Raw genomic sequence first — 57671 nt, forward strand, 5'->3', positions numbered from 1 at the left:
ATCTTCTTTCAAAAAAGATAAAACCGCTATAGCCATTGAAATTTCAATGGCTATAGCGGTTTTGTAACACGTTTTTTGTCCTATAAGCCGAAAAAGAAGAAGAGGCCGACCGACGTCAGCCCCTCCCTGTGACTTGTTATTAAAGAAGTTCTTTTAATCGCGATTACTTAGGTACTACGAACCCCTTTCCCAGAGCATCGTCCGGATCGATGAACCAAGTAGCTTCTCCGCAGAGGTATGCTGCTCCCTTAACCTGAGGAACAACCGCATCGAATTCTCCGACCTTAGTCTCGCTCTGAATCATGCCGTAGAACTTAGTTCCTATGAATGACTCATATACGAATTCCTTACCAACCGGAAGCTCACCTAGTGCGTGGAGCAGAGACATCTTAGCAGATGTACCGGTTCCGCATGGAGATCTGTCCAGCTGAGGATCGGCAGGATCACCGAAGACTACAAGGTTGCGCAGGTCGGCATCCGGAGTATCTGTGGTTGAGTAGTTCTCAACCAGGTCAACAGATGTGATGTCCAGCTCTGGGTGCTGAATCTCAACTGTTTTGTTAACTTCCTGCAGCATGAAGCTTGAGAACTTAGTTAAGAAGCCTGCTGTGTCAGGACCAACCTTGATACCGAAGTTCTTCTCTGTATCAACAAGAGCGAAGAACGAACCGCCAAAGCAGATATCATACACAATATCCTTGCCTTCGTACTCAACGTGAAGATCCTTCTTATATCTGAATGCGGGAACGTTCGTAAGAGTTACTCCGGTAACCTTTCCATCCTTAACATCAGCAATTGTTCTGATGATTCCGGCTGGGGCTTCAAGAACAACCTCGGTTTGAGGCTCCTTCATCTCCATAAGTCCGCCTTCAAGAATTGCAGTTACAGCACCGATTGTGCAGTGGCCGCACATGTTGAGGTAGCCGCCGCCATCCATGAAGAATACGCCGAAATCAGCTTCTTTGTTGCAAGGCTTTACAACGAAAGCACCGAACATGTCGTGGTGACCACGAGGCTCAAACATGAGAGCTGTTCTTAAATAATCATAATGCTCTTCCAGGAAGTGCTTTCTCTCGATCATTGTATTACCCTCTGTCTCCGGGCAATCAAGAGCCACTCTGCAGTACTCACCTTCAGTGTGAGCTTCGATAGTTCTGATAGGATCAGTATACTTTTTGTAATCAATCTTAGCTGTTAGTGCCATTGTCATGTACCTCCTTAGGTCAAACAAGTTATGAAATAAATAATTGCCACCTAAATAAACTATAGAACAGGGCATATTAAAAGTCAATAATATAACAAGCCCCTATTAAAGAAATAAATACATCATGTTAGCTCGTTGGATTTACAAAGGCTTGAATATACGGCATGCGGCGGTTTTTATAAAAATGTTGTGAACGTTTTATCGAAAAAAATATGTGTAAACCCACGTATCCATAAAAAATATTTGTCCAATAAATTATGTAATATGCTTGAAAAAATTACTGATAAGTGCATAGAGTGTCATAGAATTATATATAGAAAAACTCAATAGATAATCTGGCAATTATCATTGAAATAAATAAATTGTTATGTTATCATCAATCTAGAAAATACTGTGCAGCCCTTTATTTGCACGGCTTTTCGAACGATACACATTAATGATTTGTAGAGTCAAAAATTTTAAGGAGAGACTGTGTCATGGAAAATTTGCAGATTTTGTTGAGCCAGCATGTAGGTAAGCCATGTGCACCAATTGTTAAAGTTGGTGACAAAGTTAAGAAGGGCACCCTCATAGCGGAACCAACAGGTCTCGGCGCAAATATCTTCTCAAGCGCATATGGCGTTGTAGAAGAAATAACAGACGAGATGATTGTTATTAAGCCTGATGAAGAGCAGAAAGACGAGTATGTTCAGATTCCGGAGGGAACACCTCTTGAGATGATTAAGGCTGCTGGAGTTGTAGGAATGGGCGGAGCCGGATTCCCAACTGCAGTTAAGATTGATACACATTTTGAGAACGGCGGTTACGTTCTTATTAATGCTTCTGAGTGCGAGCCCGGACTCAAGCACAACGTTCAGCAGATAGAAGATGAGCCGGAGAAGGTTATCCGCGGAGTTAAGCTCGTGATGGAGATTTCCGGAGCTGACAAGGCTATCTTCGCTATCAAGAAGAAGAATCGCAAAGCTGTTGAAACCCTTGATGCACTTCTTAAGGATGAACCGAATATCTCGAGACATCTTCTGCCGGATATCTACCCGATGGGAGAAGAAAGAGCTGTAGTCAGAGAATGTCTTGGAATAGAGCTGGAGCCAAGCCAGCTGCCGTCTGCTGCAAACTCGGTTGTAATCAACAGCGAGACTTGCGCAAGAGTTGCTGAGGCTGTAGACGAGAGAAAGCCATCGTTCCTCAAGAACCTCACCGTTCGCGGTAAGCTAAACGGCGGTTCTGAGGCTCACGTATTTATAGATGTTCCGGTTGGAACAAGCGTGCGTTCTCTAATTGAGAGAGCCGGCGGTATTGACGGCGAGTACGGCGAGATCGTAATGGGTGGTGCATTCACAGGCAAGTCCACTGATCTGGATGCCCCTATCACTAAGACGACCGGAGCTATCCTGGTATCGATGCCGTTCATGGATCTGCATGGAGCCAGCATGGGAATCCTGGTATGTGCATGCGGTGGTAATTATGAGAGAATGCAGGAGCTCTGCAAGAAGTACAATGCAAAGGAGGTTTCGCATTGTTACTGCAAGCAGGCTCAAGAGCAGAAGAATGGCTCGAGAAAGTGCGAGAGACCGGGGAACTGTCCGGGACAGGTTGCTAACAACCTACAATTCAAGAAGGACAAGTGTGAGTACATCATCATAGGAAACTGCTCCGACTGCTCGAACACTGTAATGGCCTCCGGTCCTAAGATGGGACTTAAGGTTCTTCACCAGACAGACCATGTCATGAGGGCTGTTGATCATCCGTTGTACAGAACTCTGAGAGTTTCTAAGCAGGTTGATCAGGATCTCGACGTAGTGGATAACGTTGAGAGCAACTAATGATATTTAATCCGAGTGCCTCATTTGCCCGATCATTTGAGGCGCGATCGGAGTAAATATAGAATTTTGCATTTGCAAAGGCAATATTTTTAAGGAGGAAGATCGATATGTCAATCACAGCTGAAACAGCTAAACAACATGCGAACGACCCAGCGGTACTATGCTGCAGAGCAGAGGAAGGCACTGTTCTTGAGCCGGCTAACTTCGAAGATCCAGCAATTTTCCCAGATCTAATTGATTCTGGTCTGCTGAATACCGAGGGAGCTCTCAAGCTGGGCCAGGTACTTAACGGATCGAAACTAACTAAAACTGTTGATTCCTTAACTCCAGTTACACCGGACATCGTAGATAAGTACGATGCTGATGAGGCTGCAGAGGAAGAAGCTCCGGCAGCAGAGGCGGAGGCAGCTCCGGTAGCCGCAGCTCCGGCAGTAGCTCCTGTAGCTTCCGCAGCAGGAACAATCAAGCTGCACATTGGAGAGGGCAAGAACATCGACATTGAGCTCCCTGCAGGACTCGGTGGCGGAGTTGTAGCTCCGGCTCAGACAGCAGTAGCAGCAGCGCCGGCAGTTGCAACCGCAGCTCCGGTAGATGAGGATGCTGAGACTGTTTTAAGGGAGATGACAAGAAAGCACTACAAGATCAACAAGGTTGTTCTTGGAGATGAGACTAAGATTGAGGGAGACACTCTCTACGTTCGCAAGAGCGCAGCAACAGAGGGTGCAGAAGCTCAGAGATTGGTTCAGTCCCTGGAGCTTAGCCTGATCACACCGGATGACTATCACGTGTACACAGAGACAGTAATGGATATCCAGCCAATTGCTACTAAGGAAGATTCCGACATGGGACTTGGCGAGGGCGTTACAAAGGTTCTCGATGGTGTAGTCATGGTAGTAACCGGTATCACAGAAGAAGGTGTTCAGGTCGGTGAATTCGGCTCTTCCGAGGGATACATCGACGAGAACATGATGTGGGGTCGTCCCGGTGCTGTTGATAAGGGTGAGATCATGATCGTTGCTCACGCAGTTATCGACAACAAGAAGAACATGGAGAGGCCGGGACCTATAGCAGTTCACACTGCAGTAGATCACGTAACTTCTGAGATCAGAGAAGCTATGAAGAGAGATCTTAAGGATGTAGCACCGGCTGAGGAGCAGATTCTTCAGCAGACAAGACACCCGGGAAAGAAGAAGATCGTTATCGTTAAGGAGATCATGGGACAGGGTGCTATGCACGACAACTTCCTATTCCCTAACGACCCTGTAGGTGTACTGGGAGCTAAGCCAAACGTTGACCTCGGTAACGTTCCGGTTATGGCTAACCCTCTTGAGGTACTCGATGGTTGTATCCACGCTCTGACATGCATCGGACCTGCTTCCAAGGAGATGTCAAGGCACTACTGGAGAGAGCCGCTGGTTCTTGAGGCTGTACATGACCCGGATGTTGACGTAGTTGGTGTAATCTTCGTTGGATCACCTCAGGCTAACGCTGATAAGTTCTACGTATCCAGAAGACTCGGTCAGATGGTTGAGTCCATGGGCGTTGACGGTGCATTCGTTACGACAGAAGGATTCGGAAACAACCATGTTGACTTCACAAGCCACATCGAGCAGATTGGTAAGAGAGGAATTCCGGTTGTAGGATTCTCATTCTGCGCTGTACAGGGTGCTCTTGTAACGGGTAACAAGTTCTGCGATGCTATGATCGACAACAACAAGTCCATGTCCGGAATCGAGAACGAGGTTCTTGCTTGCAACACTCTCTGCACAGAGGATGCTCTCCGTGGACTTGCTATGCTGAAGGCTAAGATGGCCGGCGAAGAGATTAAGGCTCCGGAGAGAAAGTACAACGTAAATGTTAAGAATAACAACGTTGAGCTCATCGAGAAGGTTACTGGCAAGAAGATGGAACTCGTAGATAACGAGCAGTCGCTTCCTATCAGTGAGAAGAGAAAGGAAAAGTACGACTAGTTTATAGTTAGGAAGGTAGATATTACTGATGAAGTATGGGGATAAGATAATCAAGGTTGAGGGAATCATTACAGAAGTGCATGATGGAGGAATCTGTGTTGACATCAAGGGTCGATTGGGAGAACTCAAGGTGCCGATGAGGATGGTTATCTCGGATTATCCACTGGAAGTAGGCCAGACGGTTGCCTGGAATATGAGTTTCATAGAGCAGGAGGGACCGGAGGTCAACGAGAAATACGTAAGTAATATCGATATTCTAAATAGACGTCGTGCTGAATATGCTGAAAAGCACAAATAAACTAAGGAGGAAAAGACAAATGAGTATGACAGTTGTAAAAGGCTTACAATCTGAAATATTTGTTCCTATTACACCTAAGTCAGTATTTACACCAGTAACAAAGCCACTCAAAGAGATGACAGTTGCTCTTGCTACTGCTGCAGGTGTACACGTAAAGACAGATAAGAGATTCAACCTCGCTGGAGACTTCACTTGGAGAAAGGTTCCGGATGATATTCCATCAAGCGAGCTAATGGTAACACATGGTGGATATGACAACTCTGATGTTAACAAGGACATCAACTGCATGTTCCCAATCGACAGACTCCACGAGCTGAGAGATGAGGGATTCATCAAGGCAACAGCTCCTACACATGCCGGATTCATGGGTGGTGGTGGAAACATCGAGAAATTCACTAACGAAACCGGTCCACAGATCGCTCAGATGCTCAAGGATGAAGGCGTTGACGCTGCAATCCTTACAGCCGGATGAGGAACCTGCCACCGCTCTGCAACAATCGTGCAGAGAGCAATTGAGGAAGCAGGAATTCCTACTGTTATCATTGCAGCGCTTCCACCTGTTGTAAGACAGGCAGGATCTCCGCGTGCGGCAGCTCCAATCGTACCTATGGGTGCTAATGCAGGTGCTCCACATGACGTAGTGATGCAGAAGGCAATCGTAAAGGCAACGCTTGAGCTTCTCGAGACAATCGAGACTCCGGGAAAGATTGTTCCACTGCCTTTCGAGTATCACGCTGTAATCTAGTTCTAGAACTTAATAGGACATCGGAAACGAAGACGGGGCAGATGTATATCTGCCCCTTTTTTCAAAAAAACATTCGAGAAATTCTTAACACATTTGCCACCTAATCATATAAGGATGATCGGATGATGTAGCAATTATTTAAGTATAGTAATTACTGGAAGTTAAAGTATTGAGGTATGCAAATGAGTGTACAGGAAATTGATTTGAGAAGACTTGTCATCAAGGCATTTCATATGAATAGCGTTGAGATGGGTGAGCACAACCATGTAGCGTACAATGGCGAGATGGTCGTATCTGAGGAAATTATTCCATCCCTTCTGGAGAAATATGATGCTATCGACAACATTGGTATTCAGATTATAAAGCCGGGAGATCATGATAGATGGACTAATACCATCATGGATATTATTCCTATCTCGGCAAAGGTTCTGGGAAAGTGCGGAGAAGGAATAACGCATACTATCACAGGAGTGTATGTGATGCTTACCGGTGTTGATACTGAGGGCAAGCAAACTCACGAGTTTGGATCTTCGGAAGGAAAACTCAGTGAACAACTGGTGCTCGGTAGAGCCGGAACACCGGGAGAGGACGATTATATCATTTCTTTTGATGTAACCTTTAAGAAGGAGATGGGTCAGGAGAGATACGGATGCCTACAGGGGCATCAGGCTTGTGATGACTTCATTCAGACTTATAGAGAGCAGATGAAGAAGTTTGACGGTAACAAAGCTACAGAGCGTCATGAGTATCATGATGTTGTTAGACCCGGACAGAAGAAAGTGCTGATAATCAGACAGGTCGCCGGTCAGGGTGCTATGTACGACACATATTTGTTCCCGGATGAGCCATCAGGTGCTCACGGCGGACGTTCTATAATAGAGATGAACAATATGCCTGTGTTCTTGACTCCAAACGAGTACAGAGACGGCGCTATTCGTTCGATGCAATAGGGAGGTGCTGATATGGGAATTGGTCCTTCGACTAAAGAAACAAGCTTGCACCACTTCAGAGATCCACTGGTAGAGATCGTTGGTGCAGATTCGGGAATTGACCTGATGGGAGTGCTCCTGTTCGGTACATCCGATGATAACAAGGAAAAGCTCAGAAACAGCAAGCGTGCAGCTGTAATGGCGCAGGGTATGCGTGCAGATGGCGTTATCGTTACCTCTGACGGTTGGGGTAACAGTGATGTAGACTATACAAACTGCGTGGAAGAGCTTGGAGAGATGGGCATCCCGATGTCCGGACTCAACTTCAGCGGAACCGTGGCTACGTTTGTGGTAGAGAATGAATATTTACAGAACAATATCGTAGACATCAACAAGAACCCGGAGGGTATTGAATCGAACATTGTGGGTGAGAATAACATGACTGCAGACGATGTTAAGAAGGCTCTGATGATTCTTAAGATCCGCATGAAGGAAAAAGAATTAAAAAATAGATAAATCGCAACCTGGTGTATGCGATTATGCTATAATACGTATGAGGGATGACGGATAATTCCGGCATCCCTCATTTTGTAGATAACATAAGAGGTGTGGGATACATGAGAAATCCAAACAGACAGGCGGCGAAGCGCAGAGCTGTAGAATCGGAAGGCTCTGACACAATACTGATATACAATTCGAGCAACGGAGCTACCGAACAGTACGCAGAATGGATATCTAAGGCGTTAGACTGCGATGTTATGAAGTATTCGAGGGGAAAGCTCGGGTATGCATCGATGTATCAGAATATAATATTCGGAAGCTGGATAAGAGGCGGGGAGATTACGCGCTACAATATGCTGCGAGCGAATCTTGTTAACTTCGGAATAGAGAACAACAATTTGATCGTCTTTGCCACAGGCATCATCAAGCCGTCAGATGAGTATACCGCATACGTAAAAAGCCTCAATGGATGCAAGCAGCTTCCTGAAGGATGCTTCCATCTGCTTCCCGGCAGATATGATCCTAGCGGATGTAAGAGCGCAGATAGGCTGGCACTCAAGGCGATGGGTGATAGGATATTTACACCGCTCTCAAAGGAAGAAATATCGGCCGCTAGAGATAGGTTCAAGGTTGGATATGATGGTGTAGAGATAGAGACAATAAAGCCAATCATAGAAAAGGTGCTTGAGTTTAGACAGTAACTGAATACGAAAATTAAAAAAGGTCTCCGTCAGGAGACCTTTTTGAACGTTGAATCAAACAATGCGATTAAGCATTCTTCTTCTTGTTGTCTGCAACAGCGTCCTTACCAAACATGAATGCTGTGAAGAATACAACCACAATGACAATTTTCATCAGGATATCAAGCGGCAAGCTCTTTACGAGGAAGTAAGCGATGCAAACACCGATAACTCCACCTACCATCTGGCATAGCGTGCAAACCATGTCGAATCTGTTTTCCTTGATGAACTTAGGACCGTTACCAAACGCCATCAGGTATGCGCAAGAGCCCATCATGATTGGGAACGCAGCTCCGACGTTCATTCCGAGTACGGATACGAGCGCCAAGCAAGGAGCATAGAGTCCTACACCGATGTTCATGAGAGCACCGAGGAAGAAGTTAATTACTACAGCCACGACCAACTTTACCCCGTGCAGAGCAGTTGCAGTTCCAACGAGACCGAAAGGTCCAATCTGAGCAGTCTTGCACGCCATCACAGTGCCGAGAATCAGAAGACCGATGCACATTCCGATACGAACCTTGTGCTGATCCCACTTTGTAACGAATCCGGCTCCCACGAATGCACCGAGTACAGCTGCGACCAGCATGGAAATAAGTGTAAGAGTGTCAACCTCAACGAATCCGAAGAACAGGAATGCCTCCAAAAGTACAGGGAGAGTATCTCCGACATTCAGAGTTCCCGGAATATAAATATCTTTGATGGAACCTCTGATCTTGAACAGTGCGCAGGATGTAGCATACGAGCCGATACCCAGAGTATCAAAGAAGTTGGCAACAAGACCTACCATAGCGTTCCAAGGAGCAAATCTCTTCTGCTCTGCCCATTCAGCCTTGCCTTCTTCTGTTGCAAGATTAGATTTAATCTTCATTGCTGTCAGCGCAATACAGAGAACCATTCCGATTACGCAAAGTCCTTTTAATACAATTAACATAATAACCTCCATACGTCTAAAAACGATGTAAAAAGATAATTCCAAACAGACTCCCGATCGTCTGTCTATGTTCTGATTATAGTACTTTGATATATGTTTGTCAATAATATAAAGATAATATGTAGTTATTGTTAAAAGATTTATCAAGTGATTTATATTTAGCTTTTTATAGCCCTGATGTGATACAATTTACCAATCGAATTAGAGAAAAAATTTTAATTTCCCGTTATATATCATGGTTAAATTAACAGAATGAGGTAGAGATGGCATTTACGCACTTACACGTTCACTCTGAATACAGTCTGCTGGACGGAATGTCCAGGATCAGCGAAGCGCCCGAATACGTCAAAAGCCTGGGAATGGATTCTCTGGCTATTACGGATCACGGTGTCATGTTCGGAATTGTTGATTTCTATAAGTCGTGCAAGAAGGCCGGTATTAAGCCTATCATCGGATGTGAGGTCTACGTGGCTGCACGCACTAGATTTGACAAGGATCCGGAGCGTGACAGGGGTATGTTCCACTTGATCCTGTTAGCTGAGAACATGACCGGATACAAGAATCTTACCAAGATTGTTTCAATCGGTTTCACGGAGGGGTTCTATTTTAAGCCAAGGGTTGATAAGGAAGTATTGCGCGAACACAGCGAAGGAATCATCTGCCTGTCTGCGTGTCTTGCAGGAGCAATTCCTCGGAAAATTCTGGGCGGTGACTACTCCGGAGCTGAGGCGGAGGCAATTGAACTACAGGAGATATTCGGAAAGGACAATTTCTTTCTGGAGATACAGAACCATTTTCTTGATGAGGACAAGGCGGTAACTGAGGGGCTTGTCAGGCTTGCTAAGGAAATTGGTGCACCGCTGGTCGCTACAAATGATGCGCACTATATAAAGCGGAGCGATGCCAAGGCGCACGATGTACTGCTTGCTATCCAAACGGGAACAACCGTGGACGATGAAAATCGCATGCGCTTTGCAAATGACGAGTTCTATCTGAAGGATGAGTCGGAGATGTTCTCGCTGTTTCCCGATTTACCGGAGGCTATCGAGAATACGCACAGGGTTGCGGAACGCTGCAATGTGGAGTTTGAATTCGGGAACTACCATCTGCCGGAGTTCATCTCACCGGGTGGATTAACCAATCGTGAATATCTCAGGCAGCTCTGCTATCAGGGCCTCGAACGTCGTTACGGCAGTGAAGCGCTTGAAGATGGCAATTTTTATCGCGAAAGGCTTGAGGGCGAGCTGTCGGTGATCGAGTCGATGGGCTATGTCGAGTACTTTCTGATTGTGTGGGACTTTATCCACTATGCCAAGAGCAACGGAATCCCGGTTGGTCCGGGCAGAGGCTCTGCGGCGGGAAGTATCGTGGCGTACAGCCTGGCGATTACCGAGATAGATCCGATTAAATATAATTTGATTTTTGAGAGATTCCTAAATCCTGAGCGTGTCAGCATGCCGGATATCGACGTCGATTTCTGTATCGACCGCAGGCAGGAGGTCATCGATTACGTTGTACGCAAATATGGGAAGGACAAGGTGTCGCAGATTATAACCTTTGGAACGCTCAAAGCCAAGGCTGCAGTCAGAGATGTCGGGAGGGTGCTCAACGCCAGCTATGCAGAGGCGGATGCGATTGCCAAGGCTATCCCGAATGAATTGGGAATAACTATCAGCAAGGCACTGGATATAAATCGCGACCTGCGCACTCGCTATGAGACTGAACCGCTGGTTAAAAACATCCTTGATATGTCGATGGCTGTTGAGGGCATGCCTCGTCATTCCTCTACACACGCTGCAGGTATCGTGATCAGCAAGATGCCGTTGGACGAATATGTACCTCTGTATATGTCGGACAAGGGGCTGGCAACTCAGTTCAACATGACTACAATCGAAGAGCTGGGCTTGCTTAAAATGGACTTTTTGGGTCTCAGAAATCTCACTATGATCAACGAGGCTCTGCAGCTGATAAAGGAAAATCATGACGTAGAGATTGATTTCGGCAAGATGGATTATGACGATCCTGCTGTATATGACATGATTGCCAAGGGCAACACTCAGGGAATCTTTCAGCTCGAGAGCACCGGGATGACCGAATTTATGAAGAATTTAAGCCCTTCGTGCTTCGAAGATATAGTAGCCGGAATCTCGCTGTACAGGCCGGGGCCTATGGATTCGATTCCGAAGTATATAGATAATAAGAAGAATCCCGACCATGTCAAATATGTTGATCTTCATCTGGAGCCAATCCTCAATGTTACATACGGCTGCATGGTGTATCAGGAGCAGGTAATGCAGATTGTGCGTGACCTCGGCGGATATTCTTATGGACGCTCGGACCTTGTGCGCCGTGCAATGTCCAAGAAAAAGATGAGCGTCATGCTTGAGGAGAAGAAATATTTTATACACGGAAAAGACGATTCAGATGGAACACCTGCAATCAGGGGGTGCATCGCTAACGGAATTCCTGAGAAGGCTGCTGAAGCGATATTTGACGACATGGTTAGCTTTGCGGAATATGCGTTTAACAAATCGCACGCTGCCGCGTATGCTGTCATTTCATATGAGACCGCATATCTGAAAGCGCACTACCCTGTAGAGTTCATGGCCGCGCTGATGTCCAGCGTTATGGGAGAGCCAAGGCACATCGCTGCATACATTAGGAATTGCAAGGAGCTGGGAATAGAGGTGCTGCCACCTTCCGTGCTGCACAGCAGGCGCAAGTTCACTGCGAAGGATGGCAAGATTAGATTTGGTCTATTGGCTATCAAGAACGTAGGTACAGGAATTGTAGATGCTATCGTCGAGGGCAGACGGGGGTGCAATATAGATAATTTGTACGACTTCATCAAGTCGATAGATCCCTCGGAGCTCAACAAGAAGGCTGTCGAGTGCCTTATTAAAGCGGGCGCTATGGATGAGTTTACTCCGAATAGAGCGGCGCTTCTCGCAATCAGTGACGATGCCGTCGGAGCTGCACAGAGCAGTGCACGTAAGCTTTCAAAGGATCAGATATCTCTGTTCCAATTGGATTCTGACCTGATGGAGGATGTCAAGACTGCTCCGGAGCTGCCGGATATTCAGAATTTTGACATGGCGCATCTATTGGCTATGGAAAAGGAAATGATGGGTGTTTATCTGTCCGGCCATCCTCTCGACAAGTACCGCGAGCTGATTGGGAAGAATATTACCGCGAATACAGGTGAGATATTTGATTCGAATACGAATGGCAGAGATGAAGAAGCTGCCGAATTTGCAGTGGATAGCGGCAGCAATAATGGGAAATTCCGTGATGGTGACAGCGTCATCATGGCGGGCTTGGTTGGAAACTTGAGGCGAATGGTCACAAAATCCAATCAGGAGATGGCGCGACTCACCATTGAAGATTATTATGGTGTGATTACGGCAATTGTATTCCCCAGAGATTATGCTAAGACGAAGTACATCCTCGCAAATGATGCAATCGTCGCAATCAAGGGAACGCTCAGCTTTAAGGAGGATTCAGATCCTGAGATTCTTGTCAACAGAGTTACGGAGATTGAGCGTATCAGTGAGTTTGAGGAACAGGGTTACGGAAATGAGCGCTCCGGCATGAGAAGATATTCACGCAGCAGCTCATATGGAAATCGCAATTCGGCTGACGAGCTTGCGGACGGCAGAGGACCTGCACGAGCTGACTCATTCCCCGGAACAGCTGCTAACTATAGTAAATCCGATAAATTGAAGCTACATAGCGATGAACGCTACCTTAAGCTTAGGGTAAGCAACGAGCTGGTCGAACAGCTTGGTGCGGACGAGATTCAGCAGAGAATCCTCGGATCGGCATCTGCGCATAGAGGGCGGATAGTGATGCTGATATATCTGCCCGGGCAGAAGCCTATGCGTTCGGCAAACGGAGTTTCAATCGATGAAAACCTTCTGATTGAGCTTGAGCAGCTGCTGGGTAAGGAAAATGTAAAATATTAGTGTACTTAGGGAGATATTGCGGGTAAAAAAGATATGTTTGAAATAAAGATAAGATTAACAACAGTTTCGTATTTGGAGAGATATTGTGGGTAAAAAAGCCATAGTGATATACAATTCTAAACGCGGTTCGACTAAGCAGTACGCAGAATGGATAGCTTCGGAGCTCGATTGCACTGCTGTCCCGCTGATTAACTTTGATTACGGGTCACTCGACCGATTCGATGTCGTGATATTTGGAGGCTGGCTCAGGGGCAGCGGTATAGTGGGCTTCGATAAGTTCAGGAAGCAGATTGTAGGGTGTGAAGATAAGCTTATCCTGTTTGTAACCGGAATTTCGGAGTATAATCCGGCGAACTATCAGCAGATATGCGAGATCAACTTTAAGGATGGCGTGAATATGCAGAATACGCTGCTGTACTTTTGCCCCGGACGTTATGTTCCCGGAGAAGTGAAGGGGCTCGATAAATTCCTTATGGCAGTATCCAAGAAGGTGCTATTGTCCGGAACCACCGACAAGGAGTCGGCTGCTGCTGCAAATTCGATGGTAGATGCAATCGTGAACGGTGTGGATAACGTCGATGAGCGATATGCGAAGCAGGTAATACGGGCTGCACTGAGACGTCTTCGAGATGAATGAGTCTGCTCATTTCCTCGTAATGAAATCTTTCTGGTGCTTACAGCTTGCGTTTATTATAGCTTTAAATATATCTTTATTTAAATCCGCCAAATCACGGCTGGAACGTGACTGCAGCTTTGAGAGCAACGAGTCCTCCCTAGGTTGATCAACAATCTCAAGGTTGTGCTCCTGCTTGTATATCGCGACGGCTTCTGCAACTCTAAGGCGCTGTTCGATTAGTGGCAGCAGCTGAGAATCGATGGCATCTATTTCGGATCTGCAATCCGATATGTGCTGAACACCGGAGTCACCGCTGTTCAACATGCCATCAAGCTGCTCATCCGGCGCAGTGGATGCAGCTTGGCCGGCAGTCGAAGCGTCCTTATCGCTATTGATAGAGTAGCAAGCCTTACCGTACCGCGCGATTGCTTGGCCGGCAGTCGAAGCGTCCTTATCGCTATTCTCAATTTGCACGTATTCGCTCTTAATATCTGCCGATTCCCCTGGCTGCTGTGATAGCATTACATCGACCAGCACAATTGCGGTTGCAGCCTCTATACATGGAAGTGCCCTCGGAACGATACACGGATCATGCCTGCCATGAACCTCGATTTCAGTTTCTTCCCTGCTGTCATATATTATGGTGCGCTGAACCCTTGCAATAGAAGGGGTTGGCTTGATAGCGACTCTGAATTCAATATCCATACCGTCGCTGATACCGCCGAGTATTCCTCCGCAGTTATTGGTTCGTGTGCGCACATTTCCCTTTGCATCGTAATAAAACTCGTCATTGTTTTCGCTGCCGTACATTTCAGCTGCGCCAAATCCGGCGCCAAATTCAATGCCCTTTACGGCAGGTATTCCGAAAATCGCCTGTGAAAGCCTTCCTTCAAGCCCCTCAAAAAGAGGTCCGCCATAGCCCGCGGCCAATCCGCTTACTGTACAGATCACTGTGCCGCCGACGGAATCTCGGAGCGCCTGCGCCTTGACAATTTCGGACAGAGGCTCTGAAGAATTTCCATGAATGTCGTGAATGGAAGCGCTTACAGCAATGCCCTCGGATTCCAGTATCTGCTTGCAAATTCCTCCCGCGATGCAGAGAGGCGCTGTCATGCGTCCCGAAAATGCGCCACCGCCGCGCGAGTCCTCGTGACCCTTGTATTTGACGTGAGCTGTATAGTCGGCATGACCGGGCCGGGGTGTGCGAGCCAGCGCGGAGTAGTCGGAGGATTTGACGTCCGTGTTGTATATAATTGCTTTGATCTGTTCTCCGGTTGTCATGCCGTCCTTGATCCCGCTGATGAATTCAGGGTGATCCGGCTCCTTGCGCGCTGTCGATAAATTGCTTTGGCCGGGTGCTCTGCGCGTCATGAAGGTCGCCAGAGCTTCTTCACCAATCCGGATGCCGGGTGGCAAACCGTCGAGAATCATGCCAATCGACGTACCGTGTGATGTGCCGAATATAGATAATGTTAGCTTTTCACCTCGTAAAACAGACATAAGCTCTCCTTTATATATTACTTTATATATTAATAATATATGTCAGTCATCGTCCGACAATACTTTTGTAGTGAAACCGAGCCGTCCCAACACCTTAAAGAAATCGGGATACGACTTAGCTACTGCTCGGCAGCCGTGAATTCTGACAGGCTGCTCGCTCACCAGGGAAGCCGCCGCAAGCATCATTATAATCCTGTGGTCGCCGTATCCGTCTCCGACGTAGCTTCCGCTGAGAATTCCTGTCCCCATTATTACAAGTCCGTCTGACGTCTCCGATATATCAGCTCCAAGCTCCGTGAGGACTGCACATGTGCCGGACAGCCTGTCGCTTTCCTTTAGTCTCGCCCGCTTTGCGCCATATATCTGCGTTCTGCCGCGAGCTTGTGTTGCAAGCAGAGCTATAATAGGGACTAGATCCGGACAATCCGAAGCATCAATGGCATCGATAGACTTAAATCCCTCTGACGGATATATGTCCACAGTTCCATTTAGCGTGCTGATTGCATCAGGATAGCACCTGAGCTTGATGCCGAATTCCTTCAGCAAATCCAAAATCCGCCTATCGCCCTGCTCCGACCGGAGCGGCAGGTTGGTTACTCGTAACTGCTCGCCGGATAGGGCGCCAATAGCCAGCAGCACTGCAGCGTTTGACCAGTCGCCTTCAATTTCAAGGGCATTTACTGTGCCGACCTTTCCGACATAGCGCTGATTACCCGGAATTGTATAGATCCACTCGTCAGAAGCAGAAGTACACCTGATATCGATACCGTATCTGCGCAGCACGGAAAGCGTCATCCTCACATATGCCTTTGACTCAAACCTCCCGCGAATTCGAATGACGCTATCTGATTCGAGTAGAGGTAGTGCGAACAATAATCCGCTTATGAACTGCGAGGATTGGGGACTATCAAAGGTAAACTCGCCGGACTGCAGCCTTTGATTGGGGAGCCTGCCGGAAATCCGGAGTGAATCGGGTGTATCTCTAGTAATTTTCATCCCGTGCAGCTCCAGCTGCTCGTTGAGCTCAGAGATTGGACGATCACTTAGTCTGCCGTGCAGCTTAAATTCAGCATCGACTCCCAGTGACGCAACTACAGGTAGGAGAAATCGGAGGGTAGTCCCGCTTTCCTTGCAATCTATGATCAGCCGGCTGCACATAGAACCGCCGCTCCTTTCAGATTCACCTTTCCTGTTAACTACGCCGTTATGCCCGGCAGTGGACGGGATATCGAATCGCTCCGGAGTGCCGGCGTTCCTGTTAATTACGTTGTTCTTCCGGGGCGGCTGATTGGGAAGCTTGACCATAGCCTCATAGGTTGCAAGTATATCGTCGGATAAATCCGTGATATCGAGCTGCAATTCATGCCCCGCAAGGGAGGCAGCAATAATCTCTCTGTGCAGGTATGACTTTGAGGCAGGGGCAGCGACATGCTTGATATGGGTAAAACTCGGAAAGTCGGCGGGTGGTACGTCAGCACGGCTTGAATTTCCACATACCTCATGAGTGGATCGCTCCAGAATACATTTGAGCTTATCAGGATTGATACCGCACATATACGTTACAGCGACAAAGCCGATGATGACGAGCACCGTACATGCCGGTTGATATTCAGATATTAGTTCCCCGAGTTTAGATAACAGCATCGACGCACCTCAACACACAGCGATTATTTTGTATTTTAGTTAGCAACGAATACGCGCTGTGTACATCCGCATATAAATTAGTGTTCCTATGCGGTAATTGTAACAGGTACGCGGGTAGGGAGCAAATATCATAAATATTAAACCATAGGTTTACTTTAAATTATATTGATTGATACTATTATGTCAGAATGTATATGATATAATGCAGGGTATAAAAGATATTAATCGTATATGGCTATTCGTAACGGAAAGGAGTTAATCATGGTTAACGAAAAATATCATGGCTTAGGAACAGCCCCATCAGTTATCAGAGAACTGTTTGCATATGGATTGCAGCAGGCTAAGGTAGTGGGTAAAGAGAACGTGTACGACTACTCACTGGGTAATCCAAGCATTCCGGCGCCGGCTAAGGTTAACGAGACAATCAAGAAACTTGTTGACACAGAGGATTCAATCCAGCTTCACGGTTATTCGATGGCTCCCGGATTCGAGAACGTACGTCAGGCAATCGCTGACAACCTCAACGAGAGATTTGGCGTAAACGCAAAGGCTAACGAGCTGTTCATGACATGTGGATGCGCTCCGGCACTGGTATCTGTTGCTCACGCACTCACAACATCCCCTGAAGATGAGTTTGTGGCAATCGCACCATTCTTCCCTGAGTACAACGTATTCTTTACCTGTGCAGGTGCTAAGCTGACTGTCGTACCCGCTGATACAGTTCACTTCCAGATTGATATGGATGCACTCGAGAAGACTATCAACGAGCATTCCGTAGCTGTTGTAATCAACTCCCCTAACAACCCGTCAGGAGTTGTATATACAGAGGGAACTCTCAAGGCAATTGCTGAGCTGCTCGATAGAAAGAGCAAGGAGTACGGACACCCGATCTATATCATTGCAGACGAACCGTACAGAGAGCTCGTATATGATGGAGTTAAGGTTACATTTATCCCGACAGTATATGACAACACGATTGTATGCTACTCATGGTCCAAGTCGCTGTCTCTGCCCGGAGAAAGAATCGGATATGTGTATGTTCCTGAGAAGTGCGCGGATGCTAAGGCGCTATATGATACGGTTGCCGGTGCTGCTCGCGAGATCGGATCTGTATGCCCTCCGACTCTGATTCAGAAGGTTATCGGCGAGTGCGTTGGTGAGATGCCTGACCTGGCTGCCTACGATGAGAACAGAAATCTTCTCTACAACACTCTCAGAGAGTACGGATATGAGTGCGCTAAGCCGGACGGTGCTTTCTATCTCTTCGTAAAGGCTCCAAACGGTGATGCCGTTGCATATTCTGAAAAGGCTAAGCTGGATCACAACCTGCTCGTAGTTCCCGGAGACGGATTTGCTTGCCCCGGCTATTTCAGACTTTCGTACTGCGTAAGCAATGATATGATCAAGAGATCGCTGCCTGCATTCAAGGCTATGATCGAGTCTTACAAGTAAGCTGTCACATTTGCAATTAAACGCTGAAATAATTGCGTTTAAGCAAGTTGTTATTAAAAGCATAATGGTGTGGGGTGGGACGTATGTCTCGCCTACACCTTTTTATAGGGGAAATACGCCTCATGGAATCTAAAACTATAATAACTTTTATAAAAGCCGCAGAACTCGGCAGCTTCTCTCGCACCGCAAATGTGTTGGGATATTCGCAGGCAGCGGTAACTGTTCAAATCAAGCAGCTCGAGGATGAGCTGGGCACGAGACTTTTTGACAGAATGGGGAAGGGAATTCAGCTCACTTCAAGTGGAGAGCGTTTTCTGCCTTATGCACAGCAGGTGCTCAAGGTTAACGAGCAGGCTCGCAAGTTCATGAAGCTGGATGATGAGCTGCATGGGACAATCAGAATAGGAACAACATCTTCGATGGCAAACGCTTATTTCCCAACATTGTTAAGGGAATTCAGCGAGACATATCCTCAGATTAAGCTCGTGCTCAAGACATCGGATTACTTCGACAACGTATATGAGAAGCTCAAGCAGAACGAAATAGATTTTGCCCTGTTCATAGATCGTAAGATGGTGTACAAGGACTGCAACACTGTCGTAGATCATCCCGAGGAGATGATTTTTATAGCATCGCCTGACAATCCGCTGGCATCGAGGAAGGATATACCGATTCAGGATATTGTCAGCAACGGATTCATTACTTCCGATCAGGAGGTGAGCTATCCGAGGTTCCTCGACGACTACTGCAAGGACAATGGTATAGAGTATGAGCCAATCATGGAGGTCAGCTCGGTTATAGCGATTAGCGAGATAGTTGCAAGCAGCAACTGCGTATCCTTCGTTCCGAAATCTTCTATTATCAGAGATCTCGAGCAGGGCAGGGTTGTAATACTGGATGCGGATAAGAGCTTCAAATGTAGGATGTACTCGCAGATAGTGTATCGACGTGAGAAGTGGATTGAACCTCACCTGGAGATATTTATGGAATTTGTTCGCAGCAAGATCAGGAAAATTGATAATACTGAAGAGCCTGCGGATATACAACAATAAGCAGAGAGAGCAGCGTGAGAACGATTGAGTAATGGAAGTCTAAATAGGCGCGGATAGACAGCGATAAGCAAGGTGAGCAGCCCGGGATAGATTTCGATTTGTTAAGCAGATGATGAATGCGCGTATTGAGAAATAATTAGAGAAGGCGATAGAGACAGAGAGATGAATATAAGCAAGAACGGTATTATAGATTTTATTGTTATCACTATTGGTACGATTATATGCGGTGCTGCGACCTATTTCTTTATGGTCCCAAGCAATCTCGCAATTGCCAGTGTATCCGGTGTAGCGATTCTGATCGGCAAGTTTATCCCTCTGTCCAAATCAGTGCTTATCCTGATTTTAAATGTTGTACTCCTCGTCATCTCGTGGTTCTTCGTTGACCGTGAATTTACCATCAAGTCGGCATACCCGTCGGTGGGTCTTCCGGTAGTTATGATGGTATTCGAGTATTTCACTCCGAACTATCATGGGGTGATGAATGATCAGTTTCTGGACATGATATGCTATCTGTTCCTGTGCGATCTGGGCATTGCGCTCATGGTTGTGAGAAATGCTTCGTCCGGAGGACTCGATGTGCTCTATAAGATGGCAAACAAATACCTGAGCATTGACTTTGGCGTTGCGACATCTGTCGTCGGAATAGTCATCTCAGCGCCGGCGATATTTATTTATGACCCTAAGACCGGAGTCCTGAGTATATTGGGTACATACATCACGGGAATTATTATCGACCACTATGTGTTCGGCATGACTACTAAGCTCAAGATATGTATATTGTCCAAGAAGTATGAGGAGATATGCGAGTACATACTCAATGAGCTGCATAGCGGAGTGACCATCTACGAGGCATCAGGTGGATTTACAGGTGAGAAGATAAAGGAGCTCAACGTGATTGTCAACAGAAACGAATACGCCAAGATTATGAAATACCTGAAAAGTGCAGATCCGGACGCGTTTGCAACGGTTACAAATATACATGATGTTATGTACAGGCCGAAGCGAATATCGAAGAGTGACAGTGTTAAATAATGAATCGAAAGCCCGCAGTCCGGCGGGCTTTTATCATTGCTTTCATCATTCGCGTCCGCTGCGAGCGGCGACTGGCGCAGATGTGCAGCCGGGACATTGAAACAAAAAAAGAACGAAGGGAGACACTCCTTCGTTCCGGCGTATTTTTAACTTATACGCTGCACATGTATGTGCTGTGGGGACGGGTGAGAATTAGTTGTTCTCCTTGAGACTGTTAAGTCTCTTAGCGAGTCTCGAAACTGTTCTGGAAACGGTATTCTTGTGATAAGTACCCTTAGCAGCAGCCTGCATCAGCTTCTTCTCAGCAGCCTTAAATGCCTGCTCTGCTTCTGCAACATCACCTGTGTTAACTGCAGCTAGAAAAGCCTTCTCAGCTTCGCTAACATGGTTCTTAACTCTCAGGTTGCGAGCAGTCTTCTTGTCAATAGTTTTGATTCTCTTCTTTGCGGATTTAATGTTTGCCATTTATTTACCCCACTTTTCTTATAAACAGTTATAATTCGCCTTGAAATTATATCTCACAAGCTTTGAAATTTCAAGTTCATGAGCGCAGTTTCTCGGCAATCACATAATAAATACATCGCAGATACTGCTTTTTAAATAAATTGCCTGTGATAAGGGAGGCAGCTGCATTGAAAGCGCAATTGTGAATCGGATTCGCTCTATATATTAGTCGAGCGCAGCCAATTCCTTTCGTAGAAATTTCGCGATCAGCTTGTGACCGGCTGCATTAGGATGCATGCCGTCAGCACAGATATAGTCGCTATAATCTCCCAAATCCAGGAAAGGCTTCCTGATATCAAATAACTGTATCCCATATTCGTCCGCAAGCCTGATGACCATATCGTTATAGTCGCTCTGCCATTTTTCTATGGATAGGATATCCCCTCCGAGATATTTCATTATGTTGTCCTTGTTGAGATCTCGCGATACCCAGCGGAAGAAACGCTTTCCGTCAAGAGGCGGGAGAGTGAGCAGTATAGGCCTGCTGCCGGCGAGCATTGTCTTTTCGATTATATGCTCATACTGTTCTTTGAACTCGCTGAGGGGAGTTTCGGCACAATGCTCGCAATTTGGGGATACGGACACCTCGTTCCAGTTTATATTGCAATCATTTCCTCCAAATTCAATCAACGTGTATTTATAATCCTTAATATTGGAGTAACGCTTGTCGAGAATCTTACTTCCCTTTGAGGTTGTAGCGCCGAACGAAGCGAAATTTCTGAAGGTGGAGCCGAAATCCTTCTGCAACAGAGCGATGAAGTTGTCGTTTAGCAAAGCATATTTCTGTCTGATCTCATCAAATATTATTCCCTTAGCTATTGAATCGCCAAGCACGCAAAATTCTGTCATTTGTTACCTCCTCGTAATATTCAAATACAGTGAAGAAGATTTGTAAAACCTTGTAATATGATATTCAATATTATATTAAACAATTGTTAAAATTGCAATAGCTGATGCTGAGTTTTTTGACAAATGAACGCTGTTATTTGCGCACGTGATTAAGTATAATGAAACATATAGATTAGAAAGAGGTGAGATAATGCCGGAGCGGATTAAGGAACTTATATACAGGCTTGAACACTCCAGACCGGAGAACTGGGATAAGATTCCGGATATTGACTTATACATGGATCAGATTATCGGATATATGAAGAGACAGCACATCGGACTTGAGTTCGACGGTGATGAATCTCTTACGCCTGCGATGATTAATAATTATATGAAGAGCGATTTGCTGCCAAGGGCTCATGGCAAGAAGTATGACCGTGAACATATCGGGTATCTGACTGCTATCTGCCTTCTCAAGCAGGTGATGAGCGTCAAAGAGGCGGGGGTGCTGCTCGAGTCGGAGATGGATCACATGGATGTGGAGCATTTTTATGAGGAGTACTGTAGGACTGTTGATGCCGAGTATTCATCGATGGCGGATAAGGTCAGAGAATGCAAGGATAGGGAAACAGCGACCAGGATGGCACTTGAGCTGGCGGTGACCGTATATGCAAGCATGCTTGCCTGCAAGGAACTGATAGCATATATAGACGAAGCTGCAGGTAAAGCAGATGGCGCCGATAAGTCGGAAAAGTAGCAAAGGACAACAATACAGTTATGGAATATTTAAAGAATATCAGAAATTTCAGCATTATTGCCCATATAGATCACGGCAAGTCGACACTGGCCGACAGGCTGATTGAGAAGACCGGACTCGTCGCATCGCGCGACATGAAGGAACAGTATCTCGACAATATGGATATCGAGAGGGAGAGGGGGATCACCATCAAGCTTCAGACGACGAGACTGGCTTACAGGGCGAAGGATGGGCAGGAATACATCCTCAATCTCATCGACACCCCGGGACACGTGGATTTCAACTATGAGGTGTCGCGTTCGCTTGCAGCTTGTGACGGTGCGGTGCTGGTTGTAGATGCAACTCAAGGGGTTGAGGCACAGACTCTTGGTAACGTATATCTCGCCCTCGACGAGGATCTCGAGATTCTGCCGGTTCTCAACAAGATGGATCTGGAGAGCGCAAGACCTGACGAAGCCAAGGAGGAGATAGAAGAGATAATCGGAATTGACGCCGAGGATGCCCCGCTGATCTCCGCAAAAACAGGCATGGGCATAGATGATATGCTGGAGAAGCTCGTCGAGGTTATACCTCCGCCTGAAGGTGATCCGGATGCAAATCTCAAGGGACTTATCTTCGATTCATATTACGACAGCTACAAGGGTGTGGTGATATACACGAGAATATTTGACGGCAGAGTAAAGAAGGGCGATTACATCCGCATGATGAACACCGGCAAGGACTACGAGGTGACTGAAGTCGGCTACTGTATTCCGAGTATGATTCCTGCCAAGGAGCTCAAGGCAGGAGAGGTAGGCTACGTGTGCGCCAGCATCAAGCAGGTTGCCGATGCCAGAGTCGGAGATACCATCACACTTACCAAGTCGCAGGCGGCTCATCCGCTCAAGGGATACAAGAAGGCGCAGTCCATGGTGTACTGCGGAGTGTATCCGGCAGATGGTGAGAAGTATGAAAATGTAAAGGACGCGCTCGAGAAGCTGCAGGTCAACGATGCCGCATTCCACTTCGAGCCTGAAAATTCCGCGGCCCTCGGCTTCGGATACCGTTGCGGCTTCCTCGGGCTGCTGCACATGGACGTTATAATCGAGAGACTTGAGAGGGAATTTGACCTCAATGTCATCACCACCCTGCCGAGCGTTATATACAAGGTAGTTATGAAGGACGGCAGCGAGATTATGGTTCAGAATCCTTCCAACCTGCCTGATCCGGCGGAGATACAAAGGATAGAGGAGCCAATCGTTTCGGCTGAAATCATGACGCCTAAGGACTATGTCGGCACTATTATGACGTTGTGCCAGAGCAGACGCGGCAACATGGTCAACATGGAATATCTGACGGAGACAAGAGTGCAGCTGCATTATGAGATTCCGCTCAATGAGGTGATATACGATTTCTTTGATGCGCTCAAATCCAAGACAAAGGGCTATGCGTCGCTGGACTATGAGTTCAAGGATTACAGGGCTGCCAAGCTGGTCAAGCTCGATATCCTGCTCAACAAAGAACTTATCGATGCTTTCAGCACAATTGTGCCGGAAGAGGAAGCGTACGCAAAGGGGCGCACGATATGTGCAAAGCTCAAGAAGCTCATCCCTATGCATCAGTTTGAGGTGCCGATTCAGGCAGCAATCGGGCAGAAGGTAATCGCGCGGGAGACGGTCAGAGCTTACCGCAAGGACGTAATTGCGAAGTGCTACGGAGGTGACATCTCGCGTAAGAAGAAGCTGCTCGAAAAGCAGAAGGAAGGCAAGAAGCGCATGAGACAGTTCGGCAGAGTCGAGGTGCCTCAGGAGGCGTTCACAGAGGTTCTGAAGTTCGATGACGACAAATAAGAAGTCAGGTATATATGTTCATATTCCGTTTTGCGTGAGAAAGTGCAACTACTGCGCTTTCCTGTCAGTCCTATCGGACGAAGCCGCGCGGGAGAGCTATGTAGACAGCCTGTGTCGGGAGATCAGAATAAGAAGTGCGAATGGCAATGATGAGAGCCTTGGCACGTTTGACTCCGTGTTCTTTGGCGGAGGCACTCCTTCACTTCTAAGTGCGGAACAGATAGACAGACTGCTGCGCGAGCTGAGGCGGAACCTCAACATAGAAAATGGAGCGGAGATAACCATGGAATCCAATCCGGCCACGCTGTCAGCTGACGGTCTCAAGGGATACAGAGCTGCCGGTGTGAACAGGCTATCCATGGGAGTGCAGAGCATGAATGACGCTATACTGCAGAGGCTGGGACGCATTCACACCTCAGACGATGTCATCAGGGATATCAAGCTCGCGAGAGAAGCCGGCTACGACAATATCAATCTCGACCTGATGTTCGCTGTTCCGGGCGGCACTCCGGAAACTACATTGACGGACCTCAGTGCCATCTGTGAGCTCAAGCCGGAGCACGTGTCGTTCTACAGTCTGCAGCTGGAAGAGGGTACCGGGTTCTTTGATGAATTTGAACGTGGAGAGCTGGAAGAGCTTCCGGATGAAATCGACCGCGCGATGTATCATGCAGGGTGCGATTACCTTGTGCAGCACGGGTATGAGCATTACGAGATATCGAACTTTTGCAGGACCGGTCGTGAGTCCAAGCATAATCTCAAATACTGGGATATGTCTCCTTACCTCGGGCTGGGTTTGGGCGCATCGTCTTATATAGGCGGACGCCGTATCGTAAATGTCAGCTCTATGGACAAGTATCTGCGGCTTGTGGCAAAAGGAATTTCACCTATCGCCGAAGCTCACGAGAATTCGGAGCATGACGACGTGTCCGAGGCTGTTTTTACGGGGCTGCGGAAATCAGAAGGTATCAGGTATGCGGATATACTCGGCAGCTACGACGAATTTTGGGAATATTACAGTGATGTGAGAGACGAAGTGCGCCGATACGAACGGGACGGCAAGCTGATTATCACGCGAGAGGGTTTGAGGCTCACGGAAGCGGGGATAGATATAAGTAACGGGATTATGGCGCTTTTTGTATAACAGAAGAGGAGGCTACGATGGGTGAATATATTATGACTCTCGACGAGGGAACGACTAGTGCCAGATGCATTATATATGATAGAACGGGGAAAGCGATAAGCGTCGGGCAAAAGGAGTTCAGGCAGATTTTCCCGCATGACGGATGGGTGGAGCATGACGCTATGGAAATCTATTCGACGCAGATGGCGGTTGCACAGGAGGCCTTACTCAAGGCGAGTCTCACGTACAGGGATATCGATTCTATCGGTATAACCAATCAGCGTGAGACGACGGTTGTATGGGACAAGAAGACCGGCAGACCTATCTACAACGCAATCGTGTGGCAGTGCAGGCGCACGGCTGAGACTGCGGAATGGCTGAGAGATCATGAATATTCCGAGTTAATCAGGGAAAAGACCGGGCTCATAATCGACGCGTATTTCAGTGCTACTAAGCTCAAATGGATTTTGGACAATGTCGAGGGTGCCAGGGAACGGGCAGAGCGAGGTGAGCTGCTGTTTGGAACGGTCGAGACCTGGCTGATATGGAAGATGACGGGAGGAGCCTGGCATCTCACTGATTATTCAAATGCAGCAAGAACTATGATGTTCAATATCAACACTTTGGACTGGGACGACGATATACTTGCAATCCTCGATATTCCTCGTACAATGCTTCCGAAGCCTGTACCATGCGCGGGAGACTTCGGCGAGACTATCCCGGAGCTGTTCGGCGGCAGACTTCAGATAACAGGTGCTGCCGGTGACCAGCAGGCGGCGCTGTTTGGAGAGGCATGCTTTGAAGAGGGGGAGATCAAGAGCACTTACGGAACCGGTAACTTCCTGCTTCTCAATACCGGAAATAAACCTGTGTACAGCAGCAGCGGTCTGCTTACGACCATAGCCTGGGGATTAAACGGTGAGGTGAAGTATGCGCTCGAGGGTTCAGTATTCATCTGTGGTGCTGCTATTCAGTGGCTTAGGGATAATCTGCAGATAATCAGGAAATCCAGCATATCGGAGAGCTTGGCGAGCAAGGTTTCAGACAGCGACGGTGTCGTGGTTGTACCTGCATTCACAGGACTGGGTGCTCCGTACTGGGAACCGGACGCGAGAGGGGCAATCCTCGGAATCAAGCGTTCGACCAAGAAGGAGCATGTGGTGCGTGCAACCCTGGAGTCGATCGCTTTCCAGAGCGATGATCTCATAAAGGCTATGGAGCAGGATCTGGGAAGAAAGATCACCGATCTCAAGGTGGACGGAGGTGCTTCCCTTAACAACTTCCTGATGCAGAATCAGGCAGATATTTCGGATGTTCACATCATCCGTCACAAATCGATTGAATCGACCTCGCTGGGAGCGTCATATCTGGCAGGGCTGGCTTCCGGGTACTACAAGTCGATTGATGAGATTATCAAGCTCAAGGATCAGGATATAGACAAGGAATTCATGCCGGTAATTGACGAGGACGAGCGTATCATGGCCAAAGCCAGATGGCACAGGGCAGTGGATGCGGTGCTGGCGCTGGCTGAAGATGAGTGTTTCTAAGATTATGCGACAAAGAGAGTTAATCCGTGCGAATTACCTCTCATGTTAGCTCTTGTAATTCCGGAATTTTGAGAGGAAGGCGCGAACAGAATCATGCACATTCAAAGGTATCCCTGATCAATAGCATTACAGGTTCTCGGGTGGATTTTCAATCGACTGACTCTCATCATAATAGCAGCAATAATTCTGAAGGGAAGGAACAGTATGAGTGAATATTTCTATTTAGACCCGGCTGAGATCAAAGCGCAGTGCAGAGAGGCGATAGAAAACCTGAACGAGGTCAGCTCCAAGACGAAAGACGTAGAACAAAAGCTGGATGAATTTATTCATTTGATACACCAAAATTAAAGGATATGAAACAATATGAAAAAGACGTGGAATATCGCCAGAAAAAATTTAGAGAGAAAGTATAGTAAAGATGAATAAAAAATTTTCACTAAAGTTAAGCATTTCGTTTATCAGTATAATAGCTTTGCTGGTAGCTGCTTTTATATCTTGAATTGTCAAGTCAAGTGCAACGAGGTTGAATAATAAACCTCATAAGAAGTTAGGTAGCCTAAGCATTTTCGAGGTCGTCTGTTTAATTCATCCACTTTGCTTTGTATATATTCATCGCTGTACTTTGAAAGATCGGTTCCTTTCGGAAAGTATTCGTGAATTAAGCCGTTAGTATTTTCGTTTGTTCCACGTTGCCAGGGCTGATGTGGCTGTGGAAAGTAAAACTGCACATTATTCAATGCAACCGAGGTTTCTGCATGCTTTGCGAATTCCTTTCCACGATCTGGAGTAATGGAGAATAATGGCTGCTCTTTGAGGCATTTAATCATAACCTCACTCACAAGAGCGGCAGTTTTCTTTTCTGCCTTCATACATAGAAGAAATCGACTTTTTCGATCTGCGAGTGTAACGAGACAAGGACCATTTTTCTTTCCGGCAACAGTATTATCTTCCCAATCCCCAATACGTGAACGACTATCCGCCTCGGCAGGTCGCTCTGAGAGATTGTTGCTAATAACTATTTTGCCACGTTTTTCAGTGTGTTCCTTAGTGTGACGAGTTTTCCCTCTATGTCTAAGTTTCCGTATCGCATCTCGATTCCCCCTCGATTTGCGTTCGTCTTTTGTGTCAAACATTCTTGCATAGATAGCTCTATAAATTGGTAAATATGAAATAAAAGACGGGAATTATGTGCTAACAACAACTCAGGGTGCTAGGGTAAAATTTAAAAATACAGCAGGTGTTAAAAAGAAAATGATTAACTTTTATTGGCAAGGCGCACTAATAGGAGATGATGCTAATGAAAAGATGGTGATTTTTATAATCCCGGAAAGTCAGTTTGTGTTGGGATATCCGAATAAAAATAGCAAAACTTATAATAAGCATAGAAGGTTTTGCACGCTTTACAATAAATCCGACATAAAAAACTTCCTGACTCACCGGATGAATTCCGAAAGCAATTCAAGATGGATAAGAAAGCGGAGAAGGAACGTGTAGAGAGAGAAAAGAAGTTCGGCATTTCATGATACGTACGATGAGGTATTTGTGTTTTATTGATATGACAGCCCTATCGCTGAGCTTGGAATTTCATTTAACACGTAACACGGGCACAGTTCATCCCAACCTGCCATCTGCATGTAGAGCTAAGCTAAAGGAAGAGATAAAAAAGCCGGATGCTATAACCTTTATACTGTAAAGGTGTCATATATATTCAGTAATATAAGTTGATCAGATTGTCTATATAAAAAAAGTCAAGTATAATCAGCTTGTATAATAATAACTATAACTATGGAGGAAGCAGAGATGGGATCGTTATCTATTATTCATTTATCAGATATACATATAAAAAATTCTGATGACACTATCTTAAAAAGATATGAAGAAATATCAAAAGCATGTGTCAGTTGTGTGAAAGACAAATCCACTTTGGTAATTGTAGTATCTGGTGATATAGCATATTCAGGTGAATGTGAACAATATAAGCTAGCAACTAAGTTCTTTGAGAATATAAAACAGTATATTGAAAATGAAAAAAATATAAAGGTTGAAGTTGTAATTTCACCAGGTAATCATGATTGCGATTTTTCAGAGAATAGTTCTGTTAGGGATATTCTTATTAATAATATTAACCCAACTGATATTGATCAAGAGTATGTAAATAATGTTATTGCAAAACAAAAGCATTTTTATGATTTTGTTTTGCAGTACTATGATGATATGAACAATAGAATTTGCTGGGAAAAGGAAATTTCAATTGATAATAATGATGTGCTATTTGTTTCAGTTAATTCTGCATGGATGTCTGAGTTGCATGAACAACCAGGTAAACTTGTAATTCCACAGTCTTTTCTCCCAGTGATAGACTTAAATGACTATGAAGCTGTGATATATGTTTGTCATCATCCATTAAATTGGTTAAACCCAGATTATAAAACACCATTTATTGATCATCTTAGAAATAATGCTGATATTGTATTGTTTGGGCATGAACATTATAAAGACAATTACATTCAAACTGGGAAAACTTATGAACTGATAAACTATCATGGAAAGGAACTACAAAATTCAAAATCAAGCGAAAGTGGCTTTTCAATCATTGCATTCGATGATGATTTCAAATCTTACAATGTAAAGGACTATGAATGGGTCGAAAACCGTATTTATAACAGAATCAACGATAATGATAGAGTCTTTGAACGCAATAAGGCAATTAGGTCCGTATATTCAGTAAATGAATCATTATTAGATTATATTGATGACATAGGAATAAATGTTAAACACTTTGCAAAAGAAAATATTGTTTTAAGCGATTTGTTCATCTGGCCAGACTTAATTAAAAGTGATTATAAAAATGAAAAATCCGGCAGTGTACGAATAAGTGACAACTATTTTAAAGAGCTGTGTGAAAATAAGTTGAGTATAATTGTTGGTGAATCAACTAGTGGTAAAACAACATTAAGTAAACAGCTATTTCGTAGTGAGTTGAATGCAGGAAGGTGTTGCATTCTTGCTTATGGTCAAAACTTTACAACATCCACTGAAAATGCAATCATAAAGACCATAGAGGAAACTTATAAAAAACAATATTCTGGTGATTATTTGGAAGAATTCAGACAGCTTCCACGAAAGAATAAAACATTGATTATAGATAATTTTGATTCAATACAAAATAATAACAATAGAAGAAGCAAGGTGATAGATTGTGTGTCAAATCAATTTGATACAGTTGTAATACTAATGGCATCAAGCTTTGCAATAACAACACTCTTAAAATCAGAGGTAATAAATTCAAGCGATGAATTGTATTATTATGAAATCAAGCCATTTGGGAACAAAAAAAGAAAAGACTTTATATCAAAATGGTATAAATTAAATAATGTTTCCGACACAGAAAAAACAATAGATGAAAAGATTGAACAAGCTAAAGGTATAGTAAATAATTTTTTGGGAAATGGAGCGTCTTTTATTCCTGCATACCCAATTATTCTAACTGGTATACTACAAAACAAGGATGCTTTTAGCCAAAGTATTCATGTGAGTAAGTATGGTTATCTTTATGAGTCATTGATTAATCAAAGTCTTGCATCTATTGCTGAATATGAAACAAATTCTGGGTTATATAATTTAGATACTGAAATTTTATCTGGAGTAGCATATGAAATTCTGCATCGTAAACGTACTGCTATTACAAAGGAGGACATTGGATCATATTCTAAAAAGTTATGTGAAGAAAAAATACTTTCGAATGTTCATGTTGAACAGTTTATTGATAGAATGCAACGTGCTAAAGTTTTGATAGAAGAATTTAGTAATGGTGACGGATATAAATTCAAGTATCCATACTTTTTTTACTATTTTGCAGCAAAGTACATTGCTAATCATTTAAATGATGAGCAAGTACAAAACCTAATGGAACATATGAGCTCGACTCTTCATAATGAGACTTACGGAAATGTTGTAACTTTCGTATGTCATTTCAACAGTGACCAAAGTGTTATTGATAATGTTATGATAAATGCTTATGAAAAATTGGATAACTTTGAGGAGTTCGACTACTCAAAAGATAATCCGATTTTTTGCGAAATTAAAGATGCAGTAAAACATTTTATTCCGCAAAAGATTTCATCAAATGAAAATGTAGAATCTAATAAAGATGCTGAGTTGAAGCAAATGGATAAGATGGGAATGAACGATGGTGAAGTAAGCAAGGGAGAAGACTACATTGATGATACGATATCAGAGGAGGATAAGAATTTTGCGGAGATTGTTGCAGCATTAAAAACCATTGAAGTACTTGGACAAATTTTACAGAATTATCCTGCTGATATAAGTGGTCAGAATAAAATAAAGATAATTGACGAAATGCATAGGCTCGGAATGCGTTCAGTAAATGCAATTATTGAGACAATGAAGTATCTAAAGGATGACTTAATTAACTTTGTATATGAATCTTCCGTAAAAAATAAATCAAATATATCACGAGAAGAAATTGAAAATCGCATTAGAACACTAATTAATGTCATTGTGGTGGGGATGGCTCGCTCAATGATACATCAAGTTGCAAGATCATTAAGTAGCGAGTTGCTACTGCCGGCTGTCGAGAAAACATATGAAAATGATGATTCTATTTCAACGCAACTTTTGATGACAGACTTAAAGCTAAACTGTTTGAAGGACAAGGTGAACTATGATGAAATAAAGCAACTAAGAGATAAACTTGACAAAGGAAATGAGCTTTTTGCAAAAGGTATTGTTGATTCAATAGTTGGAAGATACTTAAACTACAATGAATGTGACTTTAAGTTAAGGTCAAAATTCTGTAATTTATGTGGATTTGCCGAAAGACCCATGTTCGCATCAGTAAGCGAAAACTTAATAAATAGCTAATATACATGAGGCTGTCGCATTGAATAAAAAGTGACAGTCACTTATCATGGGAAAAGCAGAGCATCAACGACAGAATCTACGATCCCAACGTTAACGGTCTGCTTCTTTCGAGTTTTGGCACAATAAACCAGCCATTGCCGGTTTGATCCATTGTGATATTACGCCAGAAAAACAGACCACAAAAAGCAAGACTATTTCACGTTGTACGACAGCCTATTGAAAATGCTGTATCTTATCATAATTGATATCACGATTGATACCATGAAAAACAGATCTGTCATCGGCATGGCCGAGGACAGATCTATTCTCAGCTGAAAATCTATTTTGAGGGCGTTTAGCAGGAAGAAAGCTGGGGAGACAGGCCTATCATCTTAAGCGGGTATATGGAGCCTTAGAGCTCGAGGGCTTCGTCCGCACCTTGCGCTTTCCTATTCTGCTTATAAGGCTTATTTACCTTCATGATATCGTTGACAGCGATGAATTCCTCTGCACCGGATAGCTTCTCGGCTAACCGATCGGTGAATTCCTCTCCTATAAATACAGGTATGTGACTCCTATACATCCTGCCTGAATATGCTTCGTGGGGCATATTTATAAAATGTGGCAGCTTGCCGTTTTCATCCTTTGTCAGAATCCGCCGATATATAGGATCGGCAATCACAGTGGCAGCACCGTTCAGGACAGCTTCTATATCAGCCTCGTCGCGAACAGTCACATCGCCGGAGCGGAGTACGTGTGCATCAAGCTGAGTAGGGCATAGTATATGCACGTCTGGAACGCCCAGATCATGCTCGAGAGCGTAGCGGATGCCGGATGCGTTCACTGCTTCTCCGATAATCCATGTTCCTCCGTCTGTTCTATTCTTTAGCGAATATTGGGCACCGAACCTCCTGCTGTGAGATTCATACGGAAGTGTATCGTAGAGCGCGCTTGTACCTAGTATTCTTGATCTGTTGTCCGCAGCCGATGCTCTTATTAGCCGCTCCAGCTCCGTGCCGGCAGACTTCCCGGTCGGCAGTCCCAGAACTGCAGGAGTACCGTATTTCTTATGCAACACGTGTGCGCCTGAAATCGCGAGTGAAGAGCACACGACGTTGACATCAGCTATATGCGCTCGAGCTATCTCCTCGAGCGTGCAGCTCATGGTCATGCAGCAGTTGACGCGGATGTTCCTGTCTGCAAAATACTTATTCAGGGCTTCCACGTTTCCGACCACCGAGAAGTCAAGCGGAGTTATGCCGAGCAGGTTGACAGAGAGCGAAGCTGAAGGTGCAGCCGGCGTTTCAGCCGGGACAAGCGGTGCAATTGGTACATTCGATGCAGCCGATCCACCAGGCGCAGCAGATTCTTGTGATGCGCAGCTGTTTTCATCTTCCTCAAGCTTTGCATGTGGAGGGCAGAATCTATCCAGCAGCTCCTCATAGACCATATTGCCGCCGAGCACGTATGTGTCCATGGCGTTGGTTGTAAATCCGAAGGTCGGAATTCCCGTTCGATTCTCGATTATACGCGCTATTCCCTTCATATCAGTGCTCATGAAGAGCGGTATGAGAGCTGCCGAGATAGCTATGAACTTTGGATGAGTCTCGTTTGCGGCTTCAACCACATCGCATATCAGCTTCTCGTCGTTGCCGAGTATGACATCGTTCTCGATTAGACCCGAGATATATATCATGCTGTCCACGTCGTACCAGCGCGGCTCGTCGTGTGTGTTGTAGGTTGAATTGCAGCCCGAAGCATCGTGCATAACGACCAGTCCACCCAGCTCGTACAGTACAGAACATACACCAAACAGGTCTGCCGAATATGTAGATAAAACTCTCGCTACCTGCTTCATGCCGAGCACCCCCAAGCCTTGACCTGTATGATGGATTTCGTATCCTTCTCGTTTTCGTATGCGTCTATGAGCTCAGCAGCTAAACTCTTGATAGCATCATAACCGTACCGACCGTTGTTGGTAATCATATTTACAAAATGTCCGGTACCCATGAAATACGCAGCCTTCTGACCGATAGCGATAACCTTGCCGTCCGCTTCCTCGTCTCGAGGGTAGAAGCGAGCGCGGAAATCCTGTGTAGCCTTGAGCGGTATGTCCGGATAATGCTGCTTCAGCCACTCCAGGTCGGGCATGCTGTCCGGGGTAAGGCTGTCACCGTAAATCTCGGTGACATTGAAGCCGTGAGACAGCAGCAGTCTTGCCAGACTGAGAAAGCGCGGTGTACTCATATAATCTATCCCGATCGGGGCAGTGCCTACAATCGACAGTGCATTTGTAAGAGATTCTTCAGCCTCTGTTCGCATATCGGTGAGGTCAGGAGCTTCGACATCCAGCACAGCTGCAAGCCTGGTCATGTCACGGTCTATCTCGTCATAAATATATGTGTATGGCATGTAGATGAACTGCTGCCCGAGTCTCTCCTCGAGACATGCCGCCGACCATGCTGCGACAGGCAGGGAATAGATGTTGAGAAAGCTCTCTCCCATAGCCTTGTATTCTGCATAATCATCCATAGCTGCCGGGTCATGAGTGCGAAAACCGTGCTTATGCAGCAGCTTCATATGGTCTCCGGTAGTGGCGATCGGGAAGTTGTCACCGATGAAATTCACTACTTTGCCGTTTAGCGGTTGCTCCTCGATGCACAGATACATCGAGCGGCACATATCCTCTTCAGGAGTGTGGTCGTTAAGCTTCATGGTTGGCGTCATCTGCGCGGATATGAAGTCTATATCCGGGAAGCGAGCTGACAGCTCGTCGTAGATATATTCGATATCCGTAGCCAAAAAGTAGTGGATGCAGCCGGTGAACGGCAGCACGCATGTTGGCCTGTGCTTCAATTTATTCAGTATATCTGTAACACCCTCGATGAACAGCTCCTCCATCTGACCGCTGAGGATGTCCTTCTCCTCAATCATCACCATCGAGTATCTGTCGAGGCCCTCGTATTCTGCAGCCGATAGCACTACTCCGCGCAGACAGGCAGACGCTCCGATATATATCATGTGAGAACCCGGTATGATCATCGGCGTGTGCGCAATCGTCCATCCGCCGCGTGAGGGACATGAATATTCGAGCTTGCGCGGGAACGGTGTCAGCGTGTTAAGGTCGCCCAGCCGCACCTGTGCCTTGCTTAAATCGGGCTTGTGTAGATCAATCAGCATTTTTACTCCCTGTTTATTAAATCCAGTGCGATCTTCGTGTAAACATCCACCATCGGGTCACTCGGATATGCCTCGGCGACCGTGAGTGCGTCGTCAGACGCTTTTTTTACAACCATACTGTGCTCGATAACTCCGACTATCGGACACTCGAGATCCTCGCTGAGTGTCTGCAGCTTCTCGTCCTCACCGTGGACGCTGCGCTTGTTGGCGATGATACCCGACAGTCCGTTGTGGCCGCGGCGCTTGAAACTCTCCATCGCAAGGCCGAGATTCATGGCTGCATATATGGCCATCTGTTCACCCGATGAAATCACATATACATCGTCAGCATAGTTCCGGCGTAGCGGCATGGAGAATCCGCCGCAGACTACGTCACCGAGAACATCATAGAAGACTACATCTGGATGGAGCACCTGTTCGAAGTTCCTTTGCTTCAGTAAATCCAAGGCTTTTGCTACCCCGCGACCCGCGCACCCGATACCGGGAGTCGGACCTCCGGCCTCGACGCAGATTACTCCGTTATATCCGATCGTGTACATGTCCTCGAGTTCAATATCCTTGACTTTATCTCTATATGTATCGAGAACCGGGGTGAGTTCACGTCCCCGGCGCAAGCTGATAGTTGAATCCGCCTTCGGATCGCAGCCAATCTGCATGACCGTGTATCCCTGCCCGGCCAGTGCAGCGGACATGTTGGAGACGGTGGTCGACTTACCGATACCGCCTTTACCGTATATTGCAATTCTTTTCATAGAAATTACTTCCTTGTTAAACATAATTATATCTCAAAAGCTTATAGCTTCATGTTACTACTTGCTTTGAGATACGATGTTTAAAAATATTTTATCAGTGGGGTAAAAAATTGTAAATGATTGTGATTAAAATACCTTTAGTTGCGTGTAATCGAATGCGATAGTATAATTTCAATAGTTAAATGCGGACTGACCACAACGGGCACCGTGTGGGAAGAGCTTGTTTTCGGAGACTTCTGCCCGAGTGGTTGAAGTCTTTTTGTGTAGGGGGATAAATGATTAAAGTGGCTATATATGGCAAGGGCGGCATTGGAAAATCAACGGTTACAGCCAACCTCGCGGCAGCTTTTGCAGTTAAAGGCTATAAGGTGCTTCAGATTGGCTGCGATCCGAAGGCGGATTCGACAATCAATCTGCTCGGCGGTGAGCCGCTGATGCCGGTAATGAATTTTATGAGAGAAAACGACGATGAACCGACGATTGACGAAATGGTCAAGACCGGCTTTGGCGGAGTGAAGTGCATCGAGACCGGGGGTCCGACGCCGGGGATCGGATGTGCCGGAAGAGGAATAATCTCGACGTTCAATCTGATTGACGACCTGGATGTGTTTGGCAGGTTCGAGCCGGACGTAGTGCTGTACGATGTGCTGGGAGACGTTGTCTGTGGAGGCTTTGCGGCCCCTATCAGAGAGGGCTTCGCGGAGGATATACTCATCGTAACCTCGGGAGAGAGGATGGCTCTCTATGCTGCCGGCAACATCAAGACGGCTGTTGATAATTTTGCAGACCGCGGATATGCCAAGGTGAAGGGCATCGTGCTCAACCACAGGAACGTCGAGCACGAGACAGCGAAGGTACAGGCCTTTGCGGATGAGGCCGGCGTTCCGATCGTCGGAGAGATTCCTCGCAGTCAGGAAATCATCGACTGGGAGGATCAGGGCAAGACTGTCGTCGAAGGCAATCCGGATTCTGATATCGCCAAGAGATTTATGGCGCTCTCAGACTATCTGATCAAGGAGAACGCGTAATGGCGAGAGATGCTTACTATACAACTATCGGAGAACTCGCTGCGGCAGGTACGATTCCGTCTGAACTGATTGGTAACGATCACCTGGTATACAGTTCACCGGCGACGCTGACATATAATTCTCCCGGCGCGCAGGGCTTCGGCGTCAAGCGGGCAGGACTCGTGATACCGGAATCGGTGATGCTGGTCGTTGCACCGGCATGCTGCGGCCGTAACACCACGATTCTCGCGGACGAGGGCGGCTACAGCGACAGGATGTTCTTCCTCCAAATGAGCGAAACCGATCTGGTCACAGGGCGTCACCTCACCGATATACCGCAGGCAATAGAGGAAATCTGCGAGGTGTGCGAGGTCAAGCCCAAGGTTGTGGTCATCTGCATCACATGCGTGGATGCACTCCTCGGAACCGACCTGGAACGTGTCTGTCGCAAGGCTGAAGAGCGAACAGGAATTCATGTGGTTCCTACATATATGTATGCGCTGATGCGCGAAGGCAAAAATCCACCTATGGTTGCGGTAAGGGAAGCTATCTACTCACTGCTCGAGAAGCGAAAGCCAATAGGCGGGACTGTTAATCTGCTCGGGAATTTCACCCATCTCGAAGACGATTCGGAGCTATATGATATCCTCGGACAGCTTGGAGTCAAGACAATCCATGAGGTAGGGAGGAAGACAACCCTCGATGATTATATGGAGATGGGCGGAGCCGACTTCAACCTGATATTAAATCCTGAGTCAAGGAAGGCTGCGTTTGCGCTGGAGGCGAGATTGGGAATACCATATGCAGAGCTAAGCAGACTGTATGAAATAGATAGAATTCGCCGTCAATATGCGCTTTTTGCTGCGGCCCTCGGAAGTGCTATCGATGATTCGGAATACTACAACGAGGCGAATGATGCCTGTGCGAGGCTGCAGAGGGAGTGCGAGGGCAGGACTTTTGCAATAGGTCAGGTAGTAAATGGAAATTCTATCGAGATGGCACTTGCACTCGAAAAGCTGGGGCTGCGCGTCAAGGCAGTTTTTGCAAATATAAGTGGCGATGACTTCCCGTTTATCAACGAACTCGCAGAGCTCAATCCGGAGTTAAAGGTATATTCGACGTTGTCTCCGACGATGATGAACTATGATGGCAGTGAAAAGGTCGATATATCTATTGGAATTGACGCACAGTTCTACTATCCTGAATCGATAAATGTGCACTGGAATGACGAGATTCAGCCGTTTGGCTACAAAGGACTGGTCCACTTTGTTGAGGCGGTAGAGAGGAGGCTCGCTGATGAAAGGGCTTAGGAAATATCTATCGCCGTTCACACCGGATCAGTCGGGAGCCGTTTCGGTGCTGTTCCACTACGGCGGAATGCTGATAATAATGGATGCCGGCGGTTGTGTCGGTAATATCTGCGGATATGACGAGCCGCGCTGGGAGAAGGAGAAGAGCGCGATTTTCAGTGCCGGACTCAGAGACCTGGATGCGATTCTCGGACGCGACGAGCTCCTGATCAAGAAGACCAAGGATGCATTGCGAGATGTGGATGCTAAGTTCGTCGGACTGATCGGGACACCGGTTCCGTCGGTGATTGCGACGGATTACAGGGCGCTCAAGAGGCTGATGGAAGAGGATTACGGGCTTCCTGTCGTGTCGGTCGAGACGAACGGAATCGACCTCTATGACGATGGTATAAGCAAGGCTTTTTTGCAGCTGTTCAAAAGCTACATGCCGGAAAACGGCGGCTCCGGAGCAAAGGTACTGAATTCAGGGAGTTCGATGGAAGCAGCAGGATTGTCAGCTGATGAACCGGTCGAGGACGGCCCCAATGCCGATACTGATTCAAATGTGGAAGCGCCGGTAAGCGATGCGGATGACGCATGCAGTAGAGATAACAGAACAGGTTGTGTAGGCCGATTGCATTTAACAAATCGGGATGCGGGTGACGTATGCAATAGAAATAATAGAACCGTCGGGGTGATAGGCTTTACACCGCTGGATACGCCGGGAAGCGGCGATTATTCAGATATGCTGGCAGCGCTTGCGGAGATGGGAATCGAAAATCCGGTCATATACGGTATCAACGATGACCTCGCAGCTGTTGGCAAAGCGGCTCGCGTGAACAGGAATATCGTCGTATCTCCCGGTGGAATCAAGGCGGCTCGATGGCTTCGAGATAGATTCGGAGTTCCGTACGAGATACGATATCCGCTGCCCGAGGCTCGATTGCAAGACTTTGCCGCAAGGGTATGCAGCCATAATCCGACAAGGGTGCTGATAATACACCAGCAGGTTCTTGCAAATTCGCTAAGGAGCGTTGTGCTTGATACTGATTCCGACTCTTCGCTTGAATCGGTGGATGTTGCGAGCTGGTTCATGCTGAATAAGGAGGCTAGATTCGACTCGGATGTAAAGCTGAACGAAGAGGATGATCTCATGAAGCTTGTGGAAGCTCGCGGATACGATATGGTCATTGGCGATCCGCTACTTAAAAGAGCGTTGCCCGGCTGGCAAGGAACATTCCTCAGCCTGCCGCATTTCGCTATATCCGCTTCACTTTATTCCGCAGACTCTGACGCCGAGTATTGGGAGAAGGCCGGAGAGGTGCTGTAATTGATAACCAAACTTATTAGGCTTTATGGAATAGTGCAGGGAGTAGGCTTCAGACCATTTGTCAATAGGCTTGCAGATAGATATCAAATATCCGGAAGCGTCTGTAACAAGGGTTCTTATGTTGAAATTGCAGCTTCTGCTACAGTAGACGTAATAGATGAGTTTATTCATGCACTGGAGGCAGAGGCTCCTGAGAGATCTGCGATTGTCAAGGTCAAGGTGAAGACGCTTGAGCCCGAGAACGGTGCTCCGGCACCTGAGCTGATAACGGGGCAGAGAGGTGCGGCTAAGAACAATAACGCAGGATCCGGATTCAAAATATTAGAGAGCAAGCATGAGGAAGGTCAGATATTTGTATCTCCTGATATTGCCATCTGCCCTGATTGCGCCAGAGAGCTGTACAATCCTGATGACAGGAGATATCTGCATCCCTTTATCAACTGCACACAGTGCGGTCCCAGATTAACAATTCTGGATTCTATGCCTTATGATAGAGATAAAACCAGCATGGCCGATTTTCCTATGTGCGAGGACTGCAATCATGAATATACGGATATGAATTCGAGGCGGTATCACGCACAGCCTGTATGCTGCAATGATTGCGGGCCGGAGCTCTACACACTCGGCGGCGTGGCCGAAGTCGGAGCGGTTAGTCCGCACACCGTAGAATGTGATGCGGCACAAGCTGATTCTCGTATCGAGCAGGGTGCCGAATCCGAGGCCGTGACCGACAGTCCGTGCACCGGGGAATATGGCGCAGCACAAGCTGATGCTCATATCAAGCAGGGTGCCGAATCCGAGGCCGGAATCTACAGGCCGCGTGCTAAGGAATATGGCACGGCGGCTCTGCTCAGGACCAGGGCTGTGATTAGATCCGGCGGCATCGCTGCTATCAAGGGGATTGGAGGGTTTCATCTGTGCTGCGACGCCGCGAATGAAGCAGCGGTTCGGCGCCTCAGACAGCTGAAGGCGCGCCCGATGAAGCCGTTTGCTGTGATGATGCGGGATCCGGATGTGGTTGCGCGCGAATGTGAGCCGGAGGCGGAGATGATGACGCTGCTTACCGGACCGCAGAAACCGATCATACTGATACCTAAGAAATCTGAGAGACTGAGTTCAGGCATAGAGCTTCAGAAGCATGATATTTCGGTGACTGATAATGAGGAACAATCAGTTCAGGGAACTAGAGTTGCAGCATCAGTAGCCCCACACAATCCTAACCTGGGGGTTATGCTGCCGTACACACCGGTGCATATGCTGCTCTTCGATTATCCGGGGGATGAGCCGATTTCTGATGTGTTGGTGATGACTAGCGGCAACCCTTCAGGAGCCCCAATCTGCATGAATGATGAAGAGGCATCAGGGTACTTGGCGCCAATGTGCGATATAATACTCTCAAATTCCAGAGAAATTCGCATTAGAGCCGACGATACCGTAATGGCATTTTATGACCATAGACCGTATATGATCAGGCGTTCCAGAGGATATTCGCCATTACCGATTGTTGCAAAGGAAGAAAGTAATCACGCGGTACTCGGGATAGGGGGGGAACTCAAAAACGCCTTTTGCCTAAGTGCAAAAGGGTTATATTATCCATCGCCATATATCGGAGATATGGCTGATATGAGGAGCGTTCGGGCACTTGATGCAGCAGTGCGTAGGATGGAAAGACTTTTTGAGATTAAACCTGAGATGATAGTGAGCGACATGCACCCCGGATATAATACGAGTGAGATGGCGAAAGTGATAGCAGAGCGGGAAGGAGTACCGGTTATGGAGGTTCAGCACCATCATGCGCACATGGTTGCATGCATGGCAGAAAACGAGTATGAGGGCACTGCTCTTGGAGTGACTTTTGATGGGACCGGTTATGGACCGGACGGTACGATATGGGGCGGAGAGTTTTTGCTGGGTGATGCAAATAGCTTTGAAAGGGTTGGAAATATCACGCCGTTCATGCATGCCGGCGGGGACATCGCATCCAGGGAAGGATGGCGGATTGCCTACTCAATAATCAGCACAGCGCTCGGAAGTGAGCCGGCCGGACGCATCGCCGCGACGCTCGGGCTCGGCGATGCGCAGGGCAGACGCAGCATCGACTTCATGCTCGGCAACAACGTCAATACAGTCAAGTCGACAAGTGCCGGCAGACTCTTTGATGCAGTCAGCGCAGTGCTCGGTATCAAGGCATCCGGCACCTTCGAAGGCGAGGCTTCAATGGCGCTCCAGTTCGCAGCCGAACGCGCCGAAGCACAAGGAATAAGCCTCGCTCCATATGCGGGCAGGCTGATCAATATCGATCAAGACCGATTCGAGCTGTGTACAGACACCTTGCTCATGGAGCTGGCGGCAAGGCGACTGTCCGGCCAGGATATAGATCAGCTAGCTTATTTCTTCCATAAGGCGCTGGCTGATATGATCGTAATGTCGTGCTGCTACCAGCGCACCAGAACAGCCACCGATGTAGTAGCGCTGTCAGGCGGCGTGTTCCAAAACCTGCTGTTGCTGAGGCTGGTAGATGAAGGCTTGAGGCGCGAAGGATTCAGAGTACTCAAGCACTCTATGGTGCCGACCAATGACGGCGGTATAGCTCTCGGACAGGCAGCAGCAGGAATAGCTGCACTTGAGAATCAGAGCCAATCAGAGTTATAGAGTCAATCAGGGTGTATCGGAGTTATAGAGCTAATTAGGGTACAATAGAATTAGATGACAAAATGATGGAGGTGCACTTATGTGCGTGGGATTAAGAGCAAAGGTTGCCAATATTGAAGATAATATGGCTGTTATTGACGCCGGCGGTGTCAAGAGGCGCGTCTCGGCGGAGCTGATTTCCGATCTTGCTCCCGGAGACTACGTCATGGTACATGCGGGACTTGCAATTGCCAGGATTGCAGGCGATGATGCTGCAGAAGCTGATTCGGTCATGGAGGAAATAGATGCCAATTAATGAGAGTGCCACAAAGGCACGTGACATTATTACTTCGTATAACGGATCAAAACTCCGCATCATGGAGGTGTGCGGGACGCATACGCATGAGATTTTTAAGCTTGGCATCAGGAGACTGCTGCCGGACAGTATAGAGCTGATCTCGGGACCGGGCTGTCCGGTTTGCGTTACGCCTATATCGTATATAGATGAGGCGGTGATGTTGGCTCTGGACAAGCACGTGACAATCACGACCTTTGGTGATCTGATCAGAGTTCCCGGAACGGAGATGAGCCTGGCAGGAGCGCGCAGCAAGGGGGCAAAGGTAAATGTCGTATACTCGCCGCTCGACTCGCTTGAGTATGCGAAGAAACATCCCGATGAGCAGGTTGTGTTCCTTGCAGTCGGATTTGAGACCACTACACCGGGCAGTGTGATGTCTGTGCGCGAAGCACAAAAGGCCGGGGCGCAGAATTTCTCGATTTTAACTGCCAACAAAACGATGTTCAATGCGTATCTGGCGCTCAAGGTAAGTGCGGATGCGTTCCTGTATCCGGGTCATGTCAGTACGATGACCGGCATGGCGGATTACTACAGGCTGCGGGATGAGTATGGTATTTCCGGTGTAGTCGCCGGATTTACAGGATCTGAGGTACTGGTTGCGCTTGCAGCCATAATCAAAAAGGTCGAAGAAGGAGAACCGTTTGCGCTGAATTGCTATCCGGCAGTAGTTACCGAAGAGGGTAGTCCGACTGCTCGCAAGCTGGTCGATTCACTGATGGAGCCGTGCGATTCGGAATGGCGCGGACTTGGAGTTATCAAGAATTCCGGGCTAAAGCTCAGACCCGAATATTCGGAATATGATGCGCGCATAAAGTTTGATTTGCCCGAGCTTGAAGGCACACCGAATCCTGCCTGCAGGTGTGGCGAGGTGCTGCTCGGCAAATTTAAGCCGTATGACTGTAAGGTGTTCGGCAAGGGCTGTACGCCTGAGCATCCAATCGGTGCGTGCATGGTGTCCGGCGAGGGCGCGTGCTCGGCGTTCTATAAATACGGAGGCGACATATGGAACAGATAATAACTCTGGCTCACGGAGCAGGTGGCAAGCAGACATCCGATCTGATTGGCGGGATTTTTAAAAAATATTTTGACAACGAATACTTGACTTCTGACGACGCTGCGGTTCTGCCGTCGCCAACCGGCAGGATGGCAATGTCAACAGACGGATTTATCGTATCTCCGGCAGAGTTCCCCGGCGGAAACATCGGTAAGCTCTCCATCTGCGGCACTGTCAACGACCTGGCGTGCATGGGTGCAAAGCCGCTGTATATCTCATGCGCTTTCGTAATCGAGGAAGGCTTCCCCCTGGCGAAGCTCGACCGCATCGCTGCCGCTATGGCCAAGACGGCTCACGAGGTTGGAATTTCAATCGTTTCCGGAGATACTAAGGTTGCAGGGAGGGGACAGGTCGACGGTGTGTTCATCACGACGACCGGAGTCGGTGAGATAATTGAAGGTGTGAACCCGACCGGTACAAATGCCAAGCCCGGTGACAAGATTATAGTCACCGGCGATATAGGCCGTCACGGCTGCACTATCCTGCTTGAGCGAGATCGCTATGGCATGGAGGCCAACGTGACAAGCGATTGTGCACCTCTATGGAGCGCAGTTCATGCAGCTCTCGATGCAGCTCCGGATATCCACGTCATTCGCGATGCGACTCGCGGCGGTGTCGGGACTGTTCTATATGAGATTGCTGACCAGAGCAATGTGGGCGTCAGGCTCGACACCGAGTCCATTCCACTCGACTCTGAGGTTGCGGGTATCACCGGAATACTGGGTCTGGAGCCGCTGTACCTGGCCTGTGAGGGCAGACTTGTGATGTTCGTTCCTGCAAAATCCGCTGACGATGTACTCGCAGCACTCCGCAGCTCCGACCACACAGAGGGGGCAGTGGTAATAGGTGAGGCGATGTCAGAGATGCCGGGGCATGTAATAATGACGACTGAAATTGGCACAGAGACTTTGCTGCCGCCACCAAGCGGCGAGCTGCTGCCAAGGATCTGCTAGCGAGACAGTGTAAGACCGAAAGCGTCAGTGTTGGCAGAGTTTGCGGCGACTGTTACGGCTATAGGCTATAAACGATAGACTGTTTAGCGGAATTTTAAGTGCTGACAAAAAACATACTGACAAAAAATTAAAAAATACTGGACAAGGTCCGTTATATTATGTATACTGTTTCGTGTCGCAATCGTGACACGAAATATGCCGCATTGGTCAAGAGGTTAAGACGCAGCCCTCTCACGGCTGAATCTCGGGTTCGATTCCCGGATGCGGTACCAAGGTTTGAAAAGGCTTGAAACTGTTGAGTTTCAGGTCTTTTCTTGTATCTGCTTTAGCAGTGGATTCGCCGAGCGATAACGAGGTGAATCAATAAACCACCGGCTCAGCCGGTGGTCATGATTATATAGGAATACAGGAGAAACCCATGCAACAATACTTCGTATTCGGAAGCCCTGGCTCGGGTACCGTTGAGATTACGGATAAAGACACTCTCAAGCACATGTTCCGAGTCATGAGGCTTCACACAGGCGATGAGGCCGTGCTCGTCTTCCCTGATGGCATTAAAAGACTGGCAGCCGTTGAGGATGTTGAATCCGGAACTATGCGCATCATAGAAGAGCTGGATGAAAATGTTGAACTGCCTGTGGATGTGACTGTCGCCTGCGGATTCCCTAAGGGTGACAAATTCCGGTTTATAGCTCAGAAAGCCACGGAGTTGGGAGCCGCTGCTATCTGGGGCTTTCCGGCTGAGAGGTCGGTTGTCAAATGGGATGCCAAGAAGCTGACCGGGCTCAAGGAGAAGCTTGACAAGGTCGTGCAGGGTGCGGCTGAACAGAGCAAGCGCAACCTCATCCCTGAGATTGATCTTGTCGAGCGAAGCAAGGAGCTTGTAGATAGCTTTGCTGATTTTGACAGAGTATTTGTCGCTTACGAGGAATCCGCCAAGGCGAGAGAAAAGTCAGCGCTTGCTGCGGCGCTCGGGGAAGTCTCGGAGGGTGACAGACTTCTCTTCATATTTGGACCTGAGGGCGGAATCACGGGTAGGGAGATTGAGAAATTTACAGAAGCCGGTGCAGTCTGCGTCGGACTCGGGCCACGCATCATGCGAGCTGAGACAGCGCCGCTGTATGCGTTGTCGTCGGTAAGCTATGCGCTCGAACTTAGCCGTTAGACTTTTGTAAACAAATCTACCGCGTGAGTAATCGCAGATTGCGACTGTTGATGTTAAAAAGATAAAGGACATGCGTCAAATTTAATAAATACACGTTCGGATGGTACGCAGTTTATCCGAAACAATTTAAAGCTGACGTTGATAGACATACAAATTGAATATTATGGTTTGTGCACTATAACTAGTGTCAAAAACTGGTTGTAAGTAGTACAATAAATGAAGAAGGACTCTCATTGGACTCAGTGCCGGAGGGTCTTTTCGTGTTTATATTTCAGTACCGATACGTGACGGGCGTTTGCAATTTTGTAGTTAAAGTAATATAATTACCAAAATAAATGACATTTGGTCAGTTTGAAAAAGGAGGTTGCTATGTCAATATTAGATAAGGCAACATTGGCTGCTTTCAACAAGGCAGTTGATATCGGCTTCAAGAAAGTCAAGAAAAATCCACAGGAAGGAATGCTGGATATAGTAAATATTTTCGACAAATATCTTATTCCTAAGAGCGATAAGGAAAACAGTGGCAAGAAGGCTATAGAGCGCATCAGAAGCGAGTTTGCCGATCCAAACTCAAGCTGGGTTGCATATGCGACAAATATGGTAAATGAAGTCGACGAGAACGTCATCAAGCACTTCGTTACCAATGTCGGCTACAACGCTGCATTCAGAGGAAACAAAGAGAGAAACAGGCTTCAGCGCGAAGAGAATTGCAATATTCCATGGGCAATTTTGTTCGACCCTACTTCTGCTTGCAACCTCAAGTGCACCGGCTGCTGGGCTGCTGAATACGGATATAAAAACAATCTAAGCTATGATGAGATGGCCAGCATCATCAAGCAGGGTAACGAGATGGGCACCTACGTGTACATCATGACAGGCGGAGAGCCGCTGGTTCGCAAGGACGACATCATCAAGCTGGCGGAGGAGTTCAACGACAGCGAGTTCCATATTTTTACCAACGGAACGCTGATTGACGATGCCTTCTGCAAGGACGTTCAACGTGTTGGAAACATATCCTTCGCAATGAGTATAGAGGGTACCGAGGAGTCGACAGACTCTCGCCGCGGCAGGGGTGTGTACCAGCGGGTTATAAATGCTATGAAGCTGATGCAGAAATATCACCTGCTGTACGGAGTGTCGATTTGCTACACAAGCGTTAACTACGAGTACGTTACCAACGATGACTTCATACAGATGCTGGTTGAACACGGCTGCAAGCTTGCTTGGTACTTCCACTACATGCCGGTCGGCAACGATGCTGATCCGAGCCTGATGCCTAATGCTGAGCAGCGCAAGCATGTTATGGAGAGAGTTCGCTTCATCAGGTCTAAGGATTATCCTCAGACCATATTCACTATCGATTTCCAGAACGATGGTGAGTACATCGGCGGCTGCATAGCAGGTGGAAGAAACTACTTCCACATCAATTCTGCAGGGGACATGGAGCCATGCGTATTCATCCACTACTCCGATTCGAATATCCGGGAAAAAACAATTCTGGAAGCTCTCAAGAGTCCACTGTTCATGGCATATCACCACAACCAGCCGTTTAACAGCAATCCGCTCAAGCCGTGTCCAATGCTGGAGAATCCGGGAAGGCTGTCCAAGATGGTCAATGAATCCGGTGCTCACTCTACAGATATGATTTCGCCTGAGTCGGCGGAGCACCTTGAGGAGAAGTGTATCCCATATGCTAAGCAGTGGAATCCGAGCGCTGAAGAGATATGGAGTCACAGTAAGCACAGCAAGCAGGCAAAGTAGTTACAGTTACATAGAGCCGAAACATCTCAAAGCATATAAATGCACATTGTATTTTTGTGTATTTATCAATTTTACCTCTGGACTTTTGTGTTGGCTATGGTACAATACATAAGGTTAAATTATAAATACTGACGCAGAGAGGTGCAGACATGCAGAGGCGAGTGTTTCGCGATTTGTATTTTGAATATTACGATACGATTAAGACTTCGACATTGGATTTTTAATTCCGGTGATCGAAGTCTTTTTTTATGAACAGTCAGTATGTACGAATGAGATGATGCATTTAGATAACAGGAAGGGTGAGGAAAATGGCAAGAAGAAGTGACATCAGGAAAATTCTCGTAATCGGGTCGGGGCCAATCGTGATCGGACAGGCAGCAGAGTTCGACTACGCCGGTACCCAGGCATGCATAGCGCTTAGAGAAGAGGGTTATGAAGTGGTATTGTGCAATTCCAATCCTGCGACGATAATGACTGATACGTCGATGGCGGACAAGGTTTATATGGAACCGCTCACCTTGGAATATCTCGCCAGGATAATCAGGTACGAGAGACCTGATGCCATTCTGCCGGGAATCGGCGGACAGACCGGACTCAATCTCGCAATGCAGCTGGATAAAAAAGGTGTGCTGCGCGAGTGCCGAGCGGAGCTGCTTGGTACCAAGAGTGACAGCATCGAGCGTGCCGAGGACAGGGAGCTGTTCAAGGAGCTGTGCGAGGAACTCGGTGAGCCGGTGTTGCAATCTGAGGTTGCAAATGATGAAGATGAAGGGCTCGAGATTGCTCGCGGGATTGGATTCCCGGTTGTGCTCAGGCCGGCGTTTACGCTCGGAGGCACGGGCGGCGGATTTGCGGATGACGAAACGGAATTTAGAGAGATGATTCGCCGTGCACTTGCGATTTCTCCAACTCATCAGGTGCTCATTGAGAAGAGCATCAAGGGATACAAGGAGATAGAGTACGAGGTAATGCGTGACGGTAATGACACAGCGATTGCCATATGCGATATGGAGAACATAGACCCGGTGGGTATACACACTGGCGACTCGATTGTAGTGTGTCCGACACAGACAGTGAGTGAGTCGGACTGCGCTATGCTCAAGTCGAGCGCACTCAAGATTATCCGCGCACTGCGCATCGAGGGGGGCTGTAACGTTCAGTTTGCGCTCAATCCGAATTCTTCGGAATATTACCTGATAGAAGTTAACCCTAGGGTATCCCGTTCGTCAGCGCTCGCTTCCAAGGCCAGCGGTTATCCGATCGCGAGAATTACAGCCAAGATAGCAGTCGGAATGACTTTGGACGAGATAGAGATTATCGATCAGCCGGCATCAGTCGAGCCGGTTGTCGACTACATAGTGAGCAAGGTGCCGAGGTTCCCGTTCGACAAATTCGCAGATGCGGACAACAAGCTGGGAACCCAGATGAAGGCGACCGGCGAGGTTATGAGTATCGGCAGAAGCCTCGAGGAGAGTATGCTTAAGGCTGTGCGATCGCTAGAGATAGGTGTAGCTCACGTCTATATGGAGAAATTCGATTCATGGGATACGGATGACATGAAGTCGTATATAGCAGAGGGGCGTGACGACAGGATATTTGCCATTGCCGAACTGCTTCGCAGGGGTATCAGCAGGTCTGAAATTTGTAAGCTGACAGCGATCAATGAGTACTTCATAGAGATGCTTGAGAATATCGTGGACATTGAGAATGAGCTGCGTGAGCACAGAAACGATGTCGCAAGGCTGAGAATTGCCAAGCAGTACGGATTCTCAGATGCAGAGATAGCAAGGCTTTGGAACATGCCTGAGGCACAAGTGTGGAGGCTTCGCGAGGCAGTGGAGCTGTTCCCGACGTACGATATGATCGATTCATGTGCAGCATCCAAGGATGCATACGTTCCTTACTTCTACTCGACCTTTAATGACAGCGGGAACACACATATCGCCGATAGCGGTAGACGCAAGGTCGTCGTTCTGGGATCCGGTCCTATCAGAATAGGACAGGGTGTAGAGTTCGATTATTCGACTGTGCAGGCAGTCAAGTCGCTGCGCAGTCAGGGCTGTGAGGCAATTATCATCAACAACAATCCGGAGACCGTGTCGACGGATTACACGACAGCCGATAAGTTGTATTTTGAGCCGCTGTGCATCGAGGATGTTATGAATATCCTGAGACTTGAGCAGCCCGAAGGTGTAATAGTATCCCTTGGAGGACAGACCGCTGTCAACCTTGCAAGTGCGCTCGATGAGCGCGGTGTCAACATTATCGGCACCGATTGCACGGCGATTAACGCTGCAGAGGATAGAGATGAATTCGACAAGCTGATGCAGAGGCTTGACATCGACAAGCCGGAGGGCAAGGCAGTGACGGATATTGATGAGGGCTGCAGGGTAGCAAGAGAGATAGGATATCCGGTACTTGTCAGACCCAGCTTCGTGCTTGGCGGCAGAGCGATGAGGATAGTTGCAGATGAAGAGCAACTGAGGCAGTATCTGAGGACTGCGGTTGAGATAGATGAGGATAAACCGGTTCTGGTCGATCATTACATCAGAGGTAAGGAGGTTGAGGTAGATGCCATCTGCGATGGTAAGGATGTATTTATCCCCGGCATTATGGAGCTTGTAGAGCGTACAGGAGTGCACTCCGGAGATTCGATCAGCGTATATCCACCATGCTCGATTTCAGACAGTGTCAAAGAGATTATCCGAGCATACACCGAGAAGCTGGGGCTGGGAATAGGTATTAGAGGCCTGTTTAATATCCAGTTCATAGTGGATCCTTCTGAACAGGTGTACATAATAGAGGTGAATCCAAGGTCTTCGAGAACAGTTCCGTTTCTCTCCAAGGCTACCGGCTACAACCTTGCAGACATCGCTTCTAAGGTGATGCTGGGCATAAGTCTGGAGGAACAGGGACTCAAGGGAGTGCCACCTATGGAAAAGAAGAGGTGGTACGTCAAGGTTCCGGCCTTCTCGTTTGCTAAGCTGTCAGGAATGGATATAAGACTGTCTCCTGAGATGAAATCCACCGGCGAAGCCATCGGATATGACGACGATCTGATGCGAGCTTTTTATAAGGCAATGCAGGCTGCAGGCATGAGGATGCAGAACTACGGAACAGTATTTGCATCTATAAATGACGAGTCTAAAGCAGATGCACTGCCGCTCATCAGGAGATTCTACGACTTGGGCTTTAATATCGAAGCGACCGAGGGTACGGCACAGTTCCTCAAGGCGAACGGCGTCAAGACCAGGAGCTTCCCACACACGGACAACAGCATGGATGCTGTGGCAAATGAGCTCAGACAGGGATATGTGACATACTTGATTAACATCGGTGACATTCGCTCTGTAGATGCAAATTCTATGGGCAGTCGTATCAGAAGGTGTGCCGCTGAGAACAACGTAACGACGCTCACTTCACTCGATACGGTGAAGGTGCTGCTTGACGCTCTGGGCGATATAACATTCAAGGTATCCACAATCGACGCATAATGATATAATGATCATCAATCAAATTTTGGTAGTAGCCTTGCCGGCACTAATGCCGAATTTGATAATGTAATGGTCATTGATCAATTTTAGGAGGAAATTATGGAACTAAGAGAGTGTGTGAAACTGCGCCATTCAGTGCGCGCGTATGAGGATAGACCGATAGACAATAAAGCCGCTGAGGATCTCAAGGTGATGATTCAGCAGTGTAACCGCGAGGGGAATTTGCATTTCCAGCTGATTCAGGACGAACCGAAGGCCTTTTCGAGCTTGCTTGCCAGATACGGTAAGTTCTCAAATGTTCGCAACTATATCGCTGTTGTGGGCACAAAACGCCCTGACCTGGACGAGATGGCCGGATACTATGGCGAGAAGCTGGTGATTCGGTGCATACAGCATGGACTCAATACTTGCTGGGTCGGAGGAACTTATAAGAAGGTTAAGGAAGCTATCGTCGTCAGAGCCGATGAAAAGATCGTAGCGGTTATAGCAGTCGGTTACGGCAAGACCATGGGCTCTGCGAGAAAGTCTAAGACTGCAGGCGAGGTGTTCGACGCGAAAGCGGCCAAGGTTGCCGGCTTTGAGGAGACACCTGATTGGTTCAAGGATGGAGTTGAGATGGCGCTGATGGCTCCAACTGCGTTTAACCGGCAGAGGTTCAGCTTCGCGCTGAGCGGTGACAGGATCAAGGTCAAGTCAGGCATGGGTCCGATGAGCAAGGTTGATCTCGGTATTGTAAAATATCACTTTGAGATAGGGGCATCGCCAAAGGAATTTGTATGGGCTTAATAGTTTAAAATATGGACAGATTAGATTATATGAAATTATATGAAATTCGCCCGGTTGCGCACATGCGCTCCGCTTTTCGGCAGAAGTACGGTATACCGCGGCAGCCCCGGATGGTTGACGGGCTGCGGTCGGAGATAGTCTTTGACCATGAATTTAATATTCCTGAAGCTGTGAGAGGGCTCGATAAGTTCTCTCATATTTGGTTGATATGGGGCTTTTCAGAAAACCGGCTCAATATGAGAGAGCCACATCCGGCATGGCGACCAACTGTCAGGCCTCCACGGCTGGGTGGTTCGGTTCGCATGGGCGTATTTGCTACCAGATCTCCATACAGACCGAACTCTCTTGGAATGTCAGCAGTTAAGCTGGTGGAAGTGAGATATGAGGATGGGCAGGTGAGCCTGATAGTAGAAGGTGCGGATCTCCTCGACGGTACGCCGATATACGATATCAAGCCGTATTTGCCGTACAGCGATGCGATTACCGAAGCGACAGAAGGCTTTGTTGCCCGGCCCGAAGCGTCCGGAAAAACGGAAGAATTCGGAGAAACCGGAAAGTGCGGAAAAACTGAAGAGCATGGAGATCCCGAGAGAGCCGGAGAAAAAGATGATATCCCGGGAGCTCAAATGACGTGCGTGGAGGTCGAATTCCCGGATCACCTCCTAGCCAAGGTGGAGGAGCAGTATAGAAAACCGATTATCGGCATACTGCAGCTGGATCCTCGCGATGCATATGACAGAGATTCGGATAAGCCTTCGAGGCTGGCTTTTGGAAATGTGGATATAGAGTTCATATCGCGTGAAGGCAAGCTGATAGTGACAGCAGTCAGAGAGCTGGCAGAGTAAGAAGGCTTGAGCATTATTTGAACTCGTCCGGTTAGAGTGATACAATCAAGACATAATAGTTTAGATGAAAGATATGTGAGGTAATTAGGAGGTAACCAGATGTTCGAATATACCGATACCAAGAACGCTCCTGCGGCTCTCGGTCCTTATTCTCAGGCAGTCCTGGCAGGAAACATACTATATGCTTCCGGCGCAATTGGAATCGATCCTGCAACAGGGAAGTTTGTAGGTGATGACATTCAGACACAGGCGGAGCAGGCCTGCAAGAACGTAGGAGAGATTCTCAAGGCTAACGGTATGACCTACGACAACGTTGTCAAGACAACCTGCTACATTTTGGATATGAGCGATTTCAAGGTGTTCAATGAAGTATATGCTGAATATTTCACTTCGAAGCCGGCTAGATCGTGCGTTGCAATCACTGCACTTCCTGCAGGTGCACTCTGCGAAGTTGAGATAACGGCTGTAAGGTAGTCTTTGAGAAAATCAATAGTATTTATGCACTGATGGCGAATAAACAGCGATGAATTTCGCCGCATTTATCATTTATAATAGTGGTAACATATGAGACCAGCGGTATGAAGCGTACTGCTGGTTTTACATTGATAGCTCTTATGGTTTATATTAATATAATAGCTCCTATCTGTTATATGGAGGATTTCATGTATAATAGCGAATATACAGATACAGATAGCACGAAGAAATTTGCTGAATGAATATTTGCGAATAACATTGATTTACCTATGTGAAAAAGGCGCATTGGGATGCCGTGAGGCAAGGCAGGCTTATTGTATTTGACGCAGGGATGAAGGATGGACAACATTAAGAACGCTGGGAAATCACAATGAGATGAATCAGGAGAATTTGGCACAGGAACGAAGGATGGACAACATTAAGACTATTAGATTTGACAATTTACACGATATAGAGCTAGCCCACATATTTGAGTGTGGGCAATGCTTCCGATGGAACGAATGTGGAGACGGCTCGTATATCGGAGTAGCCGGCGGCAATGCAGCCCATGTCGTGCTGAAACACAAAGATGATGCGAGCACACTTGTAGTTGAGTGCACAGGTGGCAGTGAGGAATACTGGCGCAGCTATTTTGACCTGGACACAGGATATGGAGATATGAAGAGAACGTTGCTTGCGGGTGACTCAAAGCTTGATGAGGCGATAGACACGTGCTATGGCATAAGGATTCTCAATCAGGATTATTGGGAGGTCTTGATATCGTTCATCGTATCTCAGAACAACAACATCCCTCGTATCAAGAAGTGCATTGAGTCGCTGGCGAGGAGCTACGGTACTGAGATTGGAGAATTTATGGGAGAGGTAAGGTATGCTTTTCCGACTCCTGAGCAGCTGGCTGAAGCAACTCTCGAGGAGCTTGCGGCACTCAAGCTGGGGTATAGGAATACATATCTGGCAGCAGCCCCGGAGCATTATAAGGAGCAGGGTGTGCCAACAGGCTCGGCAGAGGAGAAGCACAAGGCGCTGCTGTCGTATTTAGGCGTGGGACCTAAGGTTGCAAACTGCATATTGCTCTTCGGACTCAGGGATTTTACAGCCTTTCCTATAGATGTCTGGATGAAGAAGATAATGGCAGAGCTTTACGGGTTTGACATCAAGGATGTTAAGGGAATGCAGAAGTTTGCCGACGAGCATTTTGGTGAACTTGGCGGAATAGCACAGCAATATCTGTTTTATTTTTATAGAAGTATGCAGTGAAGATATCTTCACATTTAATTCATAGTGCCGTGTTGACAACATCAGGGGTGCTGAGTAAAATTAGTTGTAGAGATTAGCACTCGCATATTTTGAGTGCTAACAATTAAACGATTGGGAGGTTTCAAATGAGTATAGGAATAAAGCCATTAGGCGCAAGAGTTGTAATTAAGCGCAGCGAAGCATTGGAAAAGACTGAGGGCGGACTTATCCTGTCGGCAAGCGCCAAGGAAAAGCCGCAGGAGGCTGAGGTTCTGGCCGTTGGTCCCGGAACGGAAGACGAAAAGATGGAAGTCAAGGTTGGAGATAAGGTAATCTTCTCCAAGTATGGCGGCACAGAGCTGAAATACGCCGGCGAGGAGTACATCATAATGAGCCAGAAGGATATCCTCGCTGTAATCGAATAGCTACAGTCGCGAGCTCTATTTGGGTAGAACGATAGGCAATAACAATAAATAATAGAAATGTAGATTTCAACTCCGCATCTCATATATGTACACATAATCAGGTGCGGATGTACATGCAATACAATAGGAGGTAACTAAGATGGCAAAGGATTTGCATTACGGAGAAGACTCGAGAAGAAAGCTCCTCGCAGGAGTTGATAAGCTGGCAGATACAGTTAAGATTACACTAGGACCTAAGGGCAGAAATGTCCTGATTGAGAGATCATATGGATCACCGTTGATCACCAACGACGGTGTTTCGATTGCCAAGGAAATCGAGCTTGAGGATCAGGTTGAGAACATGGGAGCTCAGCTTGTCAAGGAGGTTGCTACCAAGACTAATGATGTAGCGGGTGACGGAACTACTACAGCTACATTGCTCACACAGGCAATTGTTCGCGAGGGATTCAAGAATGTAACTGCCGGAGCTAACCCGATGATTCTCAAGAAGGGTATCAGCAGCGCGGTAGATGTTGCGGTTGAATACCTCAAGAGCAGTGCAGTCAAGGTTGATGATAAGGATAGCGTAGCTCAGGTTGCAGCTGTTTCCGCCGATGATAAGGAGATTGGTACACTTATCTCCGAGGCTATGGAGAAGGTCGGTAAGGACGGCGTTATCACTGTTGAGGAGTCGAGGTCGCTCGGAACTACTCTCGACGTTGTAGAGGGTATGCAGTTTGATAGAGGTTATTTGTCTCCTTATATGGCAGCTACATCAGAGAAGATGGAGGCTGTTCTCGATAACCCGTACATCCTGCTGACAGATAAGAAGATTAGCAACATTCAGGATTTGGTTCCGCTGCTGGAGGACATCATGAAGTCCGGCAAGAAGCTGCTCATCGTTGCTGACGATGTAGACGGTGAGGCTCTGGCAACACTTGTTGTTAACAAGCTGAGAGGAACGCTTGATGTAGTAGCTGTAAAGGCACCCGGATTCGGTGACAGAAGAAAGGCTATGATGGAGGATATTGCGATCCTCACAGGTGGTACGGTCATCAGCGAGGAGCTGGGATATGAGCTCAAGGAAGCTACAGTCGACATGCTCGGAAAAGCAGGTACAGTCAAGGTTAATAAGGACCATACTGTAATCGTAAACGGCGCCGGGGACAAGGCTGAGATCGATGAGAGAATTGAGAAGATCAAGGGTGAAATCGAAGAGACAACCTCTGATTTTGATAAAGAGAAGCTGCAGGAGAGACTTGCTAAGCTGGTAGGTGGAGTTGCAGTTATCAACGCCGGAGCGGCAACAGAGACTGAACTTAAGGAGAAGAAGCTCAGACTTGAGGATGCGCTCAATGCTACCAGAGCTGCCGTTGAGGAAGGAATTGTAGCCGGTGGCGGTACTTCACTGATCGGCGCAATTGATAAAGTTTCCGAGTATGCTGAGAGTCTTGAGGGCGACATGAGAACCGGTGCCAGAATCGTCATCAGAGCACTTGAGGAGCCGGTTAGACAGATTGCTGAAAACGCCGGATTTGAAGGCAGCGTAATCGTTGCCGAGGTTAAGGGTTCCAAGAAGGGTGTGGGCTTCAACGCTGCTACCGAGGAGTATGTAGACATGATTGAAGCGGGAATCGTGGATCCGGTTAAGGTTACCAGATCGGCGCTTCAGAACGCTTCCAGTGTAGCAGGAATGCTGCTCACAACAGAAGCAGGAATCACGGAGATTAAGGAAGATATTCCTGCTGCACCTGCTATGCCCGCAGGCGGCGGAATGGGCATGATGTAATAAGCGAGGCGAGATGTCAAGAAGGGTTTCGGCAAGGACTGACATGGATATAGCGCGGCGGCTGATGGTTAGCCCCCTGTTTAAGGGCATGTCCGTAGAGGATGTGGGTAAATGCTTTACCTGTAGCGACGCGCTTTGTGTCACCTACAGGAAAGGTGAGATGATTTTCACTGAAGAGGATGAGCCCAACAAGCTTCACATCCTGCTCGAGGGCGGGGTACGAGTCGGCTACGATTCGTTTGACGGCAACAGAAGAGTAATCGGGACATTCTCAAGTACGGGAGATATATTTGGAGACATTTTGCTGTTCCTAGGTAAGAAGGAATATGGGGTATTTGCACAGGCTACGTGCGAGACCAGGATAGTCGTGTTGCCGCGCGACTTCATGACAGGCACGTGTGTCAACGGCTGCGATTATCACAAGCAGCTGACAAGCAATTTGCTTATGATTTTTGCTGGGAATGCTTATGCGCTAAATATGAGACTGCGAATCCTGTCTTGTCCGACTCTTCGTCAGAAAATCGCCAAGATGCTGTCCATCTATAATGATAGGGATATGACCAAGGCGATCGATATGACACGTGAGGAGCTTGCCGAGTTCCTCGGTGTGACGAGGCCGTCGATTTCTCGTGAGTTGATGAAGATGCAGGATGATGGATTGGTTGAGATTAAGGGGCGCAAGATATTTGTACTTGATCCGGCCGAGATAGAAGCCCTCAACTGATATGCGGATATATTTTTCAAATTCGTACATGTGTATGAATTTGAGCAAAGCTCTCAACTGATATGTGACTATATCGCTTCAGCTATGGCTATACGGCGTTAGCCGTGTGCGTGCGAATTTCGAGCGCGCCGTCGATGCACATCATTGGCGGAGCAATGCTTCAGATGCCGAGCGTAGGTACGCCGGTGTTCTGACATAAAAACATTAGCACAAGGTGGAATTGTAACATAGGTTACAGATTCCACCTTTTTTCAGTGTTAGACTTATTCACAGGTTAAGGCTCAGCACGTACTTGGAAGAACACTCATCAACACCTTTTTTAAGTGTTAGACTCGTTCACAGGTTGAGGACTATGGAATATGATATAAGACTTAGCAGACCTAAGTAAGGATATTCAGGTTAGATTTGTTCCGGGTGAGGGACTGGAGAATGACCGGAGACGACGGCTGAGCGGAGGCGAGGTCGATATATAGTAGTTGAAAGGAGAAGCAGATGGAGAATAAGATGTTTTGTTTCCAGTGTCAGGAGACGGCAAAGGGCACAGGCTGTACGATGAGAGGAGTATGTGGCAAACTCCCGGAGA

Annotated in this window: 45 protein-coding genes, 1 tRNA gene and 1 pseudogene (1 of these 47 running past the window's edge); 37 read left to right on the forward strand and 10 right to left on the reverse strand. The window is 47.2% G+C overall.

All coding sequences use genetic code 11. The annotated features are described in order from the left end of the window. Positions 1 to 163: 163 nt before the first annotated feature. A complete protein-coding gene (locus HMPREF0581_RS07260; protein ID WP_009643661.1) occupies positions 164 to 1204 on the reverse strand; it encodes a proline racemase family protein in 1041 nt (346 codons plus the stop codon). A gap of 476 nt (positions 1205 to 1680) precedes the next feature. Between HMPREF0581_RS07260 and prdC the strand changes: the two genes are divergently transcribed. From prdC to HMPREF0581_RS07300, 7 genes are all read left to right on the forward strand, one after another. Further along, the gene (gene prdC, locus HMPREF0581_RS07265) at positions 1681 to 3027 is read left to right on the forward strand and encodes a proline reductase-associated electron transfer protein PrdC (RefSeq protein WP_009643656.1); all 1347 of its coding nucleotides are present in this window, start codon (positions 1681 to 1683) and stop codon (positions 3025 to 3027) included. 107 nt (positions 3028 to 3134) lie between these two features. Further along, complete coding sequence (prdA, locus tag HMPREF0581_RS07270; protein ID WP_009643646.1) at positions 3135 to 4997, forward strand: D-proline reductase (dithiol) proprotein PrdA; 1863 nt, start codon at positions 3135 to 3137, stop codon at positions 4995 to 4997. A gap of 28 nt (positions 4998 to 5025) precedes the next feature. Next, positions 5026 to 5295 carry a CBO2463/CBO2479 domain-containing protein gene (locus tag HMPREF0581_RS07275; protein ID WP_009643625.1) on the forward strand — a complete coding sequence of 90 codons (270 nt, stop codon included), beginning with the start codon at positions 5026 to 5028 and terminating at the stop codon, positions 5293 to 5295. Positions 5296 to 5314: 19 nt separating this feature from the next. Beyond that, positions 5315 to 6040: a D-proline reductase (dithiol) protein PrdB gene (gene prdB / locus HMPREF0581_RS08635; RefSeq protein ID WP_083844304.1), complete on the forward strand. Its 726-nt coding sequence runs from the start codon at positions 5315 to 5317 to the stop codon at positions 6038 to 6040. 182 nt (positions 6041 to 6222) lie between these two features. After that, positions 6223 to 6990, forward strand: coding sequence for a proline reductase cluster protein PrdD (gene prdD, locus HMPREF0581_RS07290; RefSeq protein WP_009643631.1), 768 nt, complete (start codon positions 6223 to 6225; stop codon positions 6988 to 6990). A 12-nt stretch (positions 6991 to 7002) separates the two neighbouring features. After that, complete coding sequence (locus tag HMPREF0581_RS07295) at positions 7003 to 7485, forward strand: glycine/sarcosine/betaine reductase component B subunit (protein ID WP_009643626.1); 483 nt, start codon at positions 7003 to 7005, stop codon at positions 7483 to 7485. A 101-nt stretch (positions 7486 to 7586) separates the two neighbouring features. Further along, the gene (locus HMPREF0581_RS07300; protein ID WP_169731152.1) at positions 7587 to 8171 is read left to right on the forward strand and encodes a flavodoxin domain-containing protein; all 585 of its coding nucleotides are present in this window, start codon (positions 7587 to 7589) and stop codon (positions 8169 to 8171) included. Between the two features lie 67 nt (positions 8172 to 8238). Here HMPREF0581_RS07300 and HMPREF0581_RS07305 read toward each other — a convergent pair whose 3' ends face one another. Further along, the gene (locus tag HMPREF0581_RS07305) at positions 8239 to 9144 is read right to left on the reverse strand and encodes a hypothetical protein (protein ID WP_009643636.1); all 906 of its coding nucleotides are present in this window, start codon (positions 9142 to 9144) and stop codon (positions 8239 to 8241) included. Between the two features lie 263 nt (positions 9145 to 9407). Here HMPREF0581_RS07305 and HMPREF0581_RS07310 point away from each other — a divergent pair, with 263 nt between their 5' ends. Together HMPREF0581_RS07310 and HMPREF0581_RS08405 are read left to right on the forward strand one after the other, a co-directional pair. Continuing rightward, a complete protein-coding gene (locus HMPREF0581_RS07310; protein ID WP_036381904.1) occupies positions 9408 to 13109 on the forward strand; it encodes a DNA polymerase III subunit alpha in 3702 nt (1233 codons plus the stop codon). A gap of 85 nt (positions 13110 to 13194) precedes the next feature. After that, a complete protein-coding gene (locus HMPREF0581_RS08405) occupies positions 13195 to 13746 on the forward strand; it encodes a flavodoxin domain protein (protein ID WP_009643609.1) in 552 nt (183 codons plus the stop codon). A gap of 6 nt (positions 13747 to 13752) precedes the next feature. Here HMPREF0581_RS08405 and HMPREF0581_RS07320 read toward each other — a convergent pair whose 3' ends face one another. Next, positions 13753 to 15225 carry a chorismate synthase gene (locus HMPREF0581_RS07320; RefSeq protein ID WP_036381907.1) on the reverse strand — a complete coding sequence of 491 codons (1473 nt, stop codon included), beginning with the start codon at positions 15223 to 15225 and terminating at the stop codon, positions 13753 to 13755. 42 nt (positions 15226 to 15267) lie between these two features. Next, positions 15268 to 16869 (reverse strand): 3-phosphoshikimate 1-carboxyvinyltransferase, encoded by a 1602-nt coding sequence (locus tag HMPREF0581_RS07325; protein ID WP_051426972.1) that lies wholly within the window; start codon positions 16867 to 16869, stop codon positions 15268 to 15270. A gap of 261 nt (positions 16870 to 17130) precedes the next feature. Between HMPREF0581_RS07325 and HMPREF0581_RS07330 the strand changes: the two genes are divergently transcribed. The 3 genes from HMPREF0581_RS07330 to HMPREF0581_RS07340 all read left to right on the forward strand — a co-directional run bounded on the left by HMPREF0581_RS07330 (position 17131) and on the right by HMPREF0581_RS07340 (position 20405). Beyond that, positions 17131 to 18321 (forward strand): pyridoxal phosphate-dependent aminotransferase, encoded by a 1191-nt coding sequence (locus HMPREF0581_RS07330; protein ID WP_009643685.1) that lies wholly within the window; start codon positions 17131 to 17133, stop codon positions 18319 to 18321. A gap of 122 nt (positions 18322 to 18443) precedes the next feature. Continuing rightward, on the forward strand, positions 18444 to 19373 hold the full coding sequence (locus HMPREF0581_RS07335) for a LysR family transcriptional regulator (protein ID WP_009643611.1): 930 nt from the start codon (positions 18444 to 18446) through the stop codon (positions 19371 to 19373). 162 nt (positions 19374 to 19535) lie between these two features. Further along, positions 19536 to 20405, forward strand: a complete 870-nt coding sequence (locus HMPREF0581_RS07340) for a YitT family protein (RefSeq protein WP_009643665.1) — start codon at positions 19536 to 19538, stop codon at positions 20403 to 20405. Between the two features lie 192 nt (positions 20406 to 20597). Here the strand turns inward: HMPREF0581_RS07340 and rpsT are convergent, their stop codons facing one another. Together rpsT and HMPREF0581_RS07350 are read right to left on the reverse strand one after the other, a co-directional pair. Beyond that, positions 20598 to 20870 carry a 30S ribosomal protein S20 gene (gene rpsT, locus HMPREF0581_RS07345; protein ID WP_009643602.1) on the reverse strand — a complete coding sequence of 91 codons (273 nt, stop codon included), beginning with the start codon at positions 20868 to 20870 and terminating at the stop codon, positions 20598 to 20600. Between the two features lie 204 nt (positions 20871 to 21074). Next, positions 21075 to 21758, reverse strand: coding sequence for an SGNH/GDSL hydrolase family protein (locus HMPREF0581_RS07350; RefSeq protein ID WP_009643694.1), 684 nt, complete (start codon positions 21756 to 21758; stop codon positions 21075 to 21077). Positions 21759 to 21948: 190 nt separating this feature from the next. On the opposite strand from HMPREF0581_RS07350, the gene HMPREF0581_RS08410 reads away from it, so the two are divergent. The 5 genes from HMPREF0581_RS08410 to HMPREF0581_RS08795 all read left to right on the forward strand — a co-directional run bounded on the left by HMPREF0581_RS08410 (position 21949) and on the right by HMPREF0581_RS08795 (position 27341). Then, positions 21949 to 22494, forward strand: coding sequence for a DUF1836 domain-containing protein (locus HMPREF0581_RS08410; protein ID WP_009643657.1), 546 nt, complete (start codon positions 21949 to 21951; stop codon positions 22492 to 22494). 20 nt (positions 22495 to 22514) lie between these two features. Next, complete coding sequence (gene lepA / locus HMPREF0581_RS07360; protein ID WP_009643603.1) at positions 22515 to 24323, forward strand: translation elongation factor 4; 1809 nt, start codon at positions 22515 to 22517, stop codon at positions 24321 to 24323. Further along, positions 24310 to 25467 carry a radical SAM family heme chaperone HemW gene (hemW, locus tag HMPREF0581_RS07365; RefSeq protein ID WP_009643642.1) on the forward strand — a complete coding sequence of 386 codons (1158 nt, stop codon included), beginning with the start codon at positions 24310 to 24312 and terminating at the stop codon, positions 25465 to 25467. The genes lepA and hemW overlap by 14 nt, the downstream gene beginning before the upstream one ends. A gap of 17 nt (positions 25468 to 25484) precedes the next feature. Further along, positions 25485 to 26993: a glycerol kinase GlpK gene (glpK, locus tag HMPREF0581_RS07370; protein ID WP_009643662.1), complete on the forward strand. Its 1509-nt coding sequence runs from the start codon at positions 25485 to 25487 to the stop codon at positions 26991 to 26993. A 204-nt stretch (positions 26994 to 27197) separates the two neighbouring features. After that, the gene (locus HMPREF0581_RS08795) at positions 27198 to 27341 is read left to right on the forward strand and encodes a hypothetical protein (RefSeq protein ID WP_009643620.1); all 144 of its coding nucleotides are present in this window, start codon (positions 27198 to 27200) and stop codon (positions 27339 to 27341) included. Between the two features lie 155 nt (positions 27342 to 27496). On the opposite strand, the pseudogene HMPREF0581_RS07375 reads toward HMPREF0581_RS08795, so the two are convergent. Continuing rightward, positions 27497 to 28165 (reverse strand): annotated as a pseudogene (locus HMPREF0581_RS07375) (IS30 family transposase); the annotation flags it as partial. A 628-nt stretch (positions 28166 to 28793) separates the two neighbouring features. On the opposite strand from HMPREF0581_RS07375, the gene HMPREF0581_RS07385 reads away from it, so the two are divergent. Continuing rightward, positions 28794 to 31877, forward strand: coding sequence for a metallophosphoesterase (locus tag HMPREF0581_RS07385; RefSeq protein WP_009643658.1), 3084 nt, complete (start codon positions 28794 to 28796; stop codon positions 31875 to 31877). 391 nt (positions 31878 to 32268) lie between these two features. Here the strand turns inward: HMPREF0581_RS07385 and HMPREF0581_RS07390 are convergent, their stop codons facing one another. The 3 genes from HMPREF0581_RS07390 to HMPREF0581_RS07400 are packed head-to-tail and all read right to left on the reverse strand — an operon-like array spanning position 32269 to position 35788. Beyond that, positions 32269 to 33714, reverse strand: coding sequence for a nitrogenase component 1 (locus HMPREF0581_RS07390; RefSeq protein ID WP_009643680.1), 1446 nt, complete (start codon positions 33712 to 33714; stop codon positions 32269 to 32271). Further along, the gene (locus HMPREF0581_RS07395; RefSeq protein ID WP_009643627.1) at positions 33711 to 35036 is read right to left on the reverse strand and encodes a nitrogenase component 1; all 1326 of its coding nucleotides are present in this window, start codon (positions 35034 to 35036) and stop codon (positions 33711 to 33713) included. The genes HMPREF0581_RS07390 and HMPREF0581_RS07395 overlap by 4 nt, the downstream gene beginning before the upstream one ends. Positions 35037 to 35038: 2 nt before the next feature. Then, positions 35039 to 35788, reverse strand: coding sequence for a nucleotide-binding protein (locus HMPREF0581_RS07400; protein ID WP_036381912.1), 750 nt, complete (start codon positions 35786 to 35788; stop codon positions 35039 to 35041). Positions 35789 to 36063: 275 nt separating this feature from the next. On the opposite strand from HMPREF0581_RS07400, the gene HMPREF0581_RS07405 reads away from it, so the two are divergent. The 19 genes from HMPREF0581_RS07405 to hcp all read left to right on the forward strand — a co-directional run. Beyond that, on the forward strand, positions 36064 to 36816 hold the full coding sequence (locus tag HMPREF0581_RS07405; RefSeq protein ID WP_009643617.1) for a nucleotide-binding protein: 753 nt from the start codon (positions 36064 to 36066) through the stop codon (positions 36814 to 36816). Then, the gene (locus tag HMPREF0581_RS07410; RefSeq protein WP_009643628.1) at positions 36816 to 38105 is read left to right on the forward strand and encodes a nitrogenase component 1; all 1290 of its coding nucleotides are present in this window, start codon (positions 36816 to 36818) and stop codon (positions 38103 to 38105) included. The genes HMPREF0581_RS07405 and HMPREF0581_RS07410 overlap by 1 nt, the downstream gene beginning before the upstream one ends. Further along, positions 38092 to 39414, forward strand: a complete 1323-nt coding sequence (locus HMPREF0581_RS08415) for a nitrogenase component 1 (RefSeq protein ID WP_009643624.1) — start codon at positions 38092 to 38094, stop codon at positions 39412 to 39414. The genes HMPREF0581_RS07410 and HMPREF0581_RS08415 overlap by 14 nt, the downstream gene beginning before the upstream one ends. Beyond that, positions 39415 to 42066 (forward strand): carbamoyltransferase HypF, encoded by a 2652-nt coding sequence (locus HMPREF0581_RS07420; protein WP_009643644.1) that lies wholly within the window; start codon positions 39415 to 39417, stop codon positions 42064 to 42066. Positions 42067 to 42145: 79 nt separating this feature from the next. Further along, the gene (locus HMPREF0581_RS07425) at positions 42146 to 42361 is read left to right on the forward strand and encodes a HypC/HybG/HupF family hydrogenase formation chaperone (protein ID WP_009643673.1); all 216 of its coding nucleotides are present in this window, start codon (positions 42146 to 42148) and stop codon (positions 42359 to 42361) included. Then, a complete protein-coding gene (gene hypD / locus HMPREF0581_RS07430; protein WP_207637016.1) occupies positions 42351 to 43418 on the forward strand; it encodes a hydrogenase formation protein HypD in 1068 nt (355 codons plus the stop codon). Before HMPREF0581_RS07425 ends, hypD begins: the two co-directional genes overlap by 11 nt. Next, positions 43406 to 44410: a hydrogenase expression/formation protein HypE gene (gene hypE / locus HMPREF0581_RS07435; RefSeq protein WP_009643655.1), complete on the forward strand. Its 1005-nt coding sequence runs from the start codon at positions 43406 to 43408 to the stop codon at positions 44408 to 44410. Before hypD ends, hypE begins: the two co-directional genes overlap by 13 nt. 197 nt (positions 44411 to 44607) lie before the next feature. After that, a tRNA-Glu gene (locus HMPREF0581_RS07440) sits at positions 44608 to 44682 on the forward strand. Between the two features lie 146 nt (positions 44683 to 44828). Further along, positions 44829 to 45575 (forward strand): 16S rRNA (uracil(1498)-N(3))-methyltransferase, encoded by a 747-nt coding sequence (locus HMPREF0581_RS07445; RefSeq protein ID WP_009643666.1) that lies wholly within the window; start codon positions 44829 to 44831, stop codon positions 45573 to 45575. Positions 45576 to 45944: 369 nt separating this feature from the next. Beyond that, positions 45945 to 47336 carry a radical SAM protein gene (locus HMPREF0581_RS07450; RefSeq protein WP_009643668.1) on the forward strand — a complete coding sequence of 464 codons (1392 nt, stop codon included), beginning with the start codon at positions 45945 to 45947 and terminating at the stop codon, positions 47334 to 47336. Positions 47337 to 47644: 308 nt separating this feature from the next. Next, positions 47645 to 50830 carry a carbamoyl-phosphate synthase large subunit gene (gene carB / locus HMPREF0581_RS07455; RefSeq protein WP_036381915.1) on the forward strand — a complete coding sequence of 1062 codons (3186 nt, stop codon included), beginning with the start codon at positions 47645 to 47647 and terminating at the stop codon, positions 50828 to 50830. 99 nt (positions 50831 to 50929) lie between these two features. Next, positions 50930 to 51616 carry a nitroreductase family protein gene (locus tag HMPREF0581_RS07460; protein WP_036381918.1) on the forward strand — a complete coding sequence of 229 codons (687 nt, stop codon included), beginning with the start codon at positions 50930 to 50932 and terminating at the stop codon, positions 51614 to 51616. Between the two features lie 29 nt (positions 51617 to 51645). Next, positions 51646 to 52461 (forward strand): tRNA (N6-threonylcarbamoyladenosine(37)-N6)-methyltransferase TrmO, encoded by an 816-nt coding sequence (gene tsaA, locus HMPREF0581_RS07465; protein WP_084645371.1) that lies wholly within the window; start codon positions 51646 to 51648, stop codon positions 52459 to 52461. 99 nt (positions 52462 to 52560) lie between these two features. Beyond that, positions 52561 to 52935, forward strand: coding sequence for a Rid family detoxifying hydrolase (locus HMPREF0581_RS07470; RefSeq protein WP_009643615.1), 375 nt, complete (start codon positions 52561 to 52563; stop codon positions 52933 to 52935). A gap of 390 nt (positions 52936 to 53325) precedes the next feature. Continuing rightward, positions 53326 to 54192, forward strand: coding sequence for a DNA-3-methyladenine glycosylase family protein (locus HMPREF0581_RS07475; RefSeq protein ID WP_169731153.1), 867 nt, complete (start codon positions 53326 to 53328; stop codon positions 54190 to 54192). Positions 54193 to 54323: 131 nt separating this feature from the next. After that, on the forward strand, positions 54324 to 54596 hold the full coding sequence (locus HMPREF0581_RS07480) for a co-chaperone GroES (RefSeq protein ID WP_036381980.1): 273 nt from the start codon (positions 54324 to 54326) through the stop codon (positions 54594 to 54596). A 139-nt stretch (positions 54597 to 54735) separates the two neighbouring features. Next, positions 54736 to 56364 (forward strand): chaperonin GroEL, encoded by a 1629-nt coding sequence (gene groL / locus HMPREF0581_RS07485; RefSeq protein WP_009643616.1) that lies wholly within the window; start codon positions 54736 to 54738, stop codon positions 56362 to 56364. Positions 56365 to 56377: 13 nt separating this feature from the next. After that, complete coding sequence (locus tag HMPREF0581_RS07490) at positions 56378 to 57088, forward strand: Crp/Fnr family transcriptional regulator (protein ID WP_084645370.1); 711 nt, start codon at positions 56378 to 56380, stop codon at positions 57086 to 57088. A gap of 492 nt (positions 57089 to 57580) precedes the next feature. Next, a protein-coding gene (hcp, locus tag HMPREF0581_RS07495; protein WP_036381924.1) for a hydroxylamine reductase crosses the window boundary here: on the forward strand, positions 57581 to 57671 show its beginning. Its footprint extends 1553 nt past the window's final position; the window shows 91 of its 1644 coding nt (coding positions 1–91); it begins with the start codon at positions 57581 to 57583; its stop codon lies off the right edge, out of view.

Origin of the sequence: Mogibacterium timidum ATCC 33093 (genome assembly GCF_000525775.1) — a bacterium.
In the GTDB taxonomy this organism is placed as follows: domain Bacteria; phylum Bacillota; class Clostridia; order Peptostreptococcales; family Anaerovoracaceae; genus Mogibacterium; species Mogibacterium timidum.

Coding starts and splice junctions, on each gene's coding strand:
- HMPREF0581_RS08415 (WP_009643624.1), top strand. CDS start 38,092: ATGAAAGGGCTTAGGAAATATCTATCGCCGTTCACACCGGATCAGTCG.
- HMPREF0581_RS07340 (WP_009643665.1), top strand. CDS start 19,536: ATGAATATAAGCAAGAACGGTATTATAGATTTTATTGTTATCACTATT.
- hypD (WP_207637016.1), top strand. CDS start 42,351: ATGCCAATTAATGAGAGTGCCACAAAGGCACGTGACATTATTACTTCG.
- hypE (WP_009643655.1), top strand. CDS start 43,406: ATGGAACAGATAATAACTCTGGCTCACGGAGCAGGTGGCAAGCAGACA.
- HMPREF0581_RS07450 (WP_009643668.1), top strand. CDS start 45,945: ATGTCAATATTAGATAAGGCAACATTGGCTGCTTTCAACAAGGCAGTT.
- lepA (WP_009643603.1), top strand. CDS start 22,515: ATGGAATATTTAAAGAATATCAGAAATTTCAGCATTATTGCCCATATA.
- HMPREF0581_RS07295 (WP_009643626.1), top strand. CDS start 7,003: ATGGGAATTGGTCCTTCGACTAAAGAAACAAGCTTGCACCACTTCAGA.
- HMPREF0581_RS07275 (WP_009643625.1), top strand. CDS start 5,026: ATGAAGTATGGGGATAAGATAATCAAGGTTGAGGGAATCATTACAGAA.
- HMPREF0581_RS07470 (WP_009643615.1), top strand. CDS start 52,561: ATGTTCGAATATACCGATACCAAGAACGCTCCTGCGGCTCTCGGTCCT.
- HMPREF0581_RS07330 (WP_009643685.1), top strand. CDS start 17,131: ATGGTTAACGAAAAATATCATGGCTTAGGAACAGCCCCATCAGTTATC.
- carB (WP_036381915.1), top strand. CDS start 47,645: ATGGCAAGAAGAAGTGACATCAGGAAAATTCTCGTAATCGGGTCGGGG.
- HMPREF0581_RS07260 (WP_009643661.1), bottom strand. CDS start 1,204: ATGGCACTAACAGCTAAGATTGATTACAAAAAGTATACTGATCCTATC.
- HMPREF0581_RS07445 (WP_009643666.1), top strand. CDS start 44,829: ATGCAACAATACTTCGTATTCGGAAGCCCTGGCTCGGGTACCGTTGAG.
- HMPREF0581_RS07400 (WP_036381912.1), bottom strand. CDS start 35,788: ATGAAAAGAATTGCAATATACGGTAAAGGCGGTATCGGTAAGTCGACC.
- hemW (WP_009643642.1), top strand. CDS start 24,310: ATGACGACAAATAAGAAGTCAGGTATATATGTTCATATTCCGTTTTGC.
- HMPREF0581_RS07395 (WP_009643627.1), bottom strand. CDS start 35,036: ATGCTGATTGATCTACACAAGCCCGATTTAAGCAAGGCACAGGTGCGG.
- rpsT (WP_009643602.1), bottom strand. CDS start 20,870: ATGGCAAACATTAAATCCGCAAAGAAGAGAATCAAAACTATTGACAAG.
- HMPREF0581_RS07490 (WP_084645370.1), top strand. CDS start 56,378: ATGTCAAGAAGGGTTTCGGCAAGGACTGACATGGATATAGCGCGGCGG.
- HMPREF0581_RS07310 (WP_036381904.1), top strand. CDS start 9,408: ATGGCATTTACGCACTTACACGTTCACTCTGAATACAGTCTGCTGGAC.
- HMPREF0581_RS07405 (WP_009643617.1), top strand. CDS start 36,064: ATGATTAAAGTGGCTATATATGGCAAGGGCGGCATTGGAAAATCAACG.
- HMPREF0581_RS07335 (WP_009643611.1), top strand. CDS start 18,444: ATGGAATCTAAAACTATAATAACTTTTATAAAAGCCGCAGAACTCGGC.
- glpK (WP_009643662.1), top strand. CDS start 25,485: ATGGGTGAATATATTATGACTCTCGACGAGGGAACGACTAGTGCCAGA.
- groL (WP_009643616.1), top strand. CDS start 54,736: ATGGCAAAGGATTTGCATTACGGAGAAGACTCGAGAAGAAAGCTCCTC.
- HMPREF0581_RS07350 (WP_009643694.1), bottom strand. CDS start 21,758: ATGACAGAATTTTGCGTGCTTGGCGATTCAATAGCTAAGGGAATAATA.
- HMPREF0581_RS07325 (WP_051426972.1), bottom strand. CDS start 16,869: ATGCTGTTATCTAAACTCGGGGAACTAATATCTGAATATCAACCGGCA.
- HMPREF0581_RS07300 (WP_169731152.1), top strand. CDS start 7,587: ATGAGAAATCCAAACAGACAGGCGGCGAAGCGCAGAGCTGTAGAATCG.
- HMPREF0581_RS07460 (WP_036381918.1), top strand. CDS start 50,930: ATGGAACTAAGAGAGTGTGTGAAACTGCGCCATTCAGTGCGCGCGTAT.
- prdC (WP_009643656.1), top strand. CDS start 1,681: ATGGAAAATTTGCAGATTTTGTTGAGCCAGCATGTAGGTAAGCCATGT.
- HMPREF0581_RS08795 (WP_009643620.1), top strand. CDS start 27,198: ATGAGTGAATATTTCTATTTAGACCCGGCTGAGATCAAAGCGCAGTGC.
- HMPREF0581_RS07320 (WP_036381907.1), bottom strand. CDS start 15,225: ATGTCTGTTTTACGAGGTGAAAAGCTAACATTATCTATATTCGGCACA.
- prdA (WP_009643646.1), top strand. CDS start 3,135: ATGTCAATCACAGCTGAAACAGCTAAACAACATGCGAACGACCCAGCG.
- HMPREF0581_RS08410 (WP_009643657.1), top strand. CDS start 21,949: ATGCCGGAGCGGATTAAGGAACTTATATACAGGCTTGAACACTCCAGA.
- HMPREF0581_RS07385 (WP_009643658.1), top strand. CDS start 28,794: ATGGGATCGTTATCTATTATTCATTTATCAGATATACATATAAAAAAT.
- HMPREF0581_RS07305 (WP_009643636.1), bottom strand. CDS start 9,144: ATGTTAATTGTATTAAAAGGACTTTGCGTAATCGGAATGGTTCTCTGT.
- prdD (WP_009643631.1), top strand. CDS start 6,223: ATGAGTGTACAGGAAATTGATTTGAGAAGACTTGTCATCAAGGCATTT.
- HMPREF0581_RS07425 (WP_009643673.1), top strand. CDS start 42,146: ATGTGCGTGGGATTAAGAGCAAAGGTTGCCAATATTGAAGATAATATG.
- tsaA (WP_084645371.1), top strand. CDS start 51,646: ATGAAATTATATGAAATTCGCCCGGTTGCGCACATGCGCTCCGCTTTT.
- HMPREF0581_RS07390 (WP_009643680.1), bottom strand. CDS start 33,714: ATGAAGCAGGTAGCGAGAGTTTTATCTACATATTCGGCAGACCTGTTT.
- HMPREF0581_RS07410 (WP_009643628.1), top strand. CDS start 36,816: ATGGCGAGAGATGCTTACTATACAACTATCGGAGAACTCGCTGCGGCA.